At 62.6% G+C, this 56,060-nt stretch carries 55 protein-coding genes and 1 tRNA gene (2 of these 56 cut by a window edge); 27 read left to right on the top strand and 29 right to left on the bottom strand.

The window, feature by feature from the left end; genetic code table 11:
* Positions 1 to 393: the start of a LysR substrate-binding domain-containing protein gene (locus ACO1XS_RS18815; RefSeq protein ID WP_486391383.1), read on the bottom strand. Its footprint begins 528 nt before the window's first position; only the first 393 of its 921 coding nucleotides appear in the window; it begins with the start codon at positions 391 to 393; its stop codon lies beyond the left edge, outside the window.
* A 208-nt stretch (positions 394 to 601) separates the two neighbouring features.
* Here ACO1XS_RS18815 and ACO1XS_RS18810 point away from each other — a divergent pair, with 208 nt between their 5' ends.
* The 3 genes from ACO1XS_RS18810 to ACO1XS_RS18800 all read left to right on the top strand — a co-directional run bounded on the left by ACO1XS_RS18810 (position 602) and on the right by ACO1XS_RS18800 (position 2,846).
* Positions 602 to 1,861: an aromatic ring-hydroxylating oxygenase subunit alpha gene (locus ACO1XS_RS18810; RefSeq protein ID WP_486391382.1), complete on the top strand. Its 1,260-nt coding sequence runs from the start codon at positions 602 to 604 to the stop codon at positions 1,859 to 1,861.
* Positions 1,862 to 1,989: 128 nt separating this feature from the next.
* Positions 1,990 to 2,337, top strand: coding sequence for a hypothetical protein (locus tag ACO1XS_RS18805; protein WP_486391381.1), 348 nt, complete (start codon positions 1,990 to 1,992; stop codon positions 2,335 to 2,337).
* A gap of 227 nt (positions 2,338 to 2,564) precedes the next feature.
* Entirely contained in the window at positions 2,565 to 2,846 is a 282-nt protein-coding gene (locus tag ACO1XS_RS18800) for a DUF3303 domain-containing protein (RefSeq protein WP_486391380.1), read from the top strand.
* A 60-nt stretch (positions 2,847 to 2,906) separates the two neighbouring features.
* On the opposite strand, the gene ACO1XS_RS18795 is transcribed toward ACO1XS_RS18800, so the two are convergent.
* Complete coding sequence (locus ACO1XS_RS18795) at positions 2,907 to 3,659, bottom strand: FRG domain-containing protein (protein ID WP_486391379.1); 753 nt, start codon at positions 3,657 to 3,659, stop codon at positions 2,907 to 2,909.
* A gap of 265 nt (positions 3,660 to 3,924) precedes the next feature.
* Here ACO1XS_RS18795 and ACO1XS_RS18790 point away from each other — a divergent pair, with 265 nt between their 5' ends.
* Positions 3,925 to 5,037, top strand: coding sequence for a WD40 repeat domain-containing protein (locus tag ACO1XS_RS18790; protein WP_486391378.1), 1,113 nt, complete (start codon positions 3,925 to 3,927; stop codon positions 5,035 to 5,037).
* Positions 5,038 to 5,124: 87 nt separating this feature from the next.
* Here the strand turns inward: ACO1XS_RS18790 and ACO1XS_RS18785 are convergent, their stop codons facing one another.
* From ACO1XS_RS18785 to ACO1XS_RS18775, 3 genes are read right to left on the bottom strand one after another with little or no spacing between them, the layout of a single operon-like run.
* Complete coding sequence (locus ACO1XS_RS18785) at positions 5,125 to 5,553, bottom strand: DUF6691 family protein (RefSeq protein WP_331574239.1); 429 nt, start codon at positions 5,551 to 5,553, stop codon at positions 5,125 to 5,127.
* Position 5,554: 1 nt separating this feature from the next.
* Positions 5,555 to 5,989, bottom strand: coding sequence for a YeeE/YedE family protein (locus tag ACO1XS_RS18780; RefSeq protein ID WP_486391377.1), 435 nt, complete (start codon positions 5,987 to 5,989; stop codon positions 5,555 to 5,557).
* 15 nt (positions 5,990 to 6,004) lie between these two features.
* Positions 6,005 to 6,322: a metalloregulator ArsR/SmtB family transcription factor gene (locus ACO1XS_RS18775; protein ID WP_331574235.1), complete on the bottom strand. Its 318-nt coding sequence runs from the start codon at positions 6,320 to 6,322 to the stop codon at positions 6,005 to 6,007.
* Between the two features lie 462 nt (positions 6,323 to 6,784).
* Between ACO1XS_RS18775 and ACO1XS_RS18770 the strand changes: the two genes are divergently transcribed.
* Positions 6,785 to 9,295: a cation-translocating P-type ATPase gene (locus ACO1XS_RS18770; RefSeq protein ID WP_331574233.1), complete on the top strand. Its 2,511-nt coding sequence runs from the start codon at positions 6,785 to 6,787 to the stop codon at positions 9,293 to 9,295.
* Positions 9,296 to 9,349: 54 nt separating this feature from the next.
* Positions 9,350 to 9,697, top strand: coding sequence for a hypothetical protein (locus ACO1XS_RS18765; RefSeq protein ID WP_331574231.1), 348 nt, complete (start codon positions 9,350 to 9,352; stop codon positions 9,695 to 9,697).
* A gap of 91 nt (positions 9,698 to 9,788) precedes the next feature.
* On the opposite strand, the gene ACO1XS_RS18760 is transcribed toward ACO1XS_RS18765, so the two are convergent.
* From ACO1XS_RS18760 to ACO1XS_RS18745, 4 genes are all read right to left on the bottom strand, one after another.
* A complete protein-coding gene (locus ACO1XS_RS18760; protein WP_486391376.1) occupies positions 9,789 to 10,595 on the bottom strand; it encodes an oxidoreductase in 807 nt (268 codons plus the stop codon).
* A gap of 73 nt (positions 10,596 to 10,668) precedes the next feature.
* On the bottom strand, positions 10,669 to 13,809 hold the full coding sequence (locus tag ACO1XS_RS18755) for an efflux RND transporter permease subunit (RefSeq protein ID WP_331574227.1): 3,141 nt from the start codon (positions 13,807 to 13,809) through the stop codon (positions 10,669 to 10,671).
* Positions 13,806 to 14,918, bottom strand: coding sequence for an efflux RND transporter periplasmic adaptor subunit (locus ACO1XS_RS18750; RefSeq protein WP_486391375.1), 1,113 nt, complete (start codon positions 14,916 to 14,918; stop codon positions 13,806 to 13,808). The genes ACO1XS_RS18755 and ACO1XS_RS18750 overlap by 4 nt, the downstream gene beginning before the upstream one ends.
* A gap of 78 nt (positions 14,919 to 14,996) precedes the next feature.
* Positions 14,997 to 15,608 (bottom strand): TetR/AcrR family transcriptional regulator, encoded by a 612-nt coding sequence (locus ACO1XS_RS18745; RefSeq protein ID WP_486391374.1) that lies wholly within the window; start codon positions 15,606 to 15,608, stop codon positions 14,997 to 14,999.
* Between the two features lie 89 nt (positions 15,609 to 15,697).
* Between ACO1XS_RS18745 and ACO1XS_RS18740 the strand changes: the two genes are divergently transcribed.
* The 5 genes from ACO1XS_RS18740 (at position 15,698) to ACO1XS_RS18720 (ending at position 20,222) form a co-directional block, all read left to right on the top strand.
* Positions 15,698 to 17,158: an efflux transporter outer membrane subunit gene (locus ACO1XS_RS18740; RefSeq protein WP_486391373.1), complete on the top strand. Its 1,461-nt coding sequence runs from the start codon at positions 15,698 to 15,700 to the stop codon at positions 17,156 to 17,158.
* Positions 17,159 to 17,506: 348 nt separating this feature from the next.
* On the top strand, positions 17,507 to 18,103 hold the full coding sequence (locus ACO1XS_RS18735) for a DUF6088 family protein (protein WP_331574220.1): 597 nt from the start codon (positions 17,507 to 17,509) through the stop codon (positions 18,101 to 18,103).
* The gene (locus tag ACO1XS_RS18730; protein ID WP_486391372.1) at positions 18,096 to 19,118 is read left to right on the top strand and encodes a nucleotidyl transferase AbiEii/AbiGii toxin family protein; all 1,023 of its coding nucleotides are present in this window, start codon (positions 18,096 to 18,098) and stop codon (positions 19,116 to 19,118) included. Before ACO1XS_RS18735 ends, ACO1XS_RS18730 begins: the two co-directional genes overlap by 8 nt.
* 85 nt (positions 19,119 to 19,203) lie before the next feature.
* Positions 19,204 to 19,488 carry an AzlD domain-containing protein gene (locus ACO1XS_RS18725; protein WP_331574216.1) on the top strand — a complete coding sequence of 95 codons (285 nt, stop codon included), beginning with the start codon at positions 19,204 to 19,206 and terminating at the stop codon, positions 19,486 to 19,488.
* Positions 19,489 to 19,529: 41 nt separating this feature from the next.
* Positions 19,530 to 20,222 (top strand): SGNH/GDSL hydrolase family protein, encoded by a 693-nt coding sequence (locus ACO1XS_RS18720; RefSeq protein WP_331574214.1) that lies wholly within the window; start codon positions 19,530 to 19,532, stop codon positions 20,220 to 20,222.
* Between the two features lie 160 nt (positions 20,223 to 20,382).
* On the opposite strand, the gene ACO1XS_RS18715 is transcribed toward ACO1XS_RS18720, so the two are convergent.
* The 6 genes from ACO1XS_RS18715 to cysS all read right to left on the bottom strand — a co-directional run bounded on the left by ACO1XS_RS18715 (position 20,383) and on the right by cysS (position 27,146).
* Positions 20,383 to 20,476: transfer RNA gene (locus ACO1XS_RS18715), tRNA-Ser, on the bottom strand.
* Between the two features lie 185 nt (positions 20,477 to 20,661).
* A complete protein-coding gene (locus tag ACO1XS_RS18710) occupies positions 20,662 to 21,912 on the bottom strand; it encodes an aspartate kinase (protein ID WP_331574212.1) in 1,251 nt (416 codons plus the stop codon).
* Positions 21,913 to 22,249: 337 nt separating this feature from the next.
* On the bottom strand, positions 22,250 to 23,686 hold the full coding sequence (tilS, locus tag ACO1XS_RS18705) for a tRNA lysidine(34) synthetase TilS (RefSeq protein ID WP_331574210.1): 1,437 nt from the start codon (positions 23,684 to 23,686) through the stop codon (positions 22,250 to 22,252).
* 65 nt (positions 23,687 to 23,751) lie between these two features.
* Positions 23,752 to 24,723 carry an acetyl-CoA carboxylase carboxyltransferase subunit alpha gene (locus ACO1XS_RS18700; protein WP_331574208.1) on the bottom strand — a complete coding sequence of 324 codons (972 nt, stop codon included), beginning with the start codon at positions 24,721 to 24,723 and terminating at the stop codon, positions 23,752 to 23,754.
* Between the two features lie 99 nt (positions 24,724 to 24,822).
* Entirely contained in the window at positions 24,823 to 25,707 is an 885-nt protein-coding gene (locus tag ACO1XS_RS18695) for a DNA-3-methyladenine glycosylase family protein (RefSeq protein WP_440562646.1), read from the bottom strand.
* Between the two features lie 44 nt (positions 25,708 to 25,751).
* Positions 25,752 to 27,146, bottom strand: coding sequence for a cysteine--tRNA ligase (cysS, locus tag ACO1XS_RS18690; protein ID WP_331574205.1), 1,395 nt, complete (start codon positions 27,144 to 27,146; stop codon positions 25,752 to 25,754).
* Between the two features lie 204 nt (positions 27,147 to 27,350).
* Here cysS and ACO1XS_RS18685 point away from each other — a divergent pair, with 204 nt between their 5' ends.
* The 4 genes from ACO1XS_RS18685 to ACO1XS_RS18670 are packed head-to-tail and all read left to right on the top strand — an operon-like array spanning position 27,351 to position 30,057.
* Positions 27,351 to 28,049 (top strand): tetratricopeptide repeat protein, encoded by a 699-nt coding sequence (locus ACO1XS_RS18685; RefSeq protein ID WP_331574204.1) that lies wholly within the window; start codon positions 27,351 to 27,353, stop codon positions 28,047 to 28,049.
* Between the two features lie 37 nt (positions 28,050 to 28,086).
* Complete coding sequence (locus ACO1XS_RS18680) at positions 28,087 to 28,668, top strand: peptidylprolyl isomerase (protein ID WP_486391371.1); 582 nt, start codon at positions 28,087 to 28,089, stop codon at positions 28,666 to 28,668.
* A gap of 58 nt (positions 28,669 to 28,726) precedes the next feature.
* Positions 28,727 to 29,221, top strand: a complete 495-nt coding sequence (locus tag ACO1XS_RS18675) for a peptidylprolyl isomerase (RefSeq protein ID WP_331574201.1) — start codon at positions 28,727 to 28,729, stop codon at positions 29,219 to 29,221.
* Positions 29,218 to 30,057, top strand: coding sequence for a UDP-2,3-diacylglucosamine diphosphatase (locus tag ACO1XS_RS18670; protein WP_331574200.1), 840 nt, complete (start codon positions 29,218 to 29,220; stop codon positions 30,055 to 30,057). The genes ACO1XS_RS18675 and ACO1XS_RS18670 overlap by 4 nt, the downstream gene beginning before the upstream one ends.
* A gap of 27 nt (positions 30,058 to 30,084) precedes the next feature.
* On the opposite strand, the gene cysE is transcribed toward ACO1XS_RS18670, so the two are convergent.
* Positions 30,085 to 30,864, bottom strand: coding sequence for a serine O-acetyltransferase (gene cysE, locus ACO1XS_RS18665; protein WP_331574199.1), 780 nt, complete (start codon positions 30,862 to 30,864; stop codon positions 30,085 to 30,087).
* A 225-nt stretch (positions 30,865 to 31,089) separates the two neighbouring features.
* Positions 31,090 to 31,902: an RNA methyltransferase gene (locus ACO1XS_RS18660; protein WP_486391370.1), complete on the bottom strand. Its 813-nt coding sequence runs from the start codon at positions 31,900 to 31,902 to the stop codon at positions 31,090 to 31,092.
* 343 nt (positions 31,903 to 32,245) lie between these two features.
* Here ACO1XS_RS18660 and ACO1XS_RS18655 point away from each other — a divergent pair, with 343 nt between their 5' ends.
* Together ACO1XS_RS18655 and lplT are read left to right on the top strand one after the other, a co-directional pair.
* On the top strand, positions 32,246 to 33,046 hold the full coding sequence (locus tag ACO1XS_RS18655; protein WP_331574198.1) for an inositol monophosphatase family protein: 801 nt from the start codon (positions 32,246 to 32,248) through the stop codon (positions 33,044 to 33,046).
* Between the two features lie 130 nt (positions 33,047 to 33,176).
* Positions 33,177 to 34,475 (top strand): lysophospholipid transporter LplT, encoded by a 1,299-nt coding sequence (gene lplT / locus ACO1XS_RS18650; RefSeq protein WP_486391369.1) that lies wholly within the window; start codon positions 33,177 to 33,179, stop codon positions 34,473 to 34,475.
* Positions 34,476 to 34,504: 29 nt separating this feature from the next.
* On the opposite strand, the gene senA is transcribed toward lplT, so the two are convergent.
* Positions 34,505 to 35,716 carry a selenoneine synthase SenA gene (gene senA / locus ACO1XS_RS18645; protein WP_486391368.1) on the bottom strand — a complete coding sequence of 404 codons (1,212 nt, stop codon included), beginning with the start codon at positions 35,714 to 35,716 and terminating at the stop codon, positions 34,505 to 34,507.
* Here senA and senB point away from each other — a divergent pair.
* From senB to phnE, 6 genes are read left to right on the top strand one after another with little or no spacing between them, the layout of a single operon-like run.
* On the top strand, positions 35,715 to 36,710 hold the full coding sequence (gene senB / locus ACO1XS_RS18640; protein WP_486391367.1) for a selenoneine biosynthesis selenosugar synthase SenB: 996 nt from the start codon (positions 35,715 to 35,717) through the stop codon (positions 36,708 to 36,710). The two genes, senA and senB, sit on opposite strands and share 2 nt — an antisense overlap.
* Positions 36,711 to 36,723: 13 nt before the next feature.
* Positions 36,724 to 37,779, top strand: coding sequence for a selenide, water dikinase SelD (gene selD, locus ACO1XS_RS18635; RefSeq protein WP_486391366.1), 1,056 nt, complete (start codon positions 36,724 to 36,726; stop codon positions 37,777 to 37,779).
* A 51-nt stretch (positions 37,780 to 37,830) separates the two neighbouring features.
* Positions 37,831 to 38,706 carry a putative selenate ABC transporter substrate-binding protein gene (locus tag ACO1XS_RS18630; RefSeq protein WP_331574189.1) on the top strand — a complete coding sequence of 292 codons (876 nt, stop codon included), beginning with the start codon at positions 37,831 to 37,833 and terminating at the stop codon, positions 38,704 to 38,706.
* Complete coding sequence (locus ACO1XS_RS18625; protein ID WP_331574187.1) at positions 38,703 to 39,524, top strand: phosphonate ABC transporter ATP-binding protein; 822 nt, start codon at positions 38,703 to 38,705, stop codon at positions 39,522 to 39,524. The genes ACO1XS_RS18630 and ACO1XS_RS18625 overlap by 4 nt, the downstream gene beginning before the upstream one ends.
* Entirely contained in the window at positions 39,521 to 40,342 is an 822-nt protein-coding gene (locus tag ACO1XS_RS18620) for a PhnE/PtxC family ABC transporter permease (protein ID WP_331574185.1), read from the top strand. Before ACO1XS_RS18625 ends, ACO1XS_RS18620 begins: the two co-directional genes overlap by 4 nt.
* A gap of 51 nt (positions 40,343 to 40,393) precedes the next feature.
* On the top strand, positions 40,394 to 41,140 hold the full coding sequence (gene phnE / locus ACO1XS_RS18615; RefSeq protein WP_414720350.1) for a phosphonate ABC transporter, permease protein PhnE: 747 nt from the start codon (positions 40,394 to 40,396) through the stop codon (positions 41,138 to 41,140).
* A 132-nt stretch (positions 41,141 to 41,272) separates the two neighbouring features.
* Here phnE and ACO1XS_RS18610 read toward each other — a convergent pair whose 3' ends face one another.
* Positions 41,273 to 41,563: a BrnA antitoxin family protein gene (locus ACO1XS_RS18610; protein WP_486391365.1), complete on the bottom strand. Its 291-nt coding sequence runs from the start codon at positions 41,561 to 41,563 to the stop codon at positions 41,273 to 41,275.
* Between the two features lie 481 nt (positions 41,564 to 42,044).
* Here ACO1XS_RS18610 and mutS point away from each other — a divergent pair, with 481 nt between their 5' ends.
* Together mutS and ACO1XS_RS18600 are read left to right on the top strand one after the other, a co-directional pair.
* Positions 42,045 to 44,732 carry a DNA mismatch repair protein MutS gene (gene mutS / locus ACO1XS_RS18605; protein ID WP_486391364.1) on the top strand — a complete coding sequence of 896 codons (2,688 nt, stop codon included), beginning with the start codon at positions 42,045 to 42,047 and terminating at the stop codon, positions 44,730 to 44,732.
* Entirely contained in the window at positions 44,695 to 46,014 is a 1,320-nt protein-coding gene (locus tag ACO1XS_RS18600) for a hypothetical protein (protein ID WP_331570829.1), read from the top strand. Before mutS ends, ACO1XS_RS18600 begins: the two co-directional genes overlap by 38 nt.
* Here ACO1XS_RS18600 and ACO1XS_RS18595 read toward each other — a convergent pair.
* Entirely contained in the window at positions 45,994 to 46,533 is a 540-nt protein-coding gene (locus ACO1XS_RS18595) for an FKBP-type peptidyl-prolyl cis-trans isomerase (protein WP_173255459.1), read from the bottom strand. The genes ACO1XS_RS18600 and ACO1XS_RS18595 overlap by 21 nt on opposite strands.
* 32 nt (positions 46,534 to 46,565) lie before the next feature.
* Between ACO1XS_RS18595 and ACO1XS_RS18590 the strand changes: the two genes are divergently transcribed.
* Both ACO1XS_RS18590 and ACO1XS_RS18585 read left to right on the top strand, forming a co-directional pair.
* Entirely contained in the window at positions 46,566 to 47,807 is a 1,242-nt protein-coding gene (locus ACO1XS_RS18590; RefSeq protein WP_486391363.1) for a JmjC domain-containing protein, read from the top strand.
* A gap of 227 nt (positions 47,808 to 48,034) precedes the next feature.
* On the top strand, positions 48,035 to 48,289 hold the full coding sequence (locus ACO1XS_RS18585) for a hypothetical protein (protein ID WP_414720274.1): 255 nt from the start codon (positions 48,035 to 48,037) through the stop codon (positions 48,287 to 48,289).
* 96 nt (positions 48,290 to 48,385) lie between these two features.
* On the opposite strand, the gene ACO1XS_RS18580 is transcribed toward ACO1XS_RS18585, so the two are convergent.
* The 9 genes from ACO1XS_RS18580 to ACO1XS_RS18540 form a co-directional block, all read right to left on the bottom strand.
* Entirely contained in the window at positions 48,386 to 49,174 is a 789-nt protein-coding gene (locus tag ACO1XS_RS18580; RefSeq protein ID WP_331570824.1) for an MBL fold metallo-hydrolase, read from the bottom strand.
* A 10-nt stretch (positions 49,175 to 49,184) separates the two neighbouring features.
* The gene (gene bamC, locus ACO1XS_RS18575; RefSeq protein WP_331570822.1) at positions 49,185 to 50,324 is read right to left on the bottom strand and encodes an NlpB/DapX family lipoprotein; all 1,140 of its coding nucleotides are present in this window, start codon (positions 50,322 to 50,324) and stop codon (positions 49,185 to 49,187) included.
* A 125-nt stretch (positions 50,325 to 50,449) separates the two neighbouring features.
* Positions 50,450 to 51,367, bottom strand: coding sequence for a 4-hydroxy-tetrahydrodipicolinate synthase (dapA, locus tag ACO1XS_RS18570; RefSeq protein ID WP_331570820.1), 918 nt, complete (start codon positions 51,365 to 51,367; stop codon positions 50,450 to 50,452).
* Positions 51,368 to 51,409: 42 nt separating this feature from the next.
* Complete coding sequence (locus ACO1XS_RS18565; protein WP_331570819.1) at positions 51,410 to 52,015, bottom strand: class I SAM-dependent methyltransferase; 606 nt, start codon at positions 52,013 to 52,015, stop codon at positions 51,410 to 51,412.
* Positions 52,016 to 52,063: 48 nt separating this feature from the next.
* Positions 52,064 to 53,266 (bottom strand): tryptophan--tRNA ligase, encoded by a 1,203-nt coding sequence (locus ACO1XS_RS18560; RefSeq protein ID WP_331570817.1) that lies wholly within the window; start codon positions 53,264 to 53,266, stop codon positions 52,064 to 52,066.
* A 4-nt stretch (positions 53,267 to 53,270) separates the two neighbouring features.
* Positions 53,271 to 53,936, bottom strand: coding sequence for a site-2 protease family protein (locus ACO1XS_RS18555; protein ID WP_331570815.1), 666 nt, complete (start codon positions 53,934 to 53,936; stop codon positions 53,271 to 53,273).
* A 73-nt stretch (positions 53,937 to 54,009) separates the two neighbouring features.
* Complete coding sequence (locus tag ACO1XS_RS18550; RefSeq protein WP_331570813.1) at positions 54,010 to 54,648, bottom strand: L-threonylcarbamoyladenylate synthase; 639 nt, start codon at positions 54,646 to 54,648, stop codon at positions 54,010 to 54,012.
* Positions 54,649 to 54,761: 113 nt separating this feature from the next.
* Entirely contained in the window at positions 54,762 to 55,592 is an 831-nt protein-coding gene (locus ACO1XS_RS18545) for a 3',5'-nucleoside bisphosphate phosphatase (RefSeq protein WP_440559158.1), read from the bottom strand.
* 90 nt (positions 55,593 to 55,682) lie between these two features.
* Positions 55,683 to 56,060, bottom strand: partial view of an alpha/beta fold hydrolase gene (locus ACO1XS_RS18540; protein ID WP_331570809.1) — the final stretch only. The gene runs 507 nt beyond the window's last position; the window shows 378 of its 885 coding nt (coding positions 508-885); the start codon falls outside the window, past its right edge — the gene reads right to left on this strand; the stop codon is at positions 55,683 to 55,685.

Genomic DNA, 56,060 nt, shown 5'->3' with positions numbered 1-56,060 from the left:
CTGCAACGGTGGCTCGAGTCGCCGGAGATTCGGCAGCCTGGGCAGCAACCGCAGTCGCGCAAAGGGCGCGGTCGACGCGAGCACGAGCTCCTGCTGCTCCGGGCCGATCGACAGACGGTCGAACACCCCGGCGATCTTCTGCATCGATTCCGCAATGACGACATAAAGCGCCTGGCCCTCGTCGGTCAGTGCGATCGAGCGATGCAACCGATAGAACAGGCGCACGCCGAGCGCGTCCTCGAGAAACCGCACTTGCCTGCTAACGGCCGCCTGGGTGACCCCCAGTTCGGCCGCCGCGCGAGTAAAGCTACTCAAGCGGGCCACCGCCTCGAACTCAACGAGCGCGGTGAGGGACGGCACGATTCGTCGATAACCCTTGGTTCCCTTGGTCATTTTGATCTGCTGTTTATCGGTCTCATCGGTCCCGCAACTGCCGCGGAATCGTTCTGAAAGACTACAGAAACTCTGCAACCCCGTGCATAACATAAAGTAATGCGATGCGAAGAATAAAGCGCGTTGACGCTAGGGCTCGCCGCTCCAATACTCGCCTCATGGCTCGATGCGAGTGCATTGGGAAAAACAATCCATTGGAGAGAAACAGATGTCTGCCAGCCCCATCAAGACCCACAGTGAACTGCTCGACAGCCGGGAACCCGGCCACGGGATGCCTGGCGAGCTTTTCGGACGACAAGACGTGTTCGAAACGGACATGGACGTCTTTTTTCACAAACTTTGGATTCTCGTCGCGGTAACGGCTGACGTTCCTGAGCCGGGCGACGTGTTCGCGGTCGATATCGGCAAGGCCTCGGTCCTGATCGTGCGCGATGACGACGAGAACATCCGCGCTTTCCGGAACGTCTGCCGACATCGCGGTTCGCGCCTCATGAAGAACGCCGGCAAAGCCAGCGTTGGCATGCTGGTTTGCCCTTATCACCAGTGGACGTATGACTTGGACGGCAGCCTGCGCCATGCGACCCACATGGGCAAGGAATTCGATACGAATTGCCGGAGCCTGCTGCCCGTCCATATCAAGGTGGTCGGCGCGCATATCTATATTTGTCTTGCCGACGAACCTCCGGCTGACATCTCGAAGCTCGAGACGGTCATGACACCGCGCTTCGCACCCCACGACATGCAGCGCACGAAGATCGCGTATGAGATGGACATCGTCGAGAACGGCAACTGGAAGCTCGTGATGGAGAATAACCGCGAGTGTTACCACTGCGGCGGCACGCACCCCGAGCTGACACAGTCGTTTCTCGCGCACGACTTCGGCTTTTGCCCCGATGGCCAAAGCGAGGAGTCGCTGCGCGACTACGAGCAATACCTCGCGCGCAATGCCGCCCGCAAGGAAGAGTGGGAAAAGGACGGCTATGTTTGCGAACCGTTCGAATCGGTCGATGAGAGCGTCGAAACGAATTTCCGCTCGCAGCGTCTCGTGATCGCAGGGGAATGCGAGTCGCAGACGATGGACACCAAGGTTGCCAGCACAAAACTGCTGGGCAATCTGCAGCGCCGCGATCTTGGCGACGTGCATCTGTGGGGGCATCACTCCTGGACACACGTGATGAGCGACCACGCGGTGATCGCCTACGCCCTTCCGCTCGCGCCGGACAAGACTCGTGTGCGCACGGTGTGGCTCGTGAATGAAGACGCGGTCGAAGGCGTCGATTACGATCTGAAAAAGCTGACCGAAGTCTGGATCGCTACGACGCAGCAAGACGCGGAACTCGTCGGCAACACACACAACGGAACGCAAGATCCGGGGTATATTCCGGGGCCATACTCGAAGTACACGGAAGGCGCACTGGAGCAGTTCGCTCGCTGGTACGACGCGCGGCTGAGAGCGAACGGCGTATAAGGTCGTTGGAAAGGCAACAAGCCCCCAATAAGGAAACCAGAATCGTGAACCGGGAGCAAATGCAAAAAACCGTACATCGTTGCAAACGGCCGTTAGCGACAAAGGCGCCTCTGTACGCGTTGCTTGCCATGCTCGGCTTGTGGATGGGTTTGACGATACCGTATGCAGATGCAAAAGGTCCGGTCGACTGCCGACGACTCAACGAAGCAGTCGGCGGTGCCGGCGACAATTTCAGGCCGCCGCTTTCAGCGACAGTCACCGGACAGGGGCGTGCCTACTTCTATACGGCTCCCGCTTCTCAGTGCATGACCAAGCGCACGTTTATCGTTCCCGGCGACAGTGTGACGGTCTACAAGCCGTTCAAGGACTGGTACCAGATCATGTACGTGAGCAGCAAGCCCGGCGAGGACCCGTTCGAAGGCTGGATCAAGGCGGATCGTCTGCGCTTGGGCGATCATCTGGGCGGCAATCAATAGCAGTTACAGTCTTTCTTTTTTTGGCAAATCGCCGAATATCGAGCATCTGCCGACAAAATTTCGTTACCTGCCGCCCCCTCTCGCCGAACAAGCGCGTGGCGTTGACTACAATAAATTGAACGTCGTCACCCGGATCGGACATCAGCGGACGACGGCGCCACGCATCCGATTCTCCGACCCACACGGACATCGGATTTTGATCGGTGTCGAAAGCGAGGGGGCTAATCATGAAATTCATGCTGACGTTTACCTGGGCCCCGAACACGCAGTCCCGGGCCGAAGCGATCGAACGATTTCAGAACACCGGTGGACTCCCGCCGGCCGGCGTCAAATTGCTCGGCCGATGGACACGCGCGGACCTCAACGGCGGGTTCGACTTGCTGGAGACTGACGATGCGAAGGCGCTGACCGAATTCGCATATATGTGGAGCGACTTGATGCAGCTCGACATCGCGCCGATCGTCGAAGATGCCGAACTGGGAGAGGTTTTCGGACGTGCGTTGAAGTAAAGCGTCCGTTGTTCCCCGCATCGATGCGATATGCGGGGAACGCAATCGCCCCAGCTTGATTCAGCGCAGCGCAATCATGCCGGGCCAGACGATTTCCAGTTCCAATGCGATCGAACGGGCCAGCCCGTCGAGGCCAGGAAACAGCGAAGCATTGGTGATATTCATCCGATACAGCCATTTCATGGCATCCACGCGGACGGTCGCGGGAAGCACGAGTTTATGCAGCAGCTCCTCGCTGGTGTCGTAGCCGTCGAGAATCTCCTGCAGCGGCTTGTCGATGACGCCAGGCACAACGAACGTGCCGGACTGCGCGATTAACCGATCGTCCATCTCGGTCGGCTCTCCGAACCAAATCACTTCGTTGCAGTTACAAAAGAAGTACTGATCGAAGCGGCCTTCAACGCGAGGATCGATGACGTCTCGCGTGAGACCGGGGTTTGCTCGCGGCAGCGCCCGGTTATTCCAGAGGGCCGGCGTGTTGAGCGCGAAAATCGCCGAATCGTCGATGGCACGCTCGAGCGCAAAAAATGCCGCCACGAATGGGCTCTTCGTGAAATCGAGGAGGCGCGTCGGTGCGCCGTGGTGCTGCATGAGCGCAAGACAGCGCAAGTCATTGACCAGCAGCGCCGGATGGTCGAGAAAATTGTGTGCCTTGCGCCGAAACACGCGAATGGCCCGCTCTTCACGGCCGCGCCATTCGCTTTTGTCATGCACATAGGCGCGCATGTACCGTGACAGCGAACTCTCGAGATGCCAAGCGGCGCTTTGCTGACCACGAAACGCCCATCCATCGAGCCCGGATGTCAATTCCATAAACTGATTCCAACTGGATAGAACCGTCGTTTTCATATCGTCTTCCGATAGTAACTAGCCGATGAGTGCCAATGCGCTCACTATAAAGCCCGGCATCGCCACGGGCGTCGGGCCCAGTGCATCGATCCCGTCTCGGAAAGGACCCGGATTGTCCTGATACAGTTATCTTTGCCTTATCCTCTCACGAATCGAAGGAGCGCTGAGCAAGCCGCAGGCCTGAGAATCACAACACCATAACGAGGAACGAAAATTGGACCGTACTCGCATGTTCCATGATCCAGCCACGGGGAAAATCTGGGCTACGCGGATCGATGGCTTGAATGTCGTGCTAACTTCCGGCGCCCCTGGCAAGGCGAAGGAGATGGTTAAGCCACACGCTGACGATTTGTCCTTGCGACGCTTTCTTGAAAAAGAAGAAGGCTCACGGCTGCGCAAGGGGATGGTGCTCGCCGATCCCCATGCGACAGCAGGCGCCCCCTGCATGCTGCGGTATCTCGGCCGTGGATACACGGGCGCGCTGGCCATTGCCGAGTTTGAGGAAAGCTTGCTGGTCAATCAATATGACGATGCCAGGCAAGGCGATGCATTGTGGCGAGTCGCACGCGATGGAAGCGGTGAGTCATTCGCATTTGTTGGCCAGAACAGCCTGGTATGGAAACTGATGCCCGTGCCTGAGCGACGAACAGTGCTGTTTCGCGCCGACCATCAGATCCGGGTGTGGGACCCGACAACAAACGGCATCGATGCGCTTACACCGCCGAACAAGACACCGGCAAGCTTTCTGGACTGTCAGGGAGCGGTCGCGGCGTGGTACGAAGAACCGGAACTCGTCGTGCGCGATCTGGCCGGCGAGAAGGACCTGTTGCGCCTGAACATCGAACCGGAGCGCTATGCCGGCCACAGCCCGCAGCTCACCGGCGCACTCTCCGCGGACGGCGCTCTTCTGGCGCATTGCGCGAAGGCGGGCCACATTCTTATTCATGACATCACGAGCGGGATGCTGCGCTCGAGCATTCAGGGCGACTTTGAAATGGTCAACAAACTCGCCTTCACGGCAGACGATCGACGCGTGCTCGTCAAGGAGAAGTATGGACGCTGGCGCCTGATGGCCTTCGAACTGGCGTCGGGTGAACCTGTTGCAACTTGGCCGAATCTGAATGATTTGGGCGATGGCGACTTCGCGATCGACACCGAACACGACCGCCTGGCCTTCTTTAGCCGCGGCCTCGCTCATGTGTATGAATTGCCGACGATGCGCAAGCATGGGGAGCTGCGAATCGATCAAGTCGCAAAGTCCGCTGCGCTTGCATGGACGCACGACGGCTTGCTGGCTGTTCGAACGGATCTGGGCTGTGTCGGGCTCTATCGGGTCGAATAAGCCTATGCGTCTGGCTCAAGTAGCGTGTTTCAGACGGCCTTGCAAATGCCGTAATGCTTGCCGTCGTAATCGAGTTGACATGTCAACTCACACACCAGGTGAAGCGGACGACCATCGTATCAACTCGAATACAGCCATACCGGCGAGCATCGCAGCCACAAAACCCCATGCCTTCGAAAAGCCTGCGCCCAGGGCGACCAACGCCGGACCCGGGCAAAATCCCGCAAGCCCCCAGCCCACGCCAAACGCTGCGCTGCCGAGAACCAGTCTCAGGGTAACGGACGAACTGCTCGGAATCCACATCGGCAAGCCCAGCAGGGATTTCTTCAGACGCTTTGCAAAGGCAAACGCAATGGCCCCGATGGCTATTGCCCCAGCCATTACAAATGCCAGCGACGGATCCCATCGTCCGGCGATGTCGAGGAACCCGAGCACTTTCGCCGGATTGGCCATGCCGGATAGCATCAGGCCGATTCCGAAAAGAAGCCCGGAAAGTAGTGCGGTAAGCCAACCCATCTCAGCCTCCCAGCAGATGCCTGTGGACGAAAACGGTCAAGATACCGCTCGCCATGAACGTTGCCGTCGCAACGACCGAACGGAGGGAGCCACGCGAGATCCCACAGACACCATGGCCGCTCGTGCACCCGCTCGCGTAACGCGTGCCGATACCGACCAGAAATCCTGCTACGAGTATTTCGCCCCATCCGGCCTGGATATCGGGTGCTATCGGGTGCCCGAGCAACACTGCCAACACGGGCGCCCCGACAAGCCCTGCAAGAAAAGCGAGACGCCAGCCCGCATCTGTCTGCGGCGAGCCGAGCACGTTACCGAGAATGCCGCTGATGCCCGCGATACGTCCGTTGAACAAAACAAGCACGGCAGCCGCGACTCCTATCACCACGCCGCCGGCCAGTGACAGACCCGGCGTGAAACTCACGATATCGATCGACATCGCCACTCCTCATCTTCATTGCGCGCAAAACTGGTCGTACAGCACGGCCATGATCGCAATCGCTTCCGTACTCGCGATGGAGTAAAAGATGTTCTTCCCTTCCCGCCGCGTCTCGACGAGCGCGTTATCGCGGAGCACCCCGAGCTGCTGGGAGAGTGTGGGCTGATGAATTCCCAACTGCTCCTCCAGATCGCTCACGCACCACTCCCCTTGGGATAACTGACACATCAGCAGCAACCTGTCCGGATTGGCCAGAACCTTCAGAAGCGCACAGGCCTTTTCCGCCGCCGATTGCATCGCCGACAGGTCGATTCGAGCGGAGTTCTTCTTCATCGCGCACTCAATGACTCACACGCACTCATTATATTTAAATATAAACTATCTGTAAATATAATGAGTGCACGCCTGCGCTAAACGCGTGATGCGACGCTCGCCATGCCCGTTCTTCTGCCGTCGGTGCAGATCAACACACGGGCCGGCGGATTTCCACCCGTCGAGGAAAACGGCATCAGTTATCTGAAGATTCCGCTGAATGCGTTTGTAGCACGCCCAAAATCAACTACTTGATGCAAGTCAAGGATGGCGGGGGCGCCTGGCGCCATTCTAGAGATGGGTACGCTCCTACATAACCAGCGGTATATTCGACGTGCCCGCAGACGGCGGGGCTGAATTGCGTTTCTATTGGGATGATCCGGATGCCCATGGAGTCATCCAGATCTGTAAGAGCTGTCGGGGCGCCGCCCGTCGTTGAGCAGCCGGTTCCATCACGCAGTACTCGTATAAATCGACACCAAAATGCCGGCAAATCGCGTAGAGTCCGTCCCGGACGTCGTCGCCGGTTACGTCGAACCGGCATCGCCAGCTGGGGACGCCGACAAAACGCGTGGGCTGACGAGCGCACGCGTGGAGCAACTGCGTGCCCGCTTCGGCCGCAACGTCGTGGACTCCACGCTGCGGCGCACCTGGTGGCGAACATTGGGGGAAGTGCTTCGTGAGCCCATGTTCCTGCTGCTGCTCGCTGCGAGCGCTATCTATCTTGTGCTCGGGGACGTTTCCGAAGCGCTGACGCTCCTCGCTTTCGTGGCCGGGATCGTCTTTCTCACCGTCTTCCAAAGTCACCGCACCGCTCAGGTTCTCGACTCTCTTCGCGAACTGTCCGCGCCCCGCGCGCAGGTGCTTCGAGACGGACAACGGCAACTCGTTTCCGCTGCCGAACTGGTGCCGGGCGACGTGGTTTTCGTCGACGAGGGAGCCCGCGTGCCGGCTGACGGAACCTTGACGGAGGCTCACGAACTGAGCGTCGACGAGTCGCTTCTGACGGGCGAATCCGTTTCGGTGAATAAATCCGCTTCGCGAGCCAATGTACGTTCCGAGCAAGCCCCGGACAGTCAACTGTTTTTTGGTTCGATGGTCGTGCAGGGTCAGGGGCAAATGATCGTGACAGCGACGGGGCCGAATACCACGCTCGGTCGCATTGGCAAATCGTTGACCGGCATCACGGAAGCCCGCTCGCCGTTGCAACTCGAAACGAGAACGTTCGTCAATCGCTTCGCGTTGACTTCGATCGCACTGTGTTTGCTGCTCGTCGCGGCCTATCGTTGGCGCTCCGGGGAGTGGCTTCCGGGTGTGCTGGCGGGCATCACGCTGGCCATGGGGATTCTTCCCGAAGAGATTCCGGTGATATTGACCGTATTCATGGCGTTAGGGGCGCGCCGCATCGCTAACGAAGGCGTGCTGACGCGCCGCATGAGCGCGATCGAAACGCTTGGCCAGACTTCGGTACTCTGTGTCGACAAGACGGGCACACTGACGCAAAATCGCATGTCCGTGCGCGTGCTGTTCGCCCAAGGAAAGCGGCAAGTCATCGATGAGACCACTCAGCGCATAGACGAGGCATATCACGAGCTGATCGAATATCTGGTGCTCGCCAGCGAAATCGAGCCTGTCGATCCAATGGAGCGCGCATTTCACGAAACGGGTCGGGTTGGACTCGCCGGCACCGGACGTCTTCACAAGGACTGGTCGCTGGTTCATGAGTACGCGCTGACGCCGGAGTTGCCGGCGATGTCCCACGCATGGCATACGCCGGAACCCGGCCATCACGCAGTGGCCTGCAAGGGCGCGCCGGAGGCGGTCTGTGCTCTGTGTCACCTTGGTGAGCGGGAAACGCAAACCGTCCTCGACCATGCTGCGCAGATGGCGTCGGGCGGGCTACGGGTGCTTGGGGTGGCCAAGGCACAGCACTCACATGCGGGCTGGCCCGAAAAACAGCATGACTTCGACTTTTCTTTCGTAGGCCTGGTCGGTCTCTTGGACCCGGTGCGTCCGGAAGTTGCGGAGGCCATCGCGCAATGCCAGGCAGCCGGCATCCGCGTGGTGATGATCACCGGCGATTATCCATCTACGGCGCGGGCTATTGCGACCGAAGTCGGAATCGACGGAGCACGGATCGTGACCGGCGGGGAAGTGGCAGCGATGGACGACGTACAGCTTCGCGATGCCATTGAGAATGTCGACACATTCGCACGGGTGAAGCCGGAGCAAAAGCTACGGCTCGTCAACGCGTTCCGGGAAAGTGGCCAGGTGGTCGCAATGACGGGCGACGGCGTGAACGACGCACCGGCGCTCAAGGCGGCGCACATCGGCATTGCAATGGGGTTGCGCGGCGCCGAAGTGGCACGCGAGGTCGCCTCGCTGGTCTTGCTGCGTGACGACTTCGCGCCGATCGTATCGGCGATACGGCTGGGCAGGCGTATCTACGCCAATCTCGTGCAAGCGATCAGCTACACGGTGGCCGTTCACATTCCGATGATCGCCGCCACGATGATTCCGGTTCTTGTCGGCTGGCCGCCCCTGCTCGCGCCGGTCCACATCGTTTTTCTGCAACTGGTTATCGATCCAGTATGCTCGGTCGTATTCGAGAACGAGCCTGAGCGGGCGAACCTGATGCGTGTGCCGCCACGACGCGCCGGCGAGCGGCTGCTTTCGAACCGCGCACTGGCTCGAGGGGCAACGGCTGGCCTTTTGGCAGCCATGCTCGTATTAGGGCTCTATGCGGGTCTGCTGACTCAAGGCTACCCACTGCCCTTCGCTCGTACACTCGTATTTGCGACACTCGTGGCGGGCAATGTTGCGTTGATCTTTGTAATCCGCGTATTGCCGCAGTCTGGGACCCGTGTGCATGCGCCCCAGCGGAATCGCTATCTTTGGATTGTTCTGAGCATTACGGTGGTGGCGCTCGTGCTTTTGACGACCGTTCCCGCCCTGGCGCGACTGTTCGGACTGGTTGCGCTGTTCGGTCCTTGATGCGGGCATGTATCGAGGCGCGTAACATGACCGAAGACGACGTAGGAGGCTGACATGGAAAATACACACCATTTTCATTTCGAGCTGCAGCATGCGACGAAGCCCACCTACGTCGTGAGCTACGTGTTCCCGGCGCTATTGTTCATCTATGAGCTCTACCGTGTCGGGTCCTGGATTGCGGCATTCGGCATGAGCTTCGCGAACTTCAAGCAGATGGGCTACGAGTATGGGCTGATGCTCGCGGTGTTCGTGGTGCAGGTGGTCGTCGAAGCGCTGTTTCTCGTCGTTGCCTGGCTTTATCGGCACGCCGATCTCGAGCATCGTCTGACGAACCTGGCGATGGGGCTTCTTTGCTCGTTCGCCGTGCTCGCCTTCGATTACTGGCTGCAGGCCGCGTTCTGATGAGGGTGACAACGACGCCCCCGACGCGGATCGCGGAGAAGCGGCTGAGAGCAACTATGGCGCGAGCGCTTAGAACATCGCGAAAGAACCGTCACGAAAGCCCAAATGTCTTTCTCAAGCTTGCATCGACGGGACCGGCCGGCATGAAGCGACGCAATTTACTCAGCAAAGAGGCTTGACCTTTCGGCGCGCGCCGCATTTTCCATTCGCCCAACGCCGCATCGACGATCGTGGTTGCGACGCCATCGGGCTCTGGCGCCTCGCTGACACTTTTTTGAATGGCGCGGGAAACGACTGCGCGCTCATCGTCGTAGGCTGCGATCTTGGACGCAGCATGGGGTGCATTGAGATCCAGATTGGTCTTGGTATAGGAAGGCTCGACCAGCACCACGCGGACTCCGAACTTGCGCACCTCATGATCCAGGGTCTCGGACATTCCTTCGACGGCATGCTTGGAAGCCGAATAGAGCCCCATGTACGGAGCCGGAAGGAAGCCGAGCACGGAACTAATGTTGACGATTCGTCCCGCACGCTGCGCGCGCATATGCGGCAGCACCGCTTGTATCGTTCGCAAAACCCCAAAAACGTTGGTATCGAACAGTGCCTGGGCCTCGGCAATCGACGTTTCCTCGGTCGCGCCGAGCAAGGTCACGCCCGCGCTATTGATCAGCACGTCGATGCGCCCAGCTCGAGCGATGACGGCCTCGAATCCGCGTTGAACCGAAGTGTCGTCACGGATATCCATTTCGATCAGCACAACACCCGGTATGGGCTGTGCGTTTGCAGGGTTACGTACCGTGCCGAATACCTGGCAACCTCGTTTGACGAACTTCTCTGCGGTGGCGCGCCCGATACCCGATGACACGCCGGTCACAACGACCACTTTGGAATTCGACATAGCAGTTCTCTTCTAGCAGGTGAATGAGGATAAAGAGCGGATGAGCCGCCCCGCCGGGTCTTTCATTCGAGGTTCATGACTTGGCGGCGAACTCGTCATCGAGCATCTCTTTCACGGACTGCGCGTGTTCGTGCGGGCCTATCCCCCGATCGTTCGTATCACGCGGCCTGATCTTGAACCAGATCGAATACATGGCCGGCAGGAACATCAGCGTCAAGATTGTTCCAGCCAACGTACCGCCGATCAATGTGTACGCGAGGGTTCCCCAGAACACCGAATGAGTCAGCGGGATAAAGGCAAAAATCGCTGCCAACGCGGTCAGGACCACCGGTCGCGCACGCTGCACGGTGGCTTCGACGAGCGCGTGAAACGGATCCAATCCCGCCCGTTCGTTCTCGCGAATCTGACCGATCAGAATCAGTGTGTTGCGCATCAGGATGCCCGAGAGCGCAATCAAGCCAACCAACGCATTGATGCCGAACGGTTGGCGAAACAGAATCAGCGTCGGCACCACACCGATCAGCCCCAGCGGGCTGGTCAGGAACACCATGACCATTGCGGAGATGGAGCGCACCTGAAAGATGATGATGAGCAACGTAATCGCCAGCATGATTGGAAAGAGCGGCAACATGGCTTTCGTCGCTTTGCCCGACTCCTCGATCGAGCCGGCCTGCTCGATGCGATACCCGCTCGGCAGCTTGTCGACGATGGGCTGAAGCTGTTTGGTGATCGCCGCCGACACATCCGGGGGCTGCAAGCCATCGGCGATATCGCCGCGCACGGTGATCGTCGGCATACGGTCGCGCCGCCGCATGATCGGCTCCTCCATGCGCACCTCGATCTTGCCCACTTGCGACAGCGGGATGCGCTGCCCGTTGGCGCCCGCCAATGTGAAGTCGCCTATTTTGGCCGGGTCCAAGCGGGTGTCGCCGGCCGAGCGGGCGATAACCTGCACCGTACGAATGTCCTCACGTACGGTAGTGACAGGGACGCCGGTCAGCAGGAATTGCAGCTGCTGCGCCACGGCGCTGGAGCTCAGTCCCACTGCCTGCAATCGGTCCTGCTGCAACGTGAAGTGCAGGCTGGGCGTGCGCGTGCCCCAGTCGGTGTTGACCGTGCGCATCATCGGGCTGGCATTCATCACGTGCTCAACTCGAGCCGCAATATCGCGCAGCTTGTCCGGATCGGGACCCGTGACGCGGTATTCAACGGGGAACGGCGAATAGGGACCGAATACGAGTTGCGTCACGCGCACGCGCGCTTCGGAGGCCAGGCCGTCGGCGACGGCTTGTCGCAACCGCTGCTTCAACGCGTCGCGCTCATCCTGACTGTCGGTGCGCACCACGATCTTGGCAAACGACGGATCGGGCAACTCCGGACCCATGGCCAAATAGAAGCGTGGCGCACCCTGACCCACGTAGGCCGTGACGATCTTGGCTTCCTTTTGTTTGGCAAGCCAGGCTTCCACCTTCGCCGTGGCGGCGCTCGTTTGCACGATCGACGTGCCATAGGGCATCTGCACTTCGACGAGCACTTCGGGGCGATCGGAAATCGGGAAGAACTGCTTTTTCACTACCGCCATACCGCCGATAGCCAAAACGAAGAGGCCCACGACCGAACCCGCGACCAGCCACTTGCGCGCAATCACCCGCCCCAGCAACCGACGGAAACGGTTGTAACGCGGCGTGTCGTAGATCGCGTTGTGGCCTCCTTCGACTTTCTTGAAGTCGGGCAGCAGCTTGACACCCAAGTAGGGTGTGAAGACCACGGCGACGACCCATGACGCGATCAGTGCAATGCCAACGATCCAGAACATATTGCTGGTGTATTCGCCAGCCGTGGATCGGGCGAAGCCGTTGGGCATGAAGCCGACGGCCGTCACGAGCGTGCCCGATAGCATCGGTGCCGCGGTATGGCTCCACGCATAGGCGGAAGCGGCCACGCGGTCGTAACCCTCCTCCATTTTCACCACCATCATTTCAATGGCGATGATCGCGTCGTCCACCAGCAGACCCAGCGCAAGAATCAAGGACCCGAGCGTGATGCGATCGAAATTTTTGCCCGTCGCCGCCATCACCATGAAGACGGCCGCCAGCGTCAGCGGTACCGCCGCAGCAACGACGACGCCCACGCGCCAGCCCATGCTGATGAAGCTCACCAGCATCACCACCAGCAATGCGGCGAAGAACTTGATCATGAACTCGTCAACCGCCGACTTGATGTTGACGGCCTGGTCCGTCACCTTGCTCAGGCTCATGCCGAGCGGCAACTCGGCGTTGATCGTACCCACCTCCGAGTCCAGTGCCTTGCCGAGATCGAGTCCGTTCCAGCCGTCGCGCATGACGATGCCCAATAGCAAGGCCGGCTCGCCGTTGTTGCGGATCATGAATGTCGCGGGATCTTCGTAGCCACGGCTGACGGTGGCAATATCCGACAGCTTCAGCGTGCGACCTTGCGCCGTGACCGGTGTGTCGCGAATCTTCTGCAATGCGTCGAAGGCGCCGTCCAAACGAACGACCACATCGGGGCCCTTGGTCTCTATCGAGCCGGCCGGCGTCAAGGCGTTCTGGCCGTTGAGCGCGGCGAACACGTCCTGCGGACTGACACCCAATGTGGCCAGACGCTCATGCGAGAACTGAACGTAGATTCGCTCCGCCTGCTCGCCGATGATGTTGACCTTCTTCACGCCCGGAACATGCAACAACCGTTGGCGCAACTTCTCGGCATCGCGCACCATCAAGCGCTGCGGTTCGCCCTTGGCCTTGAGCGCGAACAGCCCAAAGGTGACATCGGCGTATTCGTCGTTGACCATGGGGCCGATCACGCCAGGGGGAAGATTGGCGAGCTCGTCGCCGACTTTTTTCCGGGCTTGGTAGAACTCCTCCTGCACTTGCGAAGGCGGCGTGCTGTCGAGCAACGTCAAGGTCGTGAAGGCCAGCCCCGGTCGCGTGTAGGTTTCGGTCCGGTCGTACCAGCGCAACTCCTGCATGCGCTTTTCGATCTTCTCGGCAACCTGGTCCTGCATTTCCTGCGCGGTGGCACCCGGCCACGCGGTGATGATCGTCATCACCTTGACCGTAAAGGCCGGATCCTCCGCGCGCCCGAGCTTGAAGAACGAAATGAGTCCCGCCAGCGAAATCAGGCAGATCAGGAACAAGGTGATGGCGCGCTCGCGCACGGCGAGCGCCGATAGGTTGAAACGGCCTGTACTCACGGACGGACTCCTTGGGTCGCCGCGGCAACGGTTTGGCCTGCCACCCGAACACGCTCGCCCTCGTGCAGCAGATGTGCGCCGAGCGCGACGACCCGGTCGCCTTGTTGGAGTCGAGCGGTGATGCGTGCGCTGTCGTCATCCAGATGCTGAATTGAAACCGGCCGCCAGGACACCTTGGCCGGCTCGCCGTCGATGACCCATACCCCGGGGCCCTTGCCCGTGTCGAGCAGTGCCCCCATCGGCACTTGCAACGCGCCTTGCACGGAGGAGCGCGCGTCCGGAATCTGGATCGTCACCGTGGCGCCCAACGGGGCGTTGGCCAGATCTCCTTGCAGGACATACCGCGCTTCGAACGTGCGCGTGAGGCGATCCGCAGTATCGGAGAGTTGGCGAAGCGTGGCCGGGACACTTACGCCTTGCGTGCCGAAGAGTGTCGCTTGTGCCACTGAACCGATCTCGGGGCGCAGCGTTTCAGGCAACTGAATGACGGCCTCGCGACGCCCGGCGTGGGCCAAGCGCACCACCGTCTGTCCGGCGGTCACGACCTGGCCTGGTTCGGCCAGCGTTTCCATGACGACACCATCCGCGTCCGCCACCAGCTCGGCATATCGGGTCGCGTTACGGGCCACGTCGGCTTGCGCTTCCGCGGCACTGAGCTGGGCTTTGGCCGCATCCGCCGCCGACTTGACCTGGTCGTAGGCCGAAGCCGATATCGCGCCGGTGCCGCGCAGGTCTCGGTAGCGAGCTTCATCGCCCGCCGTCTGCAGCGCCCGTGCTCGTGCGGCTGCAACCGCCTCCTGCTGAGCCTGCGCGGCCAGCTTCAGATCGACGGGATCGATGCGCATGAGCGGCTGACCACGTTTGACGGTCTGCCCCGCATCCACCAGCCGCTCGAGCACCTTGCCCGACACGCGAAACCCGAGGTCGCTCTGCACGCGTGCGGCGACGGTTCCCGTAAACGAACGCGATGCGGCACTCGCGTTCTGAACGATCGCGGAACGCACGAGCGGCACCTCGGTGCGCGGATCGGAGGGGGCCTTACCGCCGCAAGCGACGAGCGCAAACGGCAAGGCACAAACGACAAAGGAAACCAGGCGGCGGAAGCGCATGAAAGTCTCATCGGCGAAGTGATGACGGCTTTCATTATTGTTCGAGTGACCAAATTAGTCAATAGTCACACCGAAATTTCATGGGGACAGACTGCGAAGGACGAGGCTCGACAGGTGCGCCGGCGCCGTATCGGTGTAATCGAAGCTGTGCTGCAGCAGCAGCGGGTTGAGGTACGGCCGCAGAACGAGGTAAATCGCCATGGCAGTCTCGTCCAGGGGCGTTTTGCGCTCGAAGTCCCCACTCTGCCTGCCCTCTTGCAGGACTTCCTGAAGCAACTGCTGGACGCGCTCCTCATACGCACGCGCGGCCTGCCACTGTTCAGTGGCCGCCGATGCCGCGATCTCGTAAAGCTTGCGGTCCTGAAAAAACAGGCGAAGGCTCGCCTGCGTGAAGACCTTGAACATGCGCCGCAGCTTCTCCGGCGGCAGCTCGGCCTCCGCCACAGCCGCCCTGACCTCGGTTTCGATCTGGCTCAGGCAGTTCGCACAGATCATTTCGCCAATCGCCTGCTTGGACTCGAAGAACTTGTAGATGTATGCCTTCGAGAAGCCGATCGCCTTGGCGAGGTCGGAGACGGTCGTTTTCTCGTAGCCATACCGGCTGAAGTGCTCGGTGGCGGCCGCCACGATCTGATTGCGCACCTCGTGATCGGCCGGGCCGCGAACGGGGGAAGGGATTGCTTTTTTCATAGCTCCAGCTTAGTGCCAACCTCAGGAAGTAACAACTAGTGACTTTTTTGTATTATAGTCACTAATACATCATTGCGAGCGAAACCCTCATGCTGCCCAGACACATCGTTGCTTTGTACATCGCCGCCGGCCTCTTGACAGGGTGCGCGGTCGGCCCCGATTACGTCCGGCCTGACGTATCCATGCCCGAGCAGTTCCAGGGCCAGGCCGCGGTCGATCACCGGCACGCGGCTGCGAGCGCCGACCTGACCACGTGGTGGACCGGGTTCGGGGATCCGCAACTGACGCGATTCGTCGCGCTTGCATTGGAACAGAATCTCGACCTCGCGCAGGCCTCCGCTCGCGTCGCGCAGGCACGCGCCGGACTTGGCGCGGCGAATGCCGCGTTGCTTCCCTCCGCCAATGTCAGCGGTCAGGCCGAGAGAGTTTACCAATCCGTCGAAACGCCGCTGGGGCGGATCTTGAATTCGACGCCCGGTTTTGACCGCCACGGCAACCAATACGAAGCCGATCTCACCGCCAGTTGGGAGGTGGACGTGTTCGGGGGCCTGCGTCGCGGACGAGAAGCGGCGCTTGCCGACTACCAGGCTTCCGAAGCCGGCGCCGCGGCCACGCGATTGGCGGTGGCCGCACAAACCGCCGACATCTACATCACCATCCGTGGCCTGCAAGCCCGTCTGAACGTGGCGCAGCGGCAAGTGCAAACTCAGCAGGATCTGCTTTCGACGATCAATCTTCTGTATGGCAAAGGATTGGCGGCCGAACTCCAGGTCAAGCAGGCTGAAGGCGCGCTTGCTCAGGTGCGGGCCTCGGTCCCGGTGCTCGAAACGGGCCTGGACGCAGCGATGAACGCACTCGACGTCATGGTGGGCGCGCAACCCGGCACGCACCACGCGGAATTGATGGAAACGCGCGACATCCCGGTCGCCCCGCAGATCGCGGCCACGGGGTCGCCGGGCGAATTGCTCAGACGCCGCCCCGACCTCATCGTTGCCGAGCGCCGCCTCGCTGCATCCAATGCGCGTATTGGCGCCGCCATCGCCGAGTACTACCCCAAGCTCTCGCTAAGCGGGCTGATCGGCAGCGCGACCTCCGTGGCCAGTGGCAATCTGTTCACGAGCGGCGCCAATCAAGCGGCCGGCGTATTCGGCCTGCGCTGGCGGCTGTTCGACTTCGGCCGCATCAATGCGCAGATCGACCAGGCCAAGGGCCAGGAGGCCGAGATGTTGGCGGCGTATCGGCTTGCCGCACTCCACGCTACTGAGGACGTGGAGAATGCGTTTTCGGCACTCGTCAAGCGCGAAGATCAGGCGGCTATCCTGGCTCAGGGCGTCGACTCGCTGGGCCGCGCGCGAACGGCCTCGTTCGCGGCCTATCAGAAAGGCGTCGTCAGCCTGATCGAAGTCCTGCAAGCCGATGAAAGCTTGCTACGCGCCTCCGATGAGCGAGCACAGGCACAGACGGAATCGGCACGTGCAGCAGTCGCGGCCTTCAAGGCACTCGGCGGCGGTTGGCAGTCTCGCGGCTCCGAGGCCGTAGCCAGCAAGTAGTCATCGCATCGCTCAAAACCTGGCATCGCCAACGCTGCGTCCACCGGACTCCCTGACGAACAGACGCGCGCATGGATATCTCTCGCGGCCGAACGCGAATTTGGCCACCGTGGCGATCCCACCAGCTTGGGTGGATCGGCAGATCCAGGAGGCTGGCGCCATTGTTCCCACGAGACTGCCACGAAGCCGCGATGGCAATCAACCCATCGTTGATATCGTCAACAAATTTTAATCGCCCGTCGCATCGAAGCCCGGCGAAAAGCGCCTGGGCCGTTGCCCCAGCCTGCGGCCGCGGCCTTGATGCCTGATGTCAGAAACTGTGTATAATTCCTTACACGTGAGGTATCCATGAACACGCTCCCCGAAACCATCCTGCTCCACGCCCGGTCTCTCCCCGAGGGCGGCGTGCTGTCGCCGAAGGAATTCCTGCATCTGGGAAGCCGCGTTGCGGTCGACCAGGCGTTTTCGCGCCTCAGCAAGGCCGGCAAGCTTATGCGCGTGGCGCGCGGCACCTATGTCGCCCCCGTCTCCAGCCGGTTCGGCTCGCGCGCCCCTGCGCCGGGGAAGGTCGTGAAAGCCATGGCCGAGCAAAGCGGCGAAACCATCGCCCCGCACGGCGCCAGTGCTGCGAACGCACTCGGCCTGACCCAGCAGGTGCCGACGCGGGAGGTCTACGTGACGTCGGGACGTACCCGGAAGCTGAAACTCGGACGCTCGGAGTTGCTGGTCAAACACGCCCCCCGCTGGATGCTGGCGCTGGGTAACGGGCCCGCCGGCGCCGCGGTGCGCGCGCTGGCCTGGATGGGGCCGACACATGCCGGCAGATCTCTAGCGGCACTGCACCGCACCCTTCCGGCAACGGAATGGCAAACGCTGACGTCTGCCCGGGCTATCCTGCCGTCGTGGATGGCTCAGGCCATCGGTCAGGAAGCTGCGCATGGCTGAGTACTTCTTCGGTCTTAGCGCGGACGATCGGCGCGAAGCACTGGAATACGCGCGCGATCAAACGGGACGTCCTGCGCACCTGCTTGAAAAGGATGTATGGGTCGTGTGGACACTGCGCGCGCTCTTCGAGTCGCCCTTGTCCGCCGACCTCACCTTCAAAGGCGGTACCTTCCTGTCCAAGGCCTACAAGATCATCGATCGCTTCTCCGAAGACATTGACCTGACCTACGACATTCGCAAGCTGATACCGGATCTGATTGGCGACGGTGACGAACTGCCATCCAGCCGCAGCCGAGCCAGTAAATGGACTCAAGCCGTACGCCACCGGCTTCCGAATTGGATCAGAACGAACGTCCAACCCGTCATTCAGGCATCGCTGGAACGCGATGGCCTCGATGCACAGGTCGAGCTTGGCGGGCCAGAAAACGACAAGTTATTCGTGCGTTACCCTCCCCTCGCAGAGGGGACTGGCTATGTGGCACCGGTAGTCACGCTGGAATTTGGTGCCCGTGCTACTGGAGAACCGCATCAGATCATGCCGATCACGTGCGACATCGACGGACATGTACCTGAGGTGTCGTTTCCAACAGCTTCACCGCTGGTCATGAGCCTCGCCCGGACTTTCTGGGAGAAAGCGACTGCGGCGCACGTGTACTGCGCACAAGGCCGTATCCGTGGCGAACGCTATGCCCGGCATTGGCATGATCTCGCTGCGATTGCACGCAGTGCGTACTTCGACGAAGTCGCGTCCGACCGCGCTGTCTCGACCATGGTCGCCCAGCACAAGTCCATCTTCTTCATCGAGAAAGACGCTAACGGCACGATCATCGACTACACCAACTCAGCGCAGGGACAGCTACGGCTCGTTCCCGAAGGAGATGCGCGCAAAGCCCTTGCCGACGACTACGGCGCCATGTTGGATGACGCAATATTGCTCGGCGACGCTGCAACCTTCGATCAGCTCATGCAGGTATGCGCCGACCTCGAAGGCAAGATAAACAGAAGAGACGTGTGACTGATTAACACGATACTCGAAGCGCTCTTCTCGCTCCCGTGCCGACCAGGTCCAGTAGACCAGGAGACGCACCCTGCAACGCTACTTGCTATTGGGGGCGGGGTTCAGCCGGAATTGGGGTGGCTGGCTCGCAAGTGCGCGGTTTGCGACGATCTGGCTTGGCGTCTCAAGGAGTGCGCCGATCGCTGCCATGGCGGCAGTGATCGCACCCGCCGTCTTTAGCTCGGCGGAACATGTATGGTCGGTTCGGGCCAGTGAAAAAGTCGTCGGCCTGCTGATCGCGTTCGCAGTCCATCGGCGCACGTCGAGTACCTGGATGACGATATCGAGTGGAATCCTGGCCCTCGAACTCATGAAGATGGTTTATTGAAAACCGGCGCACCCATGCTCATTTGTCCGGCTGCAATCGATATGAAACAGATTCTGGTGTACGCCGACTCGCTATCCTGGGGCATTGTTCCCGAAACCCGTCAACGCTTGGCGTTCAACGCGCGCTGGCCCGGCGTGATGGAAAACACTCTGCGTATGCGAGGAGTCGCTATGCGCGTGTTCGAGAACTGCCTGAACGGTCGCAGGACAGCATGGGACGATCCTTTCAAGCCCGGACGCAACGGCATCGTAGGCATTGAGCAAGTGATCGAAATGCACTCGCCTCTCGACTTGGTGATCGTGATGCTCGGCACCAACGATTTCCAGACGGTCCACGACAACACCGTACGGCATTCGGCAGACGGCATCGGCGCATTGATCGATTCTATACGCAGTGCGCCTATAGAACCCGGCATGCCCGTGCCCCCCGTGTTGATCGTCGTGCCGCCGGCTATCAGGGTTCCCGATGGCCCCGTCCTGCCCAAATTCTTCGGCAGCGAAGGCCGGTGCATCGGTTTGGCAGAAGCGTACGGCGATATCGCACGATCGCACGGCTGCATGATTTTCGACGCAGGGACGGTGACGACGACGAGCCACCGAGACGGGATTCACCTCGACGCCGATCAGCATGTGGTGCTCGGCAAAGCCATGGCGGACATCGTCCAAGTTGCGCTCCAACCTCTGCATAGCGAAGAGTCTGCGCTCGTCGGAGCTGAGGACATTCGGCGACGGTGAACGACGAATAACGTCGGTACTTTTGGTTCAACCCGGCATTTCTGCCTTTGATCGCGTGACCGACGCGCTAAGGCTGACAGCGAACAGTCTATTCCTCCGACCGAGGCCAAAATGAAAAGCTCCGCGAGTCCGAGAACTCGCGGGGCTTTGTCACCGCTTATGGCGGAGACGGAGGGATTCGAACCCTCGATCCAGGTTTTAGCCCAGATGCTCCCTTAGCAGGGGAGTGCCTTCGACCTCTCGGCCACGTCTCCCAAACTGTTCGTTAGCGCCGGGAGGCAGCGCAACGAGTCCAAGATGATAGCGGGAACAGCGGAATCGGTCAATTTTTACGATGCACTTTTTTCCGCATCGCTTTTGATCCTCGCACCGCCGCCCATGACGATCCAACGACGCGTCGCCGCCCGGCCGCAACCGGGCTCACTCGCACAGCACGCCCTCAGGCTTGATCGAGTTCGAACGCCTTATGAAGCGCGCGCACGGCGAGTTCCATGTACTTCTCGTCGATGAGCACCGAAATCTTGATTTCGGAAGTCGCGATCATCTGGATATTGATGCCCTCTTCCGCCAGCGTACGGAACATCTTGCTCGCGATGCCGACGTGCGAGCGCATGCCCACGCCCACCACCGAAACCTTCGACACCTTCGGATCGCCGACGACTTCCTCAGCGCTTATATGTCCCTTCACGCTGTTGGTGAGAATATCCATCGCGCGCTGATACTCGCTGCGCGGCACCGTGAACGTGAAATCGGTCTTGCCCTGCACGCTCTGGTTCTGAATGATCATGTCGACGTCGATGTTCGCATCCGCCACCGGGCCGAGAATCTGATAAGCGATGCCCGGCTTGTCGGGCACACCCCTCACCGCAATGCGGGCCTCATCGCGCTGAAACGCGATTCCGGAGATGACTGCTTTTTCCATGGTCTCGTCTTCTTCAAAAGTAATCAGCGTGCCCGAGTTCATTTCCTCTTCGAGCGCGATCATCGGATCGGTCAGGCTGGACAGTACGCGCGTCTTGACACGGTACTTGCCGGCGAACTCGACCGAGCGGATCTGCAGCACCTTCGAGCCCAGGCTCGCCATTTCCAGCATTTCTTCGAACGTCACACGGTCGAGACGGCGCGCTTCCTCGACCACGCGCGGATCCGTCGTATAGACCCCGTCCACATCCGTGAAAATCAGGCACTCGTCGGCTTCCAGCGCCGCGGCAATCGCCACGGCCGAGGTGTCCGAGCCGCCACGGCCGAGCGTCGTGATATGACCTTCCGGATCGACGCCCTGAAAGCCCGTGATCACGACGACCTTGCCGGCATCGAGATCGCGCATGATGCGCTCGCTGTCGATCTCGCTGATGCGAGCCTTCGTGAACGCACTGTCCGTTTTGACAGGAACCTGCCAGCCCGCATAACTGACGGCGTCGACGCCCGCGTCCTGAAGCGCGATCGACAACAATCCCACGCTGACTTGCTCGCCAGTCGCGGCGATGACGTCGAGCTCGCGCGGATCGGGCTGGCTCGAGATTTCCTTGGCAAGCCCAAGGAGGCGATTCGTTTCGCCGGACATGGCCGAAGGCACGACGACCAACTTGTGGCCCGCCTGCCGCCATTTCGCGACGCGCTTGGCAACGTTCTTGATGCGCTCCACCGAGCCCATCGAAGTGCCGCCGTATTTATGTACGATGAGTGCCATTGTCGTTCTGAACTAGGAGAGTAATCGCGCCGACGCGCCCCAAAATGCACCCGCGAACATGCCGTTCGGTCACGCGGCCTCGTGAGCGCTCGACGACGACGAAAGATGGCGGTGGAGAGTGGCGTTGTTGTACGCCGGGCCGCGCGGCGGACCCGAAGTGCACACACCGGATGGGGGGCACGACGCGCCGCGCGCGCCGCCGCACGGCAAAATGCAGCGTTCGCGCAAAAGCGCACTGACTGCAAAAAGCGGGTGCAAAAGCGGGGCGGACAAGCGTTCGAGCGTACTAGATCAGGGCATAAAAGACAAGCTCGACCGCGGCGGCGGCCCGCTGCGCTTAGGCAATGAGCAGATCGGCGCGCCACTCGAGCCGCCGGCGCGGCCCACCGCGCTCGCTCGCCGACGTGCGGGGCGCCGTCGCGAATGCGCCGTTGATGCCGAGGTTCGGGACGAACAGCAGCCGCTCACCGAGATAAATGAGCGGCACGTCGCGTTGCCAGGCCGGCACGCCCGCCTCCTGAAAGAGATTCTTGAGCGTACGGGCGGGCGCACCGGGTGCACGGCGCATGCGCTCGCCACCGGTGCGCGGCCGGGCCGTCAGCGGCGCGCTGGCAAGCAGCGCCTCGGGCACGGTGTCGATTCCGGCCTCTCCCGCGGGAACCGGCTCGAAAACAAGCGAGCCCCGCCACTGAGGCAAACGCCAGACTTCGTCGTTTCGCCACACGAGCTCGCACGCCTCTTTGATCGATGCGCTCGCCTGCCCCTCGAAATGGACGCTCGGTTCGCCGCTTTCCCAGTAGATGGCATCGCGGTAAAGCCGCAATCGCGCGCCCGCATGGTCCACGCGCATGGCATGCTCGGCACGCGCCTCGCGCACTTGCCGCAACATTTCGCTCAACCGCGCCGCCGACGGTACCGGCAGCCCGTTCGCACGCATCCACCAGCGCATCGCATTCGCTGCCCGGGCACCGTCGAGCGCCAGCAGTGCGCGCCTCGAAAGCGAACGCCCGTCGTCCTTTCCGATTGCCTTCAGATCGATCTGCGCGAGATCGTCGAGCAGACGTTGCGCACTCGCCGCGTGCGAAGCCGTTCTCGCGAGCGCATCGCGAAAACCCGGGAAATGTACGGTCAGCGCGGGAATGACATCGTGACGCAGCGCATTGCGCGCATAGCGGGTGTCCGCATTCGATTCGTCCTCGACCCAGCGTAGTTCGCGCGAACGCGCATAGCGCTCGAGCTGCGCGCGCAGCAATGCAAGAAAAGGACGCGCACGCCCAATCGTCGCCGTCCCTTCAACGCGATGCGGCGCCATCGCCGCCAGCCCGGCCACCCCCGCGCCCCTCAACAATTGCAGCAGCACCGTCTCCGCCTGATCGTCGGCATGATGCGCAAGCCACAACATGGACACGCGATGCAGCGCACACAGGGCGTCGAGCGCGCGATAGCGCGCATCGCGCGCAGCCGCTTCGAGACTCTCTCCGGGCCGCCGGCGCACTTCGACATAGGTGGCGTCGAAACCGGCACCGAGCGCGCGCGCGGTGCTCTCGCAATGTGCCAGCCACCGATTCGCATTCGGGCTCAGGCCGTGATGAACATGCAACGCAATGCAGCGCTGCGGACCGGCCACACGCACGGCCGCATCCAGCAGTACGGTGGAATCGAGGCCTCCGCTGAATGCGATACCGATCGCCGCATCGCCCGGCACGGTCGAAAGCACACCGCCGAGCGCATCCAGAACGATGCGCTCGGCGGCGGGATCGACGAGAGAAGTCACGGGCTCAGTCGGAAAGGCGCGCGGCTCGCACGCGCTCGAAACGGGATGTCATGACGATGCGCGACTCAAGCGCCGGGCGTCGTCTCCTTGAATTTGCCATACGCCATCAGCCGATCGTAGCGGCGCTCGCGCAGGTCCTGAACGCTCATGCCCTGGAACTGCCGCAGCGAATCGGCGAGCGCGCGGCGCAGGAATGCCGCCATGCCCTTCACGTCGCGATGCGCGCCGCCCAGCGGCTCGTTGACGATTTTGTCGATGAGCCCGAGCGCTTTGAGCCGGTGCGCCGTCAAGCCGAGCGCTTCGGCCGCCTCGGGCGCCTTCGCCGCGCTCTTCCACAGGATCGATGCGCAACCTTCCGGCGAAATGACGGAATAGGTCGAGAACTGCAGCATGAGCACGCTGTCGGCAACGGCGATCGCCAACGCGCCGCCCGAGCCGCCTTCCCCAATCACCGTTGCGATCACGGGCACCTTCAGCTCCGCCATCACATACAGATTGCGGCCGATCGCTTCGGACTGTCCTCGCTCTTCGGCTCCGACGCCGGGATAAGCGCCCGGTGTATCGATGAACGTGAAAAGCGGGAGTCCGAACTTCTCGGCAAGACGCATCAGCCGTTCGGCCTTGCGATAGCCCTCGGGCCGCGGCATACCGAAGTTGCGCGCGGCGCGCTCCTTCGTATCGCGCCCCTTCTGATGGCCGATGATCATGCATGGGTGACCGTTGAAACGCGCCAGACCACCCACGATCGATTGATCGTCCGCGAACGCGCGATCGCCGTGCAGTTCGTGAAAATCGGTGAAAAGCTCGTTGACGTAATCGAGCGTGTAAGGACGCTGCGGATGCCGCGCGATCTGCGAAACCTGCCAGGGTGTCAGATTGGCGTAGAGGTCTTTGGTCAGTTGCTGGCTCTTTTTCGAGAGCCGCTCGATTTCTTCCGAGATGTCGACAGCCGAATCGTCCTGCACGAAGCGTAATTCTTCAATCTTGGCTTCGAGCTCTGCGATGGGCTGTTCGAAATCCAGAAACGTCGTTTTCATAGGTCTCAATCCTGGGGGCTTTCGGCAGCGCGTATTCTAACCGCCACCGTCCACGTCAAAATCGTTCGAATCTATCGAAATGAACCGCCGATAGTTTTTTTATGACTCAGGCGTAGCATCGAGGCTGCGCCACATGTACCAGGTCGCGACGGTACGCCACGGCTCCCAATTGGCCGCCACTTCGCGCGCTTCGCTGCGCGTGACGGGCTCGCCGCTGAAATAATTGACGCTGATCGCGCGAATGAGCCCGAGGTCGTCGAGCGGCAAAACGTCCGGGCGCGACAAGTTGAAGATGAGAAACATCTCGGCGGTCCATCGGCCGATGCCACGGATCTGCGTGAGCTCCGCAATGACGGCTTCGTCCTCCATCGACATCCATTTGTCGACGTGCAGGGCACCGGACACGAAGTGCTGAGCGAGGTCGATCAGATATTCGGACTTGCGCTTCGACAGCCCGCATCCGGTCAGCTTTTCGTGCCCGAGACGGGTGAACTGTTGCGGAGCGAGTTTCGGGCATGCGAGTTCGATGCGTCGCCACACGGCTTGAGCGGCGGGCACCGAAATTTGCTGCCCGACGACGGCACGCGCGAGCGTGACGAACGGATCGCTGCCGTTGATCAAATGCACCGGACCGAATTTCGGAATCAAGCGCTTGAGAATCCGATCGCGCTTGACGAGATCGGCACACGCGCGGTCCCAATACGCGGGGCGAGTCACAGCGGGCTCGAGCCCGGCTATCTGGACCGGCACCGACGCCTGAGCGCTCGTGCCCGCGCGCGTCTTGCGCACGACCTCACCGCCGTCGTCGATGCCACGCTCGAAAGCCTGAATGCCGCCTTCCTCGGTCAACGCACCGTTCGGTTTAGCGCGCGCGCCGCGCGCAGCGGGTGCCTTCGGCTTCGCCGCCGCCTTCGACACATCTTTCGACGCGCGCTTCACTGTCACGCCGCGTTTGACCGGCGCCTTCCTGGCCGTTGTCATCATGCCTCCTGCCTGACGAGTCGGTTAGCGCTTCGCGCAATGCATGTTCATACGCGGCGCCACTCGGTGATCCCGCCCGGTTTGTCCTCAAGGGCAACGCCGGCATCGAGCAACTCGGCCCGAATCCGGTCTGCCTCGGCATACTTTTTCGCCTGCTTCGCAGCGGCACGTTCGGCGATTTTCGCCGCGATTGCCGCTTCGTCTAAATCGAGTCCAACACCGCCCTGCGCCTGCTGCAGGAACACGCGCGGTTCGCGGCCAAGCAGCCCGACCGTTTGCGCGAGCTCACGCAATTGCCGTGCAAGCGCCGCGTCGCGCGTGCGATTGACGACGTTCGCAAGCTCGAAGAGCACGGCAACGGCCACCGGCGTGTTGAAGTCGTCATTCATGGCCGCGCGGAACCGCACGGCATGATCTTCATGCCAGTCGAGCGGCGCCCCGTCCGGACCCACGTCCTTCAATGCCGTGTAAAGGCGCGTGAGCGCAGCACGCGCATCGTCGAGGTGCACGTCGCTGTAATTGAGCGGCGAGCGATAGTGCGCGCGCACGATGAAAAACCGTACGACTTCGGGATCGTACTTCGCCAAAACATCGCGAATCGTAAAGAAGTTGCCGAGGGACTTCGACATCTTCTCGTTGTCGATCTGAACGAACCCGTTGTGCATCCAGTAGTTGACGAACGTCTGCCCCGTCGCGCCCTCGCTTTGTGCGATTTCGTTCTCGTGGTGCGGAAACTGCAGATCCTGACCGCCGCCGTGCAGATCGAAGTGTTCGCCGAGCAGCGTGCAACTCATGGCCGAACATTCGATGTGCCAGCCGGGGCGCCCGCGCCCGTACGCCGAATCCCAGCTGGAATCCGCCGGCTCTTCGGGCTTCGCACGTTTCCACAGCGCGAAATCGAGCGGATCGTCTTTCGCTTCGTTCGCGGCAACGCGCTCGCCCGCGCGCAGATCTTCGAGAGACTTGCCCGACAACGCGCCGTAATGTGCGAATTTGCGCACCGCGTAATTGACGTCGCCATCCTTCGCGCGGTAAGCATAGCCATTTGCCTCGAGCTTCTCGATCATGCCGAGCATCTGCGCAATGTGATCGGTCGCGCGCGGCTCGAGATCGGGGCGCGCGACGCCAAGCGCATCGGCATCCTCGTGCATCGCCGCGATGAAGCGGTCGGTCAATGCTTTGATCGGTTCGCCGTTTTCGACTGCGCGCCGAATGATTTTGTCGTCGATGTCGGTGATGTTGCGCACATAGGTCACGCGAAATCCGAGCGTGCGTAGCCAGCGTTGCACGATATCGAACACCACCATCACGCGCGCGTGTCCGACATGACAGTAGTCGTAGACCGTCATCCCGCAGACGTACATCCGTACTTCGCCTGCACGGCGCGGCACGAAAGCTTGCTTGTCACGCGCGAGCGTGTTGTAGATGCGCAGTGATTCCATAGAGACGATGAGCGAGCCCCGAGCCATCCCCGCGAGATGGGCGACGCGCAGGCGGCGCGGCGGGCGGGTGACCGCTCGGCGCCGCGATCAGACTGCGATCGGGGCAAGGACGACCACGACTGGCGGAAGACCGTTCGCCCGTTCGATGAAACGAGCAAACGTTTTGTTAGAATGGGCCGGAGTATAACATCTCGACCTCAGCCTATGAAACCTTCAAGCGGCCGCACCGAGCGCATCGCGGCCCTCGCCGCCATCGCCCTCTTCGGCGTTGCTCTCGCGGTATTGCCGGCCACGGCGTCGCATGCGCAAACCACGCACGCGACGCGCGACGAGACGCCGCAAGCCGACTCGTCCATCGCGGCGCAAAATTGGAATGCGGCCCTCTCCGAGCTCGACGCGCGAATCGCATCGAACCCGCGCGACGCGCAAGCAAAATTCAAACGCGGCACCGTACTCGCACATTTGAATCGCGATAGCGAGGCCATCGAACAATTCGTCGAACTCACTCAGGCGTACCCCGAACTGCCTGAGCCTTACAACAATCTCGCGGCGCTCTACGCGAAAGCTGGTCGCTACGACGACGCGCGCGTCGCGCTCGAAACGGCGGTCAAGGCGAATCCCGGGTATGGCCTTGCCTACGAGAATCTGGGCGATCTTTATCTGCGGATGTCGGCCGAAGCCTACAAGCGCGCGCAACGGCTCGGCCGCACGAGCGGCGCAACGAACGCGCGCCTTGCCGATATCGAACGCATCGTCGCCCCGCGCGCCGCGAAAAAGCCGCTAGCACGCGCCGCGGCAACGGCGGCCCCCGCGTCGACGGTCGCGGCGCCCGACGCCCCTCCGCTCACGACAGGTTCCCCGAGTCCGTTTGCGCCCGCCCCTTACATCGCGCCGTCGAACTGAGCGCGGTTTTTCTTTTTTTCCACGCATGAGGATGCTCATGAAACGCTTCTGGTTGGCGCTAGGCAGCGCCGCTCTGATCGCGAGTGCGCCCGCGCTCGCGCAAACGGCTTCTTCCGCCGCGCACCCGCAAGTGCTGTTGAAGACGAGCGAGGGCGATATCCGCGTCGAGCTCTATCCCGACAAAGCGCCGAAGACGGTCGCGAACTTTCTCGACTACGTCAAATCCGGCCAGTACAGCGGCACGATCTTCCACCGCGTGATTCGCGGCTTCATGGTTCAAGGCGGCGGCTTCACCACCGGCTATGAGGAAAAACCGACGCGTGCGCCGATCCCGCTCGAAAGCCGCAACGGTCTGAAGAACGTAGCGGGAACGATCGCGATGGCGCGCACGAGCGATCCGAACTCGGCTACCGCCCAGTTCTTCATCAATACGGTCGACAACGACGGGCTCGACTATCCGAAACCGGATGGCAACGGCTATGCCGTCTTCGGCAAGGTCGTCTCGGGCATGGATGTCGTGAAGAAAATCGAGGCCACCCCCACCACGACGCGCGGCCCGATGGCCGATGTGCCGCAAAAACCGATCGTGATCGAGTCGGCAAGCGTCGTTTCGAAATAACGCTCCACCCGCCGCCGGCAGGTCGCCGCGCGGCATTTCTCAAGCGAAGGAATTCATCATGGTCGAACTGCATACGAACCACGGCGTCATCAAGCTCGAACTCGATGCCGAAAAAGCGCCGAAGAGTGTCGAGAACTTTCTCAACTACGTGAAGAAGGGACACTACGACAACACGGTCTTTCACCGCGTAATCGACGGATTCATGATCCAGGGCGGCGGCTTCGAACCGGGCATGAAGCAAAAGCCGACCGATGCGCCGATCGCCAACGAGGCGAACAACGGCCTGAAGAACGTGACGGGGTCCGTCGCGATGGCTCGGACGAACGATCCGCACTCAGCCACTGCGCAGTTCTTCATCAACGTCAACGATAACGACTTCCTCAACCACTCGTCGCCGACGCCGCAAGGCTGGGGTTACGCGGTGTTCGGGCGGGTGGTCGAAGGACTCGACATCGTCGAGAAGATCAAGAAGGTGAAGACGAGTTCGAAGGGCTTCCATCAGGACGTCCCCGTCGACGATGTCATCATCGAAAAAGCAGTCGTCGTCGATTGAACACGAGCGTCATCCGTGCGGGCGTTTCGTCGCGTCAAGACGGGCCGCCCCGCAGCAATGAATCGACCGTGCCGGCCGAGCACGTGCATACGCGCGGCCATGCGCCGCGTCCGCTGCTGTTCATCTCCGATCTGCATCTGAGTCCGCACATTCCGCGTACGGTCGCGGCCTTCGAGCACTTCATTCTCATGACCGCGGACAGTGCGGATTCCGTCTTCGTGCTCGGCGATCTGTTCGAGTATTGGATTGGCGACGATATGCTCAGGGTCGATCCGTTCGCCGCGCGCATCGCCGAGGTGCTGCATACGCTCTCCGAGCGCGGGATCGCGCTTTACATCATGCATGGGAATCGGGATTTTCTGCTCGGCAAGCGCTTCATGCGCGCCGCCGGCGCGATCTGGCTGCCCGATCCGTTCGTGATGACGGCTTTCGGCGCGCGCATCGTGCTCGCCCATGGCGATGCGCTGTGCACCGCGGATCACAAGTACCAGACGTTCCGTCGGCTCGCGCGTTGGCGCGCCGCGCAACTGCTGTTCCTGGCCTGGCCGCTCAAATGGCGGCAGGCGCTCGCCGAACGGATGCGCGTGTCGAGCGAAGCAGGCCGCACGCGGCCGCCGTCACCGCTTTACGACGTCACGACGAAGGGCGTGGCGGCGCTTTTCAAGGCTAGCGGGACAACCACGATGATCCATGGCCATACGCACAAGCCCGCATGCCATCAGGGAACAGAAGGCACCCGCTGGGTGCTGCCCGACTGGGATCTCGACCACGGCGCACGGCGCGGCGGATACCTGCGCGTCGACGCCGAGGGCATTCGGGCATTGCCGCTCGACTGACCGCGTCCGGCCGCGCCCGCCTTTCGCTCAAGGTTGGGCGACCTTGCCTTCGATCGCCGCGGAGATGCGGCGCAGTTCCGATAGCGCACCATCGGCGCCATCGAGCGCCTGCAGACGCTCGCCCAAACGTTCGAGCGCCGCGACGACTTCATCGACGCGCTGGCTTTCTTTGGCAGCATGGTCGATGAGCCCGTGCAGCGCGAGCGAGTAGGGATCCTCGGCGTTCGGCGTAATGCCGTAGGCACAAAACGCGGTGCGCTCCGGCGTGCTTGCGACCGTCGGTCTTGCATCGGCCGCCACGACGATGCGGGCCGGATTGCCAACCGCCGTACCGCCGGCCGGCACCGGTTTGACGACGACCGCATTCGAGCCGATCTTGGCTTCGGCACCCACGGTGAACCCACCCAGCACCTTGGCACCGGCGCCCACGATGACGCCCCGCTCGAGCGTCGGATGCCGTTTTGCACCGCGGGTCAGCATCGTGCCGCCGAGCGTGACGCCCTGATAGATCGTGCAATCGTCCCCTACCTCGGCCGTCTCGCCGATGACGACGCCCATCCCGTGGTCGATGAAAACGCGTCGACCGATCGTCGCACCTGGATGAATCTCGATGCCGGTCAGAAAGCGGGCGAACTGCGAGATGGCGCGCGCGAGCCAGCGGCGTCCGGCTTGCCAGCAGACGTGCGCGACCCGATGCAGCACGATCGCATGCAAGCCCGGATAACAGGTGAGGACTTCCCAGGCACTGCGCGCGGCCGGATCCCGCTCCCGAATGGAGGCAATGTCTTCGCGAAGTCTCGTGAACATATGAATGGCTCGCTCGAAAAGCCGCGGCTGCGGCGCGCGAAGGCGCGCACATGACCTGCGGCGATTTGCATATGACCGACCGGCCGATTGTAGAGTGAACCGACGCTTTTTGCCCGAGGCGCTTTTTCGCCCTGTTCGTCTCAGGGAGATTGTCGAAACACCGGGGGCCCGGCGGGGGCGCCCCGGTAGAGGCTCGCCTCGCGCGAGCCCGTCGGATCGCGGCTGTCAGTCGCCCGGGCCGGACGTCTTGAGCAAGATGTGCTTGGCGATGCCGCGGACGATGTTGACTTCCTCGCGCTCGAGTCCCGCGCGCGCGAAAAGCCGCCGCAGCCGCGACATCAGCTTCTTGGGGTTCGACGGATCGAGAAACTCCAGCGCAATCAGCGCATTCTCCAGATGCACGAACATCCGCTCGATTTCCTCGCTCGGCGCGCGCGGACCGAGCCCCTCGCCCGACGGTACGTCGACGGTCTCGCCAAGATAGGCGAGCCGCAGCTCGTAGGCGAGCACCTGAACCGCCTGAGCGAGATTGAGCGAGCTGTAGGCGGGATTCGCCGGGATATGTGCGAGCGCACTGCAGCGCTCCACGTGTTCGTTCGACAGCCCTGTGCGCTCGTTACCGAAGACGAACGCGACATCGCCTTGTGCGGTATGGCGACATGCCTCGCTTGCCGCGGTACGCGGCGCCATCTGCGGCGGACCGTACTCGCGCGTGCGCGCCGTCAGCGCCACCGACCACTGCACGCCGGCCAAGGCCTCGCCAAGCGTCGGAACGATGGTTGCGCAGGCGAGCACGTCGTCCGCGCCGCTCGCCATCGCGATGGCTTCGGCATCCGTCTTCACATGACCGACGCGGGGCGCCACGAGCACCAGCCGTGAAAAACCCATGGTTTTCAAGGCGCGCGCCGCCGCGCCCACGTTACCGGGATGGCTCGGCTCGACGAGCACGAAGAGGGTAGAGGTAAAGCCGCCGTGCGGCCCCGCCGTGGCGGGGTCTATGTCCGGCGTCTGCAACGAACGATGATTGGATGAGTTCAAGATGAGTCGATCGATTCCCAGTGAGACGAGCGGCACACGCGGCATCGCGCCCGGCCGACAGATGCGCTTATGGTATCGCCATGTGACGACCAGGGCCGCGGCGAATGTCCCAAGACGGCCGTGCACGCGTTCGCTGTCCTCGCCGGAGCGCCGCGCCGCGGTCGCTTCCTGGTAAAATCACGTCCATTCGCGCGCGGCGGGCCGAACATAGTGCGATCGGCCGCGTGCGCTCCGCTCTTCTTCAATTCGTCTTCGTCGACGGAATCCGCGCCCGGCGCGCATTCCGGGCGGTTTTGGCCCCATCGCGGCGGCGTCGGCGCCTCGCGGAAAAAGGAATCTGTTCATGCATCCTATGCTCAATATCGCTGTCAAGGCCGCTCGCCGCGCCGGGCAGATCATCAACCGGGCATCGCTCGATCTCGACCTCATCCAGGTCAGCAAAAAACAGCACAACGATTTCGTCACGGAGGTCGACAAGGCGGCGGAAGCAGCGATCATCGATACGCTGAAGACCGCCTACCCCGATCACGCGATCCTCGCCGAGGAATCGGGCCGCTCGGAAAACGAATCCGATTTCCAATGGATCATCGATCCGCTCGACGGCACGACGAATTTCATTCACGGGCTGCCCTACTACTGTGTATCGATCGCGTTGGCCCACAAGGGCATCGTTACCCAGGCGTGTGTGTACGACCCCACTCGCAACGATCTTTACACCGCCTCGCGCGGCCGCGGCGCCTATCTGAACGACCGGCGCATTCGCGTCGGCCGCCGCGACCGGCTCGCCGATGCGTTGATCGGTACGGGGTTCCCGTTTCGCGAGAACGATCGGCTCGAAGCCTACTGCCGCCTGTTCGCGGAAATGACGCGCTCGTGCACGGGGCTGCGCCGGCCGGGCGCGGCGGCGCTCGATCTCGCGAACGTCGCAGCGGGTCGGCTGGACGGCTTTTTCGAGCAAGGCATCAGCGCCTGGGACATGGCAGCAGGCAGCCTGCTCATCACGGAGGCGGGCGGGCTCGTCGGCAATTACACGGGCGATTCGGAGTTCCTCCATGTCGGCGAGATCGTCGCAGGCAACCCGAAGATCTACGCTCAAATGGTGCCCATTCTCTCGCCGTATAGCCGGCGAGCACAGCAAGACTGACGGCGACCGAGGGCGCCGGTCCGCGTGCGCGGAGCGGTCAGGCCAACGTCAGGTCATGTAACGGGGGCGGCTGCGGCCGCCCTTTGCTTTTTTGTCCTCCATCCGCGTGCCATCGTCGCCGTTGCTGCCCATGAAGAAAGGCTTTTACACGATCATTGCCGCTCAGTTCGTCTCGTCGGTTGCCGATAACGCGCTGCTCATCGCAGCGATCGCACTGCTGTTCGCCATGCGTGCCGCGAATTGGGTCACGCCTTTGCTGCAGATCTTCTTCACGGCGTCCTACGTGCTGCTTGCCCCGTTCGTCGGCGCATTCGCCGATGCCCTGCAAAAGCGCCATGTCATGTTCACGGCCAATGCGGCCAAGGCCATCGGCTGTGCAATGATGATCGCCGGCGTGCATCCGATCGTCGCCTACGGCGTGGTCGGTTTCGGCGCGGCGGCCTACTCGCCCGCCAAGTACGGCATCCTCACCGAGCTGCTGCCGGCCGAGCGGCTCGTTGCGGCCAATGCCTGGCTCGAATCCGCAACCGTGCTCTCGACCATTGCCGGCACCGCGCTGGGCGGCGCGCTCGTCAGCGCCTATGTCGAGCACGCTATCGCGGGCATGCACTTGCCGTTGATACCACATGCGCCACAGTTCGCCATGTTCGCCGTCATGTCGGTGTACGGGCTGGCCGCGCTCATCAACATCGGGATTCCCGATACGGGCGCCCGGTATCCGAACCGCCTGCGCGAGCCCGGCCGGCTGCTCACCGACTTCCTCCAATGCTTCAACACGCTATGGGTGGACAAGCTGGCCCAGATCCCGCTGGCAGTGACGACGCTGATGTGGGGCGGCGCGGTCACGCTCCAGTTGCTCGTGCTCAAGTGGGCCGCCGTCAATCTCGGCCTGACGCTCTCGAAAGCCGCACTGATGCAGGGTGCAACGGGCATCGGCATCGCTCTGGGCGCCGCGGCCGCCGCAGCATGGGTACCTCTCGCGCGTTCGCTACGCGTGCTGCCGGTCGGCGTGTGGGCCGGCCTCGTGACGGCAGCGATGGCGTTCTACGGTAAAGGGCTTTTCCCCGCTTCCGCAGGCGCTCATTTGGGCAGCGCTTTCGTGCCGCTTTACGTTCTGCTCGCCTATCCGCTGATGATCGGCCTCGGCGGCCTGGCCGGCTTTTTCGTGGTGCCGATGAACGCCCTTTTGCAGCATCGCGGCGCGACGCTCGTGACGGCCGGCCATTCGATCGCCGTACAGAACTTCAATCAGAACATTGCAGTGCTGTTGATGCTCGGCGCGTATGCCCTGCTGCTCGCGGCGAAGATGCCGGTGCAATGGATCATCGTCGCGTTCGGCGCGTTCGTCTGCGCCATGATCTGGCTCGTAAAGCGGCACGGCGATGCCACCGCGCGGCATCTGGACATCGCGGCGATGATCGACGAATGAGCCGCAATGCCCGCCGCCGGTCAAACGGGTCACGCGCAGCAGCGAAATCCGGCGAAGATGTCGTTTCTATGCGGCAAATAGAAGTTGCGATACCGAGGGTGCTGCATGCGTTCGCGGGTCACGAACGAGCCTCCGCGAACCGACCGGTGGCTACCGAACCACGGCACCGAGTATTCCTGGTAGGGATCGGCGGAAAACTCCGCGTACGGCAAAAACGAATCGGATGTCCACTCCCACACCGAACCGCCCCAGTCGATGAGCTCACGCGTGGCCGCGTATTCCCATTCCGCCTCCGTCGGCAAACGCTTGCCCGCCCAGCGGCAATACGCTTCGGCCTCGAAGGCATTGACATGGCATACGGGCAACTCGAGCGGCAGCGGCACCCATTCGCCGAACCAGCGCCATTCCCATTGGCCGGAGCGGCCAGCCACGGCTGCTTCGCCGGCCGAACGCCAGCGCGCTGGATGAGCGAGGCCGCTTTGCCGCAGCCACGCGGTCCCGGATGCGGACCACCATTGCGGGTCGAGGTATCCGCCACTGTCCACGAATTGCGCGAAGGCCCCATTGCTGACACACGTTCGATCGATTCGGAACGGGGGGACATCGACCGGATGCGCCCACTTTTCGTTGTCGAAGACGAATCCTTGCCCGGGCTGCGACCCCATCGCGAACGTTTCCCCACCCGCCGCTGCGGCCCCCGCGTTAGAGCGTACCGCAGGCAGGACGAGCGGCGCGTGCGGCGGGTAGTCGAGCGTCTGGCGCATGTAAGTCAGCGCTTCCGCGTGCATGTCCTCGTGGAACAATGCAAGCCTGAAAAAATAGAGATCTCGATCCGTTTCCTCCGCCGCGTGCAGCGCGGCAAGGACCTGCTCCAGCACATCAGCGACATACTGGCGTATTTCGGCATGCGACGGTAACGCCAGATGCCAGCGATCCTGATGTGCCACGCGCATCGAATCGAAAAGGCCATCCGCCTGCTCCATCGTGGAAGGCAAAGTCGCGCTCAGGCGGCCATCCGGGTCCGGGCGCGGCGCCCTGAGCACCCAATGCTCCGTAAACCACGCGATGTGTGCATACTCCCACAAGGGCGGGTTGATGCCGCGGTCGTAGCGGACCTGCCATTGGGACGGCGACAGTTCCCGAAGGACGTCCCAGGTTCGCCGGTGCGCATCGGCGAATGCCGCGGCCAGCTCGACCTTACCGATGTGTCTTGCCGCTATTCCCTCAGAGCCGAGTGTCATGCGTCCTCCGAAGCCAACCGTTGCGATTATCAGCCCGGCGCTGCGCAAAGCCAACAACGGCAATTGGCAAACCGCTCATCGCTGGTCCCGGTTTCTGCGCGCCGGCTACGATGTCACGCTGGCGAGCGAATGGGCGGGGCCCACTGCGGGCGACCTGGCGCCCGCATGCCTGATCGCGCTGCATGCACGGCGCTCGGCCGACGCCGTCGCGCGATTCGCCGATGCCTGCCCGAAACGCCCGTTGATCGTGGTACTCACGGGAACGGACCTTTACCGGGACATCCGCAGCGATCCTGCCGCGCAGCGTTCCCTCGAGCTCGCGACGTATCTCGTGGTGCTGCAAGACGAAGGCCCGTTCGAGCTGTCCGCCGCTCATCGCGGGAAGTGCCGTGTGATCTATCAATCCGCAATCGCGTGCCATTCTCACGCCGTGGATTCCGAATACTTCGACGTCGTACTCGTCGGCCATATGCGGCCGGAAAAGGATCCGCTGACCGCCATGCGGTCTCTCGCCCTTCTTCCCGACGATTCGCGCATACGCATGACTCATGTCGGCGGTGCGCTCGACGATGAATATCTGCGCGCAGTCCAGGCGCTGCAAGCGCAAACATGGCCGCTCGGCGAGCGCTATTCGTGGCTGGCGAATCTGCCGCATGCCGAGACGCGGCGACGCATCGCCGGCGCGCAAGCGCTGGTGATTTCTAGCGTCATGGAAGGCGGCGCCAACGTCATTGTCGAAGCGATCACGAGCGGCGTACCCGTGTTGGCGAGCCGCATCCCGGGCAATATCGGGATGCTGGGCCGCGATTACGAAGGCTATTTCCCGCCCGGCGACGCCGTGCAGCTGGCGGAACTACTCCAGCGCGCAAGCCAGGACATCGGCTTTCTGACGCGCCTGCGCCAACAGTGCGCGCAACGCGCGCCGCTTTTCGCGCCTGCGCGGGAGCGCGCCGAAGTGATTAAACTTGTGGCCGACGCCCTGCGCCCGACATAACCGGAGACCTCTCGTGAATCAGCCAGCCAACGCAACGATCAAACTCACATCGCTCTCCCACGGCGGCGGATGCGGATGCAAAATTGCCCCGGGCGTGCTGTCCGAAATTCTGAAGAATTCGATGCGGCTGCCCGCTCCGGCAGCACTCCTCGTCGGCAAGGAAACCAGCGATGACGCCGCTGTCTACAAGCTCAACGAAAGCCAGGCGCTGATCGCCACTACGGACTTCTTCATGCCGGTGGTCGACGATCCATACGACTTCGGGCGTATCGCCGCCACCAACGCCATCTCCGATGTCTATGCAATGGGTGGAACGCCCATCATGGCGCTCGCACTGGTGGGTATGCCCATCGACAAGCTGCCGACCGAAGTCATCGCCAAAATCCTGGAGGGCGGGGAATCGGTCTGCGCGCAAGCCGGCATTCCTGTCGCCGGCGGCCATACGATCGACTCCGTCGAACCGATTTATGGGCTCGTGGTGCTGGGGCTCGTGCATCCCGATCGAGTCAAGAAAAACGACGCCGCCCAGCCTGGGGACAAGCTGATCCTGGGCAAACCGCTTGGCGTGGGCGTACTATCCGCGGCGGTCAAGAAAGACAAACTCGATGAGGCCGGCTATCGGGCGCTGATCGCGTGCACCACGCAGCTCAATACTCCGGGACGGCGGCTCGCCGATGTGATGGACGTCCATGCGCTGACCGACGTCACCGGCTTTGGTCTGCTCGGCCATTTGTTGGAACTTTGCCGCGGCGCGGGTCTGGGCGCGAGCTTGAACATGGATCGCATTCCGTTGCTGCCCGGCGTGCTCGAACTCGCGAGTGCCGGCATGGTGACCGGAGCGTCGGCGCGCAATTGGGCGAGCTATGGCGATGCGGTGGACTTGGCCTCGTCGATCACGCCCAGCCTGCAAGCGCTCCTGACCGATCCTCAAACGAGCGGTGGTCTGCTCGTGTCCTGCGCACCGAGCACCGCGGACGCGATTCTCGATATTTTCCGCAGCGAAGGATTCGAAGACGCGGCCGTGATCGGCGAGATGATCCCAGGTCCCGCCCGGGTCGCCGTGGCATAAGCCGGTTTCGCATCAACCGTTCACTCAACCCTCATTGGATTTCGGCGCATCATGCCCTTCATCGCCCTCTGGCCCATCCTCAAACGCATTGTCGCAATCGCCCTCTTTGGGCTTGTTTTTCTCACGCCCGCCAGGGCACAGCAGCATGTGCTGAGGGTGTCGGCCATCCCCGACGAATCGCCGACCGAACTACAGCGCAAGTTCGCGCCACTCGGGAAATACCTCGAGAAGAAAACGGGAATGAAGGTCGAGTTCGTGCCGGTCACGGACTATGCGGCGGTAGTCGAGTCGCTGGCGACCGGAAAAATCGACCTCGCCTGGTTGGGCGGCTTTACCTACGTACAAAGCAAGATCCGCACGAATGGCGCAACCGTGCCCATCGTACAACGGCAGGAAGATGCGACGTTCACCAGTAAGTTCATTACGGCTGTCCCTGGCATCAAATCGTTAGCGGACCTGAAGGGCCACACGTTCGTCTTCGGCGCGCCGTCATCGACATCCGGCCATTTGATGCCGCGTTATTTCCTGCTGCAAGCGGGCATCGATCCCGACAAGGACTTCAAGACGGTGGCGTTTTCGGGCGCGCACGACGCAACCGCCGCTTTCGTCGAGTCCGGCCGGGCTGACGCGGGCGTGCTCAACGCATCCGTGTGGGACAAGCTGGTCGAGCAGCACAAGGTGGATCCGACGAAGGTCAGAGTATTCGCCGTGACACCGCCCTACTACGATTACAACTGGACCGTGCGCGGCGGGCTCGATCCGGCCTTGCGCAAGACTTTGACCGAAGCTTTCCTCCGCCTGGATCCGCACGATCCCGAGCAACGGGCCATCATGGCGTTGCAACGGACCGTCAAGTTCATTCCGACCAAGCCGGAAAACTATGCCGGCATCGAAGCCGCGGCTCGCACCGCGGGCCTCATCAAGTGAGCTTCCAGCTCGACGCGGTCGGCCTCGGCTACCCCAATGGGCACCGGGCGCTCAGGCAGATCACGATGTCCGCTAAGCGCGGCGAGCGCATTGCGCTCATCGGTCCATCGGGTGCGGGAAAGACTTCGATGCTGCGCTTGCTCGCCACCTCGCTGCGGCCCAGCGAGGGTCGTATCGAGGTCCTCGGGCTCAGCCCGTGGGAGCTGTCGGCGGCACGCCTGCGGCGATTGCGATCGCGCATCGGCATGGTGCACCAGGCGCCCCCCCTGCCGCCGCGCCAACGCGTCGTCACCGCCGTTCTCGCGGGCCGCCTCGGGGCTTGGCCCGGATGGAAGTCTTTGCTCTCTCTGGTCTATCCGCTCGATACGACGGGGGCCGGCGATGAGCTCGCGAGGCTCGAGCTTGCCGATCGCCTGTTCGATCGTTGCGATCGATTGTCCGGCGGTCAGTTGCAGCGCGTCGGCATCGCGCGCGTGTTGTACCAGCGTCCCGATTTGATCCTGGCGGACGAGCCCGTATCGGCCATGGATCCCACGTTGTCCAACCTTGCTCTCGGCGAACTGTGCAAGCAGGCCGACGCGGATGGCGCAGCACTGGTAGCCAGCCTGCATGCGGTCGATCTCGCGCTGCGCTGGTTTCCGCGCATCGTCGGCCTGAGGTCGGGCGAAATCGCCTTCGACTTGCCCGTCGCCCGCGTGAGCGATGGATTGCTGAGAGAACTTTATGCGTCCGAAGGCGACGCTCCGCCGGTACAAGGCAACGACACGCTATCGATCCGCACGACGCGCGGTCCCTCACCACGGACGGCCTGCCAATGATCGCGCATCCCCGCGATCCTCTCGCGCTGCGTCGCGCGTCCACCCTGGTGCTAGCGCTGATCGTGCTGTGGCCGCTCTTGAGGCTGTCGCAATTTCATCCGGCGGCCCTGTTCGAGGCCGGCAATCTGAAGGTCGCAGGACGTTTTCTTCGCCACTTCCTTCCGCCGGACGCTTCGGCGGAGTTTCTGGGCTTGGTCGCCAAGGCCACGGTCGAAACGTTGGCCATCGCCACGGCCGGAATCGCGCTCGCGTTTGTACTCGCCGCACCGCTGGCTGCGGCCATGGCGCGCAACTTGTCGATTTCGCGGATCGGCCCCGGCCGCGGCTATCGAACACGCGCAGTGACGCGCGCCGGCGTGCGCGCCATCGTGCTGCTGCTACGGGGCATACCGGAGCTCGTTTGGGCGCTGGTGTTCGTACGGGTGCTGGGACTCGGGGCCGCCGCCGGCGTGCTGGCGCTCGCAATCACCTATGGCGGCATGCTGGCCAAGGTCTATACGGAAATCCTCGAATCGAGCGACGCGCGCCCCGCACATGCGCTGCTCGGCAGCGGCAGCCCGCGTCTGTCGGCGCTGGCCTATGGGCTGTTACCCAATGCGGCGCGCGAACTCGTGTCTTACACGGTATATCGCTGGGAGTGCGCAATCCGCGCATCGGTGGTCATGGGATTCGTCGGGGCCGGCGGGCTCGGCCAATTGATGGATCAGGCGATGAAGATGCTCGACGGCGGCGAAACGGCGACGATCCTCGTGACGTTTTTGCTGCTCGTGCTGCTCGCGGATGCACTCAGCGCGGGCTTGCGCAAACTGTTGGACTGAGCGATGGCGAGCGAAGCTAAACCGGTCCGCATCTGCACGAAATGCCTGCTAATGGGAATCGCTGTCGCCACGGCGGTGTCGGGCAGCTTCGCCTATCTCTCGCTCGATATCGGCCAGCTCGTTTCGGCGGCCGCCGCCCGCGACATGCTGCATTTCCTGCTGTCGTTCTTCCCGCCTGAACTAGCGCCAGCGTTTCTCTCGAAGACAGCTTTCAGCATGCTCGAAACGCTTGCGGTTTCCGCCATCGGGACGCTCTGTGCGGCGTTATTCGGCTTTGCGTTGGCGCTGCCGGCATCGGGCATGTACGGAACGAGTCTGCGCGCGCTATCGCGTTTGCTGTTGAATCTGCTGCGCGCCGTCCCCGAACTCGTATGGGCGACCTTGACCGTTCTCGTCGCCGGACTGGGGCCGTTCGCCGGTACCCTCGCGCTGGCGCTGCATACCGCTGGCGTCCTGGGCCGCCTTTTCGCGGAAACGCTGGAGAATGCGCCAGATGCGCCCGCGCGTGCGCTGACGGAAGTGGGAAGCTCCCATGCGATGGCGTTCGTCTACGGAACGCTGCCCTGCGTCCAGCCGCAGTTCCTGGCCTATGTGCTTTATCGATGGGAGACCAACATCCGCATGGCAGCGATTCTGGGCTTCGTCGGCGCGGGCGGTCTCGGCCAGATGCTCTACTACGAGCTCTCCCTGTTCCACCTGCCGCAAGCATGCACGGTGATCGTCGCGATGCTCGTGCTCGCGGCCTTCGTCGATACGGCCAGCGCACTAATGCGCCGGCGCAGCGTCCTCGCGCACTGAAGCCCGCAAGGAGCGGCCGCCCTTCCCCTCATCGTTGGTCGTTCGGCCGACTGCCGACACTCGCCCGCCGCCCACATCCATCCTCTTTCATGATTGCCAAATGCAATTCATTACGCAACTACCTCTCGCACGTCAAAGCATACCGTGCGACTTCGCATAGTCACGTAACGCGTCATTCATGCGCGTTTGCCAGCCCTCGCCTTGCGCTCTGTAGGCATCGACCACATCAGGATCGATGCGCAGTTTTAGCGGTGTCTTCGGGTTCGCAGACTTCGGCCGCCCGCGTGGCTTGACCATTTTGGCGGCTGCCTCCTTCCCGAACAGTTCTGGAAGCACTTCCTCAGCCGGCCGCGCACGAGCAAACTCGGCTTTGCCCCAAGTCGGGTTTTCGTCTACTTGGCTACTCACTTTTCGCTTGCTCATATCGTTTCACCTCGCGGGGATTTGCCTTGCGCAGGCTGATAATAGGGGCACGGCATAAGAACTGAAAAAAACTCATCCGAGACAAAGCGGTAGCGTCGACTCTTGCAATCGTGGAAATCCGCGCCCCTCGCCCTGAGAAAGCGCTCGAACGCCTGCATAAGGGCGTCGCCCATGCACACATTCGGCAATTCGCCGTGCTGTACCATATCGCCCGTTGTCTGCTTCGCTTCGCGCTTGCCTCCAGGCGGAGGCCTGGACAGCCCTCGATGGTCAAGTGAGACCGGGGGGAAAGTTGCTTTGCTGCTCGTGCATCGAACCGCATGAATTCCTCGGCGCAGGTTTCCGCTACAGCACAACGCGCTGAGGCGTAGGTTGATGTTAGCGTTGGGCGGAAGACCTACGCTGACCACGGTAATTTTGTAAGACGTCGTGAGACGGGGGCATTCGATACGAAGTGCACCTCAACGGACGGAAGGGCTTGATGAATAAGGACACGCAGGAAATTTCAGAGGTAGAACAACCGCTTGGGGCGAGCGCCGCGAGCAACCATACGCCGATGATGCAGCAGTACCTGCGCATCAAGGCCGAACACCCCGGCACGCTCGTTTTCTATCGGATGGGCGACTTTTACGAGCTGTTCTTCGACGACGCTGAAAAAGCGGCGCGCCTGCTCGATCTGACACTCACGCAGCGCGGTGCATCGGCCGGCAATCCGATCAAGATGGCCGGCGTGCCGCATCACGCGGTCGAGCAATACCTGGCGAAGCTCGTCAAACTCGGCGAGTCCGTCGCAATCTGCGAGCAGATCGGCGATCCGGCTGCGTCGAAGGGCCCGGTCGAGCGCAAGGTCGTGCGCGTGGTGACCCCCGGCACCCTGACGGATGCAGCGCTGCTCGCAGACAAGAGCGATGCCTATCTGCTCGCGATGAGCCCCGCGCACAATAAACGCGGCGTCGTAACGGGCGTCGGCCTCGCCTGGCTCAATCTCGCGAGCGGCGCACTGAGGCTGGCCGAGGTAGCGCCAGACCAGCTCGCTGCCGCGCTCGAACGCATCCGGCCGGCCGAAATCCTGGCCGCCGATACGCCGGCAGCGCCGCTCCCGGCCACCGTGCCCGGTACCGTCACGCGCGTGCCCACATGGCATTTCGATATCGCATCGGGCAAACAGCGGCTTTGCGATCAGCTGAACGTAGCGAGCCTCGACGGCTTCAGTGCTGAATCGCTGACGGCCGCGTGCGGAGCGGCCGGCGCGCTGCTGCTATATGCCTCGGCGACACAAGGGCAACAACTGCGACACGTCCGCAGTCTCAGAGTCGAGTATGAATCCGAATATATCGGGCTGGACCCTGCGACGCGTCGCAATCTCGAGCTGACCGAAACGCTGCGCGGCGGCGAATCGCCGACACTGTGCTCATTGCTCGACACTTGCTGTACGACGATGGGCAGCCGCCTCCTGCGTCACTGGCTCCATCACCCACCGCGCGACGCCGGGTCGGCGCGCGAGCGGCACGGCGCGATCGGCGCACTCCTCGACGCGCCTGTCCATGCAAGTCTCGATGCGCTCAGAGCGGTCTTACGGCACATCGCCGACATCGAACGCATCACAGGCCGCCTCGCATTGCTATCGGCGCGCCCGCGCGACTTGTCGAGCTTGCGCGATACGTTCGCTGCCCTGCCTGCGCTGCGCGAACAGGTGGCGCATGCCGCGGCCGGCGCGGTTGCGCTCGAACGCATCGCGGCCGCCCTCGAGCCGCCGCGTGAATGCGGCGAACTGCTCCAGCGCGCCATCGCCCAGGAGCCGGCTGCGATGGTGCGCGACGGCGGCGTCATCGCACGTGGCTATGACGCCGAACTCGACGAGTTGCGCGATATCTCGGAAAACTGCGGGCAATTCCTCATCGACCTCGAGGCGCGTGAGCGCGCGCGCACCGGCATTGCCAATCTGCGCGTCGAATACAACAAGGTCCACGGTTTCTATATCGAGGTGACGCGAGGGCAAACCGACAAGGTCCCCGACGACTACCGTCGGCGTCAGACGCTCAAGAATGCGGAGCGTTACATCACTCCGGAGCTCAAGACATTCGAAGACAAGGCGCTATCGGCGCAGGAACGCGCGCTTGCACGCGAGCGAGCGCTCTACGACGCCGTGCTGCAAGCGTTGCTGCCGTACATCGGCGAATGTCAGCGCGTGGCGTCGGCGCTTGCCGAACTCGACTTGCTGGCCGCCTTCGCGGAACGTGCGCAAGCCCTCGACTGGGTCGCACCCACGTTCACGACGGAGATCGGCATCGATATCGAGCAGGGACGGCACCCGGTCGTCGAAGCGCAGGTCGAACAATTCGTCGCAAACGACTGCTGCTTGAGCCCCGAGCGCAAACTGCTGTTGATCACCGGTCCCAATATGGGCGGCAAATCGACCTTCATGCGGCAAACGGCGTTGATCGCGCTGCTCGCCTATGTCGGCAGTTACGTGCCGGCCCGCCGCGCCACCTTCGGGCCGATCGATCGAATCTTCACCCGCATCGGCGCCGCCGACGATCTGGCCGGCGGCCGCTCCACGTTCATGGTGGAGATGACGGAGGCCGCAGCAATCCTCAACGATGCAACGCCGGCAAGCCTCGTATTGATGGATGAAATCGGGCGCGGTACGTCGACGTTCGACGGCCTCGCACTCGCTTGGGCCATCGCTCGGCACCTGCTCGCGCACAACGGTTGTCAGACGCTTTTCGCCACACACTATTTCGAGCTCACGCAACTGCCGGCTGAATTCCCGCAAGCCGCGAACGTCCACTTGTCCGCCGTCGAGCATGGGCATGGGATCGTCTTTCTTCATGCCGTCGAAGAAGGCCCCGCAAGCCAGAGCTACGGGCTCCAGGTCGCGCAACTGGCGGGCGTGCCGGCCGCCGTCATACGCGCCGCACGCAAACACCTCGCGCATCTCGAGCAACAATCGGTCGGTTACGCAACACCGCAACTCGATTTGTTCGCGGCGGCACCGTTCGTCGAAGACGCACCCGACGAATCCGCGCACGAACACGATGCACCGCCGCACCCGGTCATCAGTCGCCTGCGCGGCATCGACCCCGACGAGCTCAACCCGCGCGCAGCGCTCGATCTCCTCTACGAGCTGCATGAACAGGCCAATGCGGCGCAAGACGACCGACACTGAGAAAGGCCGGCTTGCGCGCGCCGCGCTGCGCCCGGTAGCGGTCGGTTTCGCCGCACTGCTTGCGCTCGCTTACGGTGAGGCCGCTCTCGCGGCCAGAGCGCATTTCGCCTTCTCCGTCATTGCGGGAACGATGCGAGCAAGTGCCGACGAGGCGGCTACGCAGCGACTCCTTCAAGCAATCGGAGTCGAGGAGGACATTGCATTCGTTGTCTACGACGGCAACCTGAAAGGGCCCTCCGAGCGCTGCACCGACAACGTCTATGCGCAGCGCCAGCAAATTCTGGCAACCTCGCGCGTGCCCCTCATCGTCGTGCCGGGGCAATACGACTGGGCGGAATGCGGCAGCGCAAATGGCGGCGGCTACGACGCGGCGGAGCGGCTCGACTTCCTGCGTCAAACGATTTATGCGGACAATGTCTCGCTCGGCCAATCGCCGATTGTCCTCAAACGCGAAAGCGACGTCGCGCGGTTTCATTCATATCGGGAAAACGTCCGCTGGCAGCTGGACGACACCGTATTCGTGAGCCTGAACGTCGTCGGCGGCAATAATCATTATCTGAGCGGCGGTGGCCGCAACGGGGAATACGACGACCGCGCCATCGCCTCCGCCTTTTGGTTGGAACACGCGGCCGAATACGCCCGTCGACGCAATGCGCACGCGCTCGTCGTTTTCGTGGAGGCGGACCCGGACTTCGCGCGCTACGAACATGCGGAACGCTTCTCGTGGCTCCGCATGGGCCGCACGCGCAAGCGCGACGGCTACCTCGAATTCAAACGCTCTCTCGTTAAAGCGGCCGAGACGTACCGAGGGCCGGTCGTCGTCATTCACGACGACACGGCTGCCCTGTCTCGAGGTTTTACCATCGACCAACCGCTCTTTGACGACAAGGGATCGCGCATGACGAACGTCACGCGCATCGCGATTGCGCCGCGAGAGAGAACGAGGCAATGGGTCAGAGTGGATGTGAATTTCGACAGGACGCCGCCGTTTCAGGTCACCGTGCGCCGTATTCCGGCACAGATGCGGGAGATGCCTGCGATGCCGCCGCGCATCGCCTCCCCGTCTGTCGCGCCGGGCGCTTCGGAACTTCTCCCGACGCCTCCGGCCGCCCTGCCCGCCGTCCCGGAAGCGCCTGCCTCCGAACCGCCGCTACTACCGCAACCGCCTGCGTGGCCGCAGGCAGGCAGCGCGAGCGGCAGTATCGACAGGAAGATACCGCCGCCCGAAGCGCCGGCGGCGCCAACGCGCAGCGGCCCAGGTTCAGTGCAAGGTGGGAGCTGAGCCCGGCTCGTCTTCGTCGTCGTCCTCGTCGAGGACTTCGAGGCCATCGGCACCGTGCACATGAGCGTGTTCGATCTCGTCGGCCGTCGCCTCGCGAACTTCCTTGACCGTCAGTGCAAAGCGCAACGCCATGCCCGCCAGAGGATGATTGCCATCGAGTACGACCTTGTCTTCGGCCAAGTCCGTCACGGTGTAAATCAGTGTATCGATGTCGTCGTCGCCGTCTTCCGGCGTACCCTCGAACTGCATACCGACTTCGAGCGGTTCCGGAAAGCGGTTGCGTGGCTCGATTTTCACGAGGTCTGGGTCATATTCGCCGAACGCGTCCTGCGGCTCGAGCTGAATCTGCGTTTGGTAGCCCGGCTCTTGCCCATCGAGTTCTTCCTCGATCTTGGGGAACGTGCCATCATACCCGCCGTGCAGATAGATCATCGGCTCGTCGCTTTCCTCGATCAGATTGCCTTGCGCGTCCGACAACTTATAGGCGACCGAGACGACAGTGTTCTTCGCGATTTTCATTCGGAATCTCCAAAATACGGTCTCATTATACGATGCCCAAGCGGCCCCTTGACCACACACCGGCCTCAGCTCCATCCGCCACTTCTGCCGCGTCCGCCGTTTTGCCCCCTCCACCCGACTTACCGACGCCGTTGCTCGCGAATTTGACGCCGTCCGAATTCATGCGTCGGTATTGGCAGAAAAAACCGTTGCTCGTCCGTCAGGCCGTGCCCGGCATCGCGCCCCCGCTCGCGCGCGACGAGCTCTTCGCTCTGGCGGCAAGCGACGACGCGGAAGCACGGCTCATTACGCATTTTCGGAGCGCATGGCGCCTCGCACACGGTCCCTTCGAACCCGAGCAAATCCCGAGCGTGCGGCGCCGCGAATGGACGCTGCTCGTGCAAGGCGTCGATTTGCACGATGACCGCGCTCGCGCCTTGCTCGACAGGTTCCGCTTCGCTCCGGACGCGCGGCTCGACGACCTCATGATCTCGTACGCCACCGACGGCGGCGGGGTGGGCCCACATTTCGATTCCTATGACGTGTTTTTGCTGCAGGTGCAGGGCAAGCGACGCTGGCGAATTTCCGCTCAAAAAGATCTTTCCCTGAAAGACGGATTGCCGTTGAAAGTCTTACAGCGCTTCGAGCCCGAGCAAGAATGGGTACTGGAACCGGGCGACATGCTGTATCTGCCGCCCCACATCGCTCACGACGGCGTGGCGCTCGGCGAATGCATGACGTGCTCGATCGGCTTTCGCTCGCCTTCGGCGCGCGAACTGATCGGCCAATTTCTCTATCACCTGGCCGAACGCGGCAGCGTGGCGCAGCAAGCGCGCGAGGACGACCGTTATCGCGATCCCCGGCAAGACGCCGTCAAGCATCCCGCACGGCTGCCGGAAGGGCTGATCGAGCAAGTCGGCGCGATCCTTGCTGGTATACGCTGGAGCGAGCGCGATATCGTCTCGTTCCTTGGCAGCTATCTGGGCGAACCGAAGGCTCACGTCGTCTTCGAGGCGCCCGAGCGGCCGGCAAACGAGGCGGCGTTCGTGAAAAAGGCGCTTCGCCATGGGGTTCGGCTCGACAGGAAGACGACGCTCCTGTACGGAAAGGACAGCTACTTTCTCAACGGCGAGGAAGACCGCCTGCCGCGGAGCAAAAAGTGGCTGCTGGAGCTGGCCGACGCGAGGCGCCTCGAGGGGAAACGGTTTGTAACACTATCTGCCGATTCGTCGATGACAGCGCTGTTGCACGAGTGGTATCTTGCCGGCTGGGTACGGATCGGCGCATCCGCTTGAGGTAATCGTCCCTATTGTTCAAAAAGCTGAAATTCTGTATGAGAAAGGCAACGTATTGACCCTGGTTTGTCGACGGTCCGTACGAAAGTGCATATAATTTCCGCCCAAGCCGTGGGGAAGATTCACGCTCTGATGTGCATCCCACCAGCGGCCCAGGTTGGTGTTGGAGCACATTACCGGTATTATTTCGCGCTGTTGCTTACCTTTAACCATAAAAGGACGTGATCATGAAGAAATCCCTCCTCGTAGCATCCCTGTTGGCTGCCATGGCTTTGGCCGCATGCAACAAGAGCAGCGATCAAGCTGCTGCGCCGGCTAGCGACGCTGCTGCTGCTTCGGCTCCCGCCGCTGCTGCCGCTTCGGACGCTGCTTCGAGCGCTGGTGCTGCTGCGAGCGACGCTGCTGCGGCTTCGGGTGCTGCTGCCGCTGCTTCGGACGCTGCTGCGTCGGCTGCCGCTCCGGCTTCGGGCGCAAGCCAGTAAGCTGTCAAGCTGCAAGGCAAGAAAAAACCGGCTTCGAGCCGGTTTTTTCTTGTCTGCGCCAATTGCGAATTGCGTTGCCGCGAACCGACATCGGCCTTACTCGACACCGCCTAGCGTCAGCCACGCGAAACCGTCGTCCTGCGATGCAACCATCACGTCGTGTATAGCGGAGCCCAGCACACGCGCCAGCGCGGCCTGAGCAAGCTCTGGCTGATTGTTTTGCTGGCTCAGATGCGCCGCAACGATATGCTTGAGCCGTGAGCGACGCAGCGACGCCAGAATGACCGCTGCCGCGTCGTTGCTGAGATGCCCGTGGTTACCGCCGATTCGCGCCTTCAGCGATGCCGGATAGCGGCTCGTCGCCAGCATATCGACATCGTGATTGCATTCGAGCACCAGCGCGTCGCAGTCATGGAGCATCGCTGTGATATGCGGCGTCGATGTACCGACATCCGTCAGCACGCCCAATCGATGCGCGCCGTCCCCGAAAACGAACTGCAGCGGCTCGCGCGCGTCGTGGGGAACCGTATAAGGGCATACTTGCAAGTCGCCGATAGCGGCCGTCTCGTCACCCCATAACACGTGGAGATCGACGCCCGGCGCCACGTCCGCACCCACCGCGCGTGCCGTGCCCCAACTCATATAAAGCGGGACACTCCATTTGCGAGCGACCGTCAGCGCGCTGCCAATGTGGTCGCTGTGCTCGTGCGTGACGAGAATGGCGTCGAGCTGCTCGATGCCGCATTCGAGACGCGCAAGCCGCCGTTCGAGTTCTTTCGCCGAGAATCCGCAATCCAGTAATACGCGCGTCGCCGTCGTCCCGCTCGTCGCTTCGACGACGAGCGCGTTGCCTTCGCTTCCGCTGCCGAGACTGGCAAAACGCATGAACGGCCCGTCAGTTCAGTTCGGCATGCAGGAGCGACAGAATCTTCTTCGCTTCGGGCGAGGTATCGATTTGGCCGTTTGCATCCACGATTGCGACCTGCGTCTGGCCCTCGCCTTTTTGGCGGACATTGACGAGGAACGACTGCCCCGGTGCGGATGCCACCGGTTTGCGATAGAAGAGCTTGCCGAACAGGCCGTCGCGCTTGAGCTCGGCCATCGAATCGGCGTAGCGCACGTAATAGAGCCCCTTGGCGCGATCGCGGTTATCGACCGTGAAATTCGTCCTGTCGAGCGCCAGCCCGACGCGCAGCCACGCCCGATCGAAAGACTCCTGAAGCTCGAGCGTCGTCTGGGCACCGGCCATATCGATCGTGACAGGCGCCGTGCCGGGACGCGCGTTCGCGAGCAGTTCCTTCGATTGTGCGTCGGTCAGTCCGAACTTCTGCATCAGCTTCGAAAGAAACACGGCTTCCAGCACCGGATTGCGCGGACGTTCCACCCAGCGCGACGAGTCCTTGTCCTGCCCGGTCAGCACTTCTTCGAGCGCGCTATGCGTGATCGAAATATCGGTCGCGCCGTTCGGGCCGCGTTCGACGAGCGTACGGAATCTGTCGCGCGTGCCTGACGAGTACGCGAAATCGATCACCCGGCCAATCGTGCGGCGAAACCAATCGTCCGGTATGTTGGCGCGGTTTTCCGCCCAGTCCGTCATCATGATGCCCGTTGCGGGCGCATTGGTTTTCAGCGCGAAGCCATTGTCCTGCCAGAATTCCTGCAACTGCGGCCAAAGCTGGTCGGGCGAGCGGCCGTCGACGACGAGCCAGCGGCGGTCGCCATCGCGCTCGATATGCATGCCATAGGGGTCTTGCGCGCTCGGCACCCCTTCCGTCGCATTGCCCGCGGTCGTGCGATTGCGCTCGGGCGCGCCGCCGAGTGCCGCGTTCGACGGCGGGGCCGTGTATTGTGTCGGCGCGGTGCTCGCCGTCAGATCGCTCGGGACCGTCAGCGACGGGGCCGAACGCGTGGCCTTGTAATCGACTTTATCGGACGAGAACCATTCGTTGAGGGTGTCGCAGCCGGCAAGCGATCCGAGCGCGAGCACAAGCGCCGCCGTACGCGCGGCATGAATGAAAAAAACAGAACGTTTCATGGAACCCTTCGTGATGCGAACGCGTGCCTGCAACGATGCTGGAGCGCGAGTCGAGAACGATCTCGGTTAGTGAATGACAGCAGCCGGCGCGCCGTTGCGTGCGCGCGCGGACATCGGTACCGCCTTTATCGCAGCACGCCCGCCTCGCGCAACGCATCGCGCACGGCACCGTGGCAGCGCTCGTCGAGACGCGTCAGCGGCAGGCGGATGCCGCCTTGTATCCGGCCCATCTCCTCGAGCGCCCATTTCACCGGGATCGGATTCGATTCGATGAAAAGCGTCTTGTGCAACGACAGCAAACGGAGATGAATTTCTCGGGCGGTCTTCGCATCGGCCTCGAGCGCCGCTTTGCACAGCTCGCTCATCGCGCGCGGCGCGACATTCGCCGTCACGGAAATGTTGCCGTGGCCCCCGAGCAGCATGAGCGCGATCGCGGTCGGGTCGTCGCCGCTATAGATGCCGAAATGCGACGGCGCGGCCTTGATCAGATGTGCCGCGCGATCGATGTTGCCCGTCGCCTCCTTCACGCCGATGATGCCCGGCACCTGTGCGAGGCGCAGGATCGTCTCGTTCGACATGTCGGCCACCGTACGGCCCGGCACGTTATAGAGAATGACGGGCAAATCGACCGCTTCCGCGATTTTCGCGAAATGGCGGTAGATGCCCTCTTGCGTCGGCTTGTTGTAGTAAGGGACGACTTGCAGCGTGGCGTCGGCGCCCACGGCTTTCGCCCGCTCGGTCAGCTCGATCGCCTCGGAGGTCGAATTGCCCCCGGCGCCGGCAATCACCGGAATACGGCCGGCCGCGTGCGTAACGGCCGTTTCGATCATGAGGACGTGCTCCTCGACCGACAACGTGGCCGATTCGCCGCTCGTACCCACGACGACGAGCGCGTTGGTGCCTTCCTCGATATGCCAGTCGATCAGCTTGCGAAACGCCGCCAGATCGAGGCCGCCCTCGTCGAGCATCGGCGTGACGATTGCGGGAATACTGCCGCGAATCCGGACGCCGTCCCGGTTGCTGCTGGATGTGCCGTTAGCCATGAAACGCCATGAATTCCATTCCGAAAGCGCGATTGTAGCGGATTAGCCGCTCAAATCGTAACGCGGCTGACCCGGGGTTGCGCCCGCCCCGCCCACGGCATCCCGAACGCTCTCGGCCTCGCGCACCGCGCACAGGCGCTGCACGAACGCAGGCCGCGGTAATGCGGTGTAACCGTCTTCGAACGCGATGACCCGTAACGTGCCGCGCACGGCGTCGAGCAGCTCGCCCGGCGCGAGCAGAAACGCCGGGTTCGAAGGTTTCCCGACCGTTTCATTGCCCTGCGCGAACGTTTCGTACAACAAAAAGCCGCCTGGCGCGAGCGATGCGACAAGACGCGGCAACAGCGGGCGATGAAAGTAATTCGTGACAACGACGGCCGCAAACCGTGCCGCATCGGGAAACGGCCACGGACTGCCGTCTTCGAGATCGGCTGCGACGGGCTCGACACCCTCGATCTGCGCCAGTGCCGCAAGCGCGTCGGGGTCGCGTTCCAGGGCGATCACGCGATGCCCGCGCGCGGCGAACCAGCGTGCATGACGACCGCTACCCGCGGCAACGTCGAGCACGGTCGCATCCGGCGCAAGCAGATGCGACCACCGGACGATCCAGGCGGAAGCGCCCGGCGCCGCCGCGTGCTCGCCGCTCATCGCAACCCCGCCCGGGCACATTGCGCGTGCATCGCGAACGCTGACCGATCAGGAGTACGAAAGGCCCATGGCCTCGCGTACGTCGCGCATCGTCTCGGTGGCGAACTTGCGCGCCTTGTCGCAGCCGTCGGCCACGATGGCCCGCAAGAGCGTCGGGTCGTCCATATACTTTTGCGCCCGCTCGAGCATCGGCTGCTGCTCGCGCAAGATACCCTCGATAACGGGTTGCTTGCATTCGAGACAGCCGATACCGGCCGAGCGGCAGCCCTTTTGCACCCATTGGTGGGTGGCCTCGTCGGTATAGACCTGATGCAGTTGCCAGACGGGGCATTTGTCGGGGTCGCCCGGATCGGTCCGGCGCACCCGCGCGGGATCCGTCGGCATCGTGCGGACTTTCTTGGCGATCGTATCGGCGTCCTCGCGCAAGCCGATGGTGTTGCCATAGGACTTCGACATTTTCTGCCCATCGAGCCCCGGCATGCGCGAAGCCTTCGTCAGCAGCACCTGCGGTTCGACGAGGATGATCTTGCGCGCACCTTCCAGGTAGCCGAAAAGCCGCTCGCGATCGCTCATCGAAATGCTTTGCGACTCCTGCAGCAGCGCACGCGCCTGCTCGAGTGCTTCGTCGTCGCCCTCTTGCTGATAGGCATTGCGCAACTCGCGGTACAGCTTCGCGCGTTTGCCGCCCAGCTTCTTGGCTGCCTCGAGCGCCTTTTCTTCGAAATCGGGCTCGCGCCCATAAAGATGATTGAAGCGCCGCGCGATCTCGCGCGTCATCTCGACGTGCGGCACCTGATCTTCGCCGACCGGCACGAGCGAGGCGCGATAAAGCAGAATGTCCGCCGCCATCAACACGGGATAGCCGAGAAAACCGTATGTCGAGAGGTCCTTGTCCTTCAGCTTCTCGATCTGCTCCTTATAGGTCGGCACACGTTCGAGCCAGCCGAGCGGCGCGCTCATGCCGAGCAGCAGCGAAAGCTCCGCATGCTCGGGGACCCGGCTTTGGATGAAAAGCGTCGCCTGCGCGGGATCGATTCCCGATGCGAGCCAGTCGATCAGTACTTCCCAGACGTTGGTTTCGATGACCTCGGGCGTCTCGTAGTGGGTGGTGAGCGCGTGCCAGTCGACCACGCAGAAAAAGCACGGGTATTCGGACTGCAGGCGCACCCAGTTCTTCAGCACGCCATGGTAGTGGCCGAGGTGGAGCGAGCCGGTGGGTCGCATGCCGGAGAAAATGCGGTCTGGAAACATGGTCTTAGTTGAAGAGCGAGACAAAGGGAGTCAGGATGGCCGTCAAGGCATCGTAACCGAGCGACATGAGCGGCCGCAGCCAGAACCTCGTCAGCACGCCCGTGATCACGAGCGCCATCACGACGAAAAAGCCATACGGCTCGAGGCGCGCCAAGCCGATCGCCTGGCGCGGCGGCAACAGCGCCATGACTACGCGCCCGCCGTCGAGCGGCGGCAACGGAAACAGGTTGATGATACCCAGCACGAGATTCACGCTGACGCCGGCGCCCGCCATGCGCGAGAAGAACGGCTCGTCGACCGACGAGAGCGACAAGCCAACGCCGATGAATCCCCACAGCAGCGCCTGCGCAAAGTTGCAGACCGGACCGGCGAGCGATACCCACAGGCTGCCCCAGCGCGGATTGCGCAGGTTGCTGAACGCGACGGGAACGGGTTTCGCGTAGCCGAACATGAACGCGCCGCCCGTGGCGAAATAAAGCAGCAGCGGAATGGCGATCGTGCCCAGCGGATCGATGTGGCGCATCGGATTGAACGAAACCCGCCCCATCATGTAGGCCGTATTGTCTCCAAGCAGCTTGGCCACGTAGCCGTGCGCCGCCTCGTGCAGCGTAATCGCGAAGATCACGGGCAACGCATAGACCGCTATCGTTTGTATCAGGGAAGCATCCATATCGGGCTTATTGTAACAAGGGGGCCGTACCGCACTGGTCGCGGGCCGGTCTCGCGCGGCAAGCGTCTTGCGTTCACTGCTCCATGGCACTCAGTCCGAACGGTTCGAGGGCACCGCGCCCCGCACGCACGAGAACCGGCTCATCGCCCGTCAGATCGACCACGGTCGATGGCTCGCGCGGGCAGGCGCCGCCGTCGATCACGAGATCGATCTGCTTTTCGAGCCGCATGCGGATCGCCTCGGGATCGTTCACAGGTTCGCTGTCCGGCGGCAGGATCAACGTCGTGGCAATGAGCGGCTCCCCAAGCGCCTCGAGCAACGCGAGCGTGATGGCGTGATCCGGCACGCGCAGCCCGATCGTCTTGCGCGACGGATGAGAGAGCCGCCGGGGCACTTCCTTCGTCGCCTGCAGGATGAATACGTAAGGCCCCGGCGTCACCGACTTGATCAAGCGAAACTGCCCGTTGTCGACCATCGCGAAATTCGCGAGCTCGGACAGGTCGCGCACGAGCAACGACAAATGCTGCCGCTCATCGAGGCCGCGAATGCGGCGCAGACGCGTCACGGCGTCCTTATCGTCGAGACGGCACGCGAGTGCATAACTCGAATCGGTCGGCAGCGCTATCACGCCGCCGTCTTTCACGATATGGACCGCCTGCGCAATCAAGCGCGGCTGGGGGTTATCGGGGTGGATCCGGAAGTATTGGGACATGGAAGAAGTGAGCGTTCAGCGACGCGACGCGCGAGCATGGCAGGCACCGGATGCCGTGCGACGCACTGCCGCCCAGCCGGGTCTCGCGGGAAACTGCGCTCGTCGCGCGTGCATCAGAGCAGGCGGTCCCAGACTGGCGTCAGATCGGGCGGCAGCGGCGGCAGCGCGCCGAGCTCCACGCGACCCTCGCCGGGCGCATGAAAATCCGAACCGCGCGACGCCTCGAATCCGAAACGACGCGCGACATCGGCGTATTTGCGGTACTGATCGGGCGTGTGACTACCCGTGACAACCTCGATGGCGCGGCCGCCCAGATCGACGAAGGCGCCGAAAAGCGCGTCGAATTCGAGCGGCGTATAGCGGTAGCGCCCCGGATGGGCAATGACCGCAATGCCGCCGGCCGCGCCAATCCAGCCGACTGCGTTTTCAAGGGTCGCCCAACGATGCGGAACATAACCCGGCTTACCCTCGCCGAGAAAGCGATCGAACACGTCGGCTGTCGACGGGGCAAAACCTTTTTCGACGAGGAAGCGCGCGAAATGCGTGCGTGAAATCAGGTCGGGATTCGACACGAACCGCAGCGCGCCTTCATAGGCACCGGGAATGCCGACTGCCTCGAGTGCCGCGGCCATGGCCTGCGCCCTCGCGGTACGCCCGTTGCGCGTCGCACGCAGCCCTTCGACGAGCGTCGGACATGACGGATCCACGCCCAGCCCCACGACGTGCAACGTGCGAGCGGCCCACGTCACGGAAATTTCGACCCCCGGCAAATAACGGATGCCAAGCGCCTCGGCCGCGGCGCGAGCCTCGCTCTGCCCGCCGAGTTCGTCGTGATCGGTCAGCGACCAGACGGTCACGCCCCCCGCATGCGCACGACGCGCGACCTCCGCGGGCGCGAGCAGCCCGTCGGATACGTTGGAATGGCAATGCAGATCGGCGTTCATGCTTCGAGCGGAGGGAGTATCCGAGCATTTTACTGCAATGCGGCGTTCCGCTCGGGCTTCCCTAGCGCGGCCCGGACGCGCTTGCCCCTCTCAGGCGCAAAACGCCTCGATCAGCGCCGCCACCTGCTCGGGTTGATCGTGATGAACCATATGTCCTGCGTCTTCGATCATCTTTTCGCGCCAGTCTCGAAAAGCCGTGAAGCGTGCCTTGAACTCGTCCAGCGGAATGGCGCCCGCCAGCATCGCAAGCGTCGGCGATCGGACGGCCTCGACATGCAGGACTTTCGCGCTGGCCTTCGCCCATACCGCCATTATTTCGTCGAGCCGGTAAAGCAGCGGACCATGCATCTTGTGCGCCGGATCCGCCAGCAGCACATAGCGCCCGTCGTCGCCGCGTTTCGCCCAATGCCGGGCCAAAAAACGCGCACGCTCGGGTGCAAGGCGCGGATTATTCTTCGTCAAGCGCGC

It is taken from the genome of Trinickia sp. (assembly GCF_057351765.1).
This window is presented reverse-complemented; position numbering and strand designations above follow the sequence as displayed.

Bases quoted from the DNA above. Each gene is read 5' to 3' on its own strand.
- bamC (WP_331570822.1), bottom strand. From the start codon at position 50,324: ATGAAACGTTCTGTTTTTTTCATTCATGCCGCGCGTACGGCGGCGCTT.
- ACO1XS_RS18585 (WP_414720274.1), top strand. From the start codon at position 48,035: ATGAAGAAATCCCTCCTCGTAGCATCCCTGTTGGCTGCCATGGCTTTG.
- ACO1XS_RS18785 (WP_331574239.1), bottom strand. From the start codon at position 5,553: ATGGGTTGGCTTACCGCACTACTTTCCGGGCTTCTTTTCGGAATCGGC.
- ACO1XS_RS18795 (WP_486391379.1), bottom strand. From the start codon at position 3,659: ATGGAATTGACATCCGGGCTCGATGGATGGGCGTTTCGTGGTCAGCAA.
- ACO1XS_RS18760 (WP_486391376.1), bottom strand. From the start codon at position 10,595: ATGTCGAATTCCAAAGTGGTCGTTGTGACCGGCGTGTCATCGGGTATC.
- ACO1XS_RS18735 (WP_331574220.1), top strand. From the start codon at position 17,507: ATGAACACGCTCCCCGAAACCATCCTGCTCCACGCCCGGTCTCTCCCC.
- ACO1XS_RS18770 (WP_331574233.1), top strand. From the start codon at position 6,785: ATGCCGGCAAATCGCGTAGAGTCCGTCCCGGACGTCGTCGCCGGTTAC.
- ACO1XS_RS18710 (WP_331574212.1), bottom strand. From the start codon at position 21,912: ATGGCACTCATCGTACATAAATACGGCGGCACTTCGATGGGCTCGGTG.
- ACO1XS_RS18620 (WP_331574185.1), top strand. From the start codon at position 39,521: ATGATCGCGCATCCCCGCGATCCTCTCGCGCTGCGTCGCGCGTCCACC.
- ACO1XS_RS18775 (WP_331574235.1), bottom strand. From the start codon at position 6,322: ATGAAGAAGAACTCCGCTCGAATCGACCTGTCGGCGATGCAATCGGCG.
- ACO1XS_RS18810 (WP_486391382.1), top strand. From the start codon at position 602: ATGTCTGCCAGCCCCATCAAGACCCACAGTGAACTGCTCGACAGCCGG.
- ACO1XS_RS18590 (WP_486391363.1), top strand. From the start codon at position 46,566: ATGCCCAAGCGGCCCCTTGACCACACACCGGCCTCAGCTCCATCCGCC.
- ACO1XS_RS18740 (WP_486391373.1), top strand. From the start codon at position 15,698: ATGCTGCCCAGACACATCGTTGCTTTGTACATCGCCGCCGGCCTCTTG.
- ACO1XS_RS18700 (WP_331574208.1), bottom strand. From the start codon at position 24,723: ATGAAAACGACGTTTCTGGATTTCGAACAGCCCATCGCAGAGCTCGAA.
- ACO1XS_RS18685 (WP_331574204.1), top strand. From the start codon at position 27,351: ATGAAACCTTCAAGCGGCCGCACCGAGCGCATCGCGGCCCTCGCCGCC.
- ACO1XS_RS18695 (WP_440562646.1), bottom strand. From the start codon at position 25,707: ATGATGACAACGGCCAGGAAGGCGCCGGTCAAACGCGGCGTGACAGTG.
- ACO1XS_RS18800 (WP_486391380.1), top strand. From the start codon at position 2,565: ATGAAATTCATGCTGACGTTTACCTGGGCCCCGAACACGCAGTCCCGG.
- lplT (WP_486391369.1), top strand. From the start codon at position 33,177: ATGAAGAAAGGCTTTTACACGATCATTGCCGCTCAGTTCGTCTCGTCG.
- ACO1XS_RS18560 (WP_331570817.1), bottom strand. From the start codon at position 53,266: ATGTTTCCAGACCGCATTTTCTCCGGCATGCGACCCACCGGCTCGCTC.
- ACO1XS_RS18555 (WP_331570815.1), bottom strand. From the start codon at position 53,936: ATGGATGCTTCCCTGATACAAACGATAGCGGTCTATGCGTTGCCCGTG.
- ACO1XS_RS18595 (WP_173255459.1), bottom strand. From the start codon at position 46,533: ATGAAAATCGCGAAGAACACTGTCGTCTCGGTCGCCTATAAGTTGTCG.
- ACO1XS_RS18750 (WP_486391375.1), bottom strand. From the start codon at position 14,918: ATGCGCTTCCGCCGCCTGGTTTCCTTTGTCGTTTGTGCCTTGCCGTTT.
- senA (WP_486391368.1), bottom strand. From the start codon at position 35,716: ATGACACTCGGCTCTGAGGGAATAGCGGCAAGACACATCGGTAAGGTC.
- ACO1XS_RS18680 (WP_486391371.1), top strand. From the start codon at position 28,087: ATGAAACGCTTCTGGTTGGCGCTAGGCAGCGCCGCTCTGATCGCGAGT.
- ACO1XS_RS18805 (WP_486391381.1), top strand. From the start codon at position 1,990: ATGCTCGGCTTGTGGATGGGTTTGACGATACCGTATGCAGATGCAAAA.
- ACO1XS_RS18550 (WP_331570813.1), bottom strand. From the start codon at position 54,648: ATGTCCCAATACTTCCGGATCCACCCCGATAACCCCCAGCCGCGCTTG.
- cysE (WP_331574199.1), bottom strand. From the start codon at position 30,864: ATGTTCACGAGACTTCGCGAAGACATTGCCTCCATTCGGGAGCGGGAT.
- ACO1XS_RS18545 (WP_440559158.1), bottom strand. From the start codon at position 55,592: ATGAACGCCGATCTGCATTGCCATTCCAACGTATCCGACGGGCTGCTC.
- ACO1XS_RS18780 (WP_486391377.1), bottom strand. From the start codon at position 5,989: ATGTCGATCGATATCGTGAGTTTCACGCCGGGTCTGTCACTGGCCGGC.
- senB (WP_486391367.1), top strand. From the start codon at position 35,715: ATGCGTCCTCCGAAGCCAACCGTTGCGATTATCAGCCCGGCGCTGCGC.
- ACO1XS_RS18730 (WP_486391372.1), top strand. From the start codon at position 18,096: ATGGCTGAGTACTTCTTCGGTCTTAGCGCGGACGATCGGCGCGAAGCA.
- ACO1XS_RS18765 (WP_331574231.1), top strand. From the start codon at position 9,350: ATGGAAAATACACACCATTTTCATTTCGAGCTGCAGCATGCGACGAAG.
- phnE (WP_414720350.1), top strand. From the start codon at position 40,394: ATGGGAATCGCTGTCGCCACGGCGGTGTCGGGCAGCTTCGCCTATCTC.
- ACO1XS_RS18565 (WP_331570819.1), bottom strand. From the start codon at position 52,015: ATGAGCGGCGAGCACGCGGCGGCGCCGGGCGCTTCCGCCTGGATCGTC.
- mutS (WP_486391364.1), top strand. From the start codon at position 42,045: ATGAATAAGGACACGCAGGAAATTTCAGAGGTAGAACAACCGCTTGGG.
- ACO1XS_RS18600 (WP_331570829.1), top strand. From the start codon at position 44,695: ATGAACAGGCCAATGCGGCGCAAGACGACCGACACTGAGAAAGGCCGG.
- ACO1XS_RS18745 (WP_486391374.1), bottom strand. From the start codon at position 15,608: ATGAAAAAAGCAATCCCTTCCCCCGTTCGCGGCCCGGCCGATCACGAG.
- ACO1XS_RS18630 (WP_331574189.1), top strand. From the start codon at position 37,831: ATGCCCTTCATCGCCCTCTGGCCCATCCTCAAACGCATTGTCGCAATC.
- ACO1XS_RS18675 (WP_331574201.1), top strand. From the start codon at position 28,727: ATGGTCGAACTGCATACGAACCACGGCGTCATCAAGCTCGAACTCGAT.
- ACO1XS_RS18655 (WP_331574198.1), top strand. From the start codon at position 32,246: ATGCATCCTATGCTCAATATCGCTGTCAAGGCCGCTCGCCGCGCCGGG.
- ACO1XS_RS18580 (WP_331570824.1), bottom strand. From the start codon at position 49,174: ATGCGTTTTGCCAGTCTCGGCAGCGGAAGCGAAGGCAACGCGCTCGTC.
- ACO1XS_RS18790 (WP_486391378.1), top strand. From the start codon at position 3,925: ATGTTCCATGATCCAGCCACGGGGAAAATCTGGGCTACGCGGATCGAT.
- cysS (WP_331574205.1), bottom strand. From the start codon at position 27,146: ATGGAATCACTGCGCATCTACAACACGCTCGCGCGTGACAAGCAAGCT.
- dapA (WP_331570820.1), bottom strand. From the start codon at position 51,367: ATGGCTAACGGCACATCCAGCAGCAACCGGGACGGCGTCCGGATTCGC.
- ACO1XS_RS18610 (WP_486391365.1), bottom strand. From the start codon at position 41,563: ATGAGCAAGCGAAAAGTGAGTAGCCAAGTAGACGAAAACCCGACTTGG.
- ACO1XS_RS18720 (WP_331574214.1), top strand. From the start codon at position 19,530: ATGAAACAGATTCTGGTGTACGCCGACTCGCTATCCTGGGGCATTGTT.